56 protein-coding genes and 1 other annotated feature (2 of these 57 cut by a window edge) are annotated in these 57671 nt (G+C 36.6%); of the genes, 50 read left to right on the top strand and 6 right to left on the bottom strand.

Going from position 1 to position 57671, the window contains the following annotated elements; genetic code table 11:
- The 27 genes from HMPREF1495_RS09990 to HMPREF1495_RS09860 form a co-directional block, all read left to right on the top strand.
- Positions 1 to 747, top strand: the 3' portion of a protein-coding gene (locus HMPREF1495_RS09990; RefSeq protein ID WP_034214370.1) for a glycosyltransferase family 2 protein. It extends 327 nt beyond the left edge of the window; only the last 747 of its 1074 coding nucleotides appear in the window; its start codon lies off the left edge, out of view; it ends in the stop codon at positions 745 to 747.
- Positions 748 to 760: 13 nt separating this feature from the next.
- Positions 761 to 1741 (top strand): glycosyltransferase, encoded by a 981-nt coding sequence (locus tag HMPREF1495_RS09985; RefSeq protein WP_034214368.1) that lies wholly within the window; start codon positions 761 to 763, stop codon positions 1739 to 1741.
- 9 nt (positions 1742 to 1750) lie between these two features.
- Complete coding sequence (locus HMPREF1495_RS13470; RefSeq protein WP_051402825.1) at positions 1751 to 4423, top strand: glycosyltransferase; 2673 nt, start codon at positions 1751 to 1753, stop codon at positions 4421 to 4423.
- 251 nt (positions 4424 to 4674) lie between these two features.
- Positions 4675 to 5688 (top strand): GHMP family kinase ATP-binding protein, encoded by a 1014-nt coding sequence (locus HMPREF1495_RS09975; RefSeq protein WP_034214366.1) that lies wholly within the window; start codon positions 4675 to 4677, stop codon positions 5686 to 5688.
- Positions 5689 to 5700: 12 nt separating this feature from the next.
- A complete protein-coding gene (locus HMPREF1495_RS09970; protein WP_007593791.1) occupies positions 5701 to 6738 on the top strand; it encodes a GDP-mannose 4,6-dehydratase in 1038 nt (345 codons plus the stop codon).
- A 106-nt stretch (positions 6739 to 6844) separates the two neighbouring features.
- Positions 6845 to 8086, top strand: a complete 1242-nt coding sequence (locus tag HMPREF1495_RS09965) for a protoporphyrinogen/coproporphyrinogen oxidase (protein WP_034214364.1) — start codon at positions 6845 to 6847, stop codon at positions 8084 to 8086.
- An 8-nt stretch (positions 8087 to 8094) separates the two neighbouring features.
- On the top strand, positions 8095 to 8979 hold the full coding sequence (locus HMPREF1495_RS09960; RefSeq protein WP_034214362.1) for a sugar nucleotide-binding protein: 885 nt from the start codon (positions 8095 to 8097) through the stop codon (positions 8977 to 8979).
- Positions 8980 to 8987: 8 nt separating this feature from the next.
- Positions 8988 to 9734, top strand: a complete 747-nt coding sequence (locus HMPREF1495_RS09955; protein WP_034214359.1) for a glycosyltransferase family 2 protein — start codon at positions 8988 to 8990, stop codon at positions 9732 to 9734.
- Positions 9727 to 10137, top strand: coding sequence for a GtrA family protein (locus HMPREF1495_RS09950; protein ID WP_034214357.1), 411 nt, complete (start codon positions 9727 to 9729; stop codon positions 10135 to 10137). Before HMPREF1495_RS09955 ends, HMPREF1495_RS09950 begins: the two co-directional genes overlap by 8 nt.
- Positions 10138 to 10193: 56 nt before the next feature.
- The gene (locus HMPREF1495_RS09945; RefSeq protein ID WP_034214402.1) at positions 10194 to 10553 is read left to right on the top strand and encodes a cupin domain-containing protein; all 360 of its coding nucleotides are present in this window, start codon (positions 10194 to 10196) and stop codon (positions 10551 to 10553) included.
- A gap of 33 nt (positions 10554 to 10586) precedes the next feature.
- Positions 10587 to 11231, top strand: a complete 645-nt coding sequence (locus HMPREF1495_RS09940; RefSeq protein WP_034214355.1) for a D-sedoheptulose-7-phosphate isomerase — start codon at positions 10587 to 10589, stop codon at positions 11229 to 11231.
- A gap of 72 nt (positions 11232 to 11303) precedes the next feature.
- Positions 11304 to 12857, top strand: coding sequence for a glucosyltransferase domain-containing protein (locus HMPREF1495_RS09935; protein WP_034214352.1), 1554 nt, complete (start codon positions 11304 to 11306; stop codon positions 12855 to 12857).
- Between the two features lie 189 nt (positions 12858 to 13046).
- Positions 13047 to 13304, top strand: coding sequence for a type II toxin-antitoxin system Phd/YefM family antitoxin (locus HMPREF1495_RS09930; protein WP_007593777.1), 258 nt, complete (start codon positions 13047 to 13049; stop codon positions 13302 to 13304).
- A 46-nt stretch (positions 13305 to 13350) separates the two neighbouring features.
- The gene (gene rfbF / locus HMPREF1495_RS09925) at positions 13351 to 14130 is read left to right on the top strand and encodes a glucose-1-phosphate cytidylyltransferase (protein ID WP_034214349.1); all 780 of its coding nucleotides are present in this window, start codon (positions 13351 to 13353) and stop codon (positions 14128 to 14130) included.
- On the top strand, positions 14131 to 15186 hold the full coding sequence (rfbG, locus tag HMPREF1495_RS09920; RefSeq protein WP_034214347.1) for a CDP-glucose 4,6-dehydratase: 1056 nt from the start codon (positions 14131 to 14133) through the stop codon (positions 15184 to 15186).
- A 19-nt stretch (positions 15187 to 15205) separates the two neighbouring features.
- On the top strand, positions 15206 to 16543 hold the full coding sequence (gene rfbH / locus HMPREF1495_RS09915) for a lipopolysaccharide biosynthesis protein RfbH (protein ID WP_034214345.1): 1338 nt from the start codon (positions 15206 to 15208) through the stop codon (positions 16541 to 16543).
- Positions 16544 to 16694: 151 nt separating this feature from the next.
- Positions 16695 to 17102 (top strand): hypothetical protein, encoded by a 408-nt coding sequence (locus HMPREF1495_RS09910; protein ID WP_007593770.1) that lies wholly within the window; start codon positions 16695 to 16697, stop codon positions 17100 to 17102.
- 1 nt (position 17103) lies between these two features.
- A complete protein-coding gene (locus tag HMPREF1495_RS09905) occupies positions 17104 to 18069 on the top strand; it encodes a hypothetical protein (RefSeq protein ID WP_034214343.1) in 966 nt (321 codons plus the stop codon).
- Complete coding sequence (gene cdaA, locus HMPREF1495_RS09900; protein ID WP_007593768.1) at positions 18066 to 18938, top strand: diadenylate cyclase CdaA; 873 nt, start codon at positions 18066 to 18068, stop codon at positions 18936 to 18938. Before HMPREF1495_RS09905 ends, cdaA begins: the two co-directional genes overlap by 4 nt.
- Positions 18922 to 20223, top strand: coding sequence for a CdaR family protein (locus HMPREF1495_RS09895; RefSeq protein ID WP_034214341.1), 1302 nt, complete (start codon positions 18922 to 18924; stop codon positions 20221 to 20223). The genes cdaA and HMPREF1495_RS09895 overlap by 17 nt, the downstream gene beginning before the upstream one ends.
- 15 nt (positions 20224 to 20238) lie before the next feature.
- Positions 20239 to 20508, top strand: a complete 270-nt coding sequence (locus HMPREF1495_RS09890; protein ID WP_034214339.1) for an HPr family phosphocarrier protein — start codon at positions 20239 to 20241, stop codon at positions 20506 to 20508.
- Positions 20509 to 20521: 13 nt separating this feature from the next.
- Positions 20522 to 22246: a phosphoenolpyruvate--protein phosphotransferase gene (gene ptsP, locus HMPREF1495_RS09885; RefSeq protein WP_034214337.1), complete on the top strand. Its 1725-nt coding sequence runs from the start codon at positions 20522 to 20524 to the stop codon at positions 22244 to 22246.
- Positions 22240 to 23517 carry an O-antigen polymerase gene (locus HMPREF1495_RS09880; protein WP_034214336.1) on the top strand — a complete coding sequence of 426 codons (1278 nt, stop codon included), beginning with the start codon at positions 22240 to 22242 and terminating at the stop codon, positions 23515 to 23517. Before ptsP ends, HMPREF1495_RS09880 begins: the two co-directional genes overlap by 7 nt.
- A 3-nt stretch (positions 23518 to 23520) precedes the next feature.
- The gene (locus HMPREF1495_RS09875) at positions 23521 to 24870 is read left to right on the top strand and encodes an MATE family efflux transporter (protein WP_034214333.1); all 1350 of its coding nucleotides are present in this window, start codon (positions 23521 to 23523) and stop codon (positions 24868 to 24870) included.
- A gap of 48 nt (positions 24871 to 24918) precedes the next feature.
- Positions 24919 to 25145 (top strand) — a binding site (T-box leader).
- A gap of 80 nt (positions 25146 to 25225) precedes the next feature.
- Positions 25226 to 26293, top strand: coding sequence for an ABC transporter substrate-binding protein (locus HMPREF1495_RS09870; protein WP_034214331.1), 1068 nt, complete (start codon positions 25226 to 25228; stop codon positions 26291 to 26293).
- An 8-nt stretch (positions 26294 to 26301) separates the two neighbouring features.
- On the top strand, positions 26302 to 27201 hold the full coding sequence (locus tag HMPREF1495_RS09865) for an ABC transporter permease (protein WP_034214330.1): 900 nt from the start codon (positions 26302 to 26304) through the stop codon (positions 27199 to 27201).
- A complete protein-coding gene (locus HMPREF1495_RS09860) occupies positions 27188 to 27979 on the top strand; it encodes an ABC transporter ATP-binding protein (protein ID WP_034214328.1) in 792 nt (263 codons plus the stop codon). Before HMPREF1495_RS09865 ends, HMPREF1495_RS09860 begins: the two co-directional genes overlap by 14 nt.
- A 45-nt stretch (positions 27980 to 28024) precedes the next feature.
- On the opposite strand, the gene HMPREF1495_RS09855 is transcribed toward HMPREF1495_RS09860, so the two are convergent.
- Both HMPREF1495_RS09855 and typA read right to left on the bottom strand, forming a co-directional pair.
- Positions 28025 to 31018, bottom strand: coding sequence for a transglycosylase domain-containing protein (locus HMPREF1495_RS09855; RefSeq protein ID WP_034214326.1), 2994 nt, complete (start codon positions 31016 to 31018; stop codon positions 28025 to 28027).
- Between the two features lie 167 nt (positions 31019 to 31185).
- On the bottom strand, positions 31186 to 33021 hold the full coding sequence (gene typA, locus HMPREF1495_RS09850; protein ID WP_034214324.1) for a translational GTPase TypA: 1836 nt from the start codon (positions 33019 to 33021) through the stop codon (positions 31186 to 31188).
- 251 nt (positions 33022 to 33272) lie between these two features.
- Between typA and HMPREF1495_RS09845 the strand changes: the two genes are divergently transcribed.
- From HMPREF1495_RS09845 to HMPREF1495_RS09825, 5 genes are all read left to right on the top strand, one after another.
- Positions 33273 to 33710, top strand: a complete 438-nt coding sequence (locus tag HMPREF1495_RS09845) for a hypothetical protein (RefSeq protein WP_007593750.1) — start codon at positions 33273 to 33275, stop codon at positions 33708 to 33710.
- 252 nt (positions 33711 to 33962) lie between these two features.
- On the top strand, positions 33963 to 34343 hold the full coding sequence (locus HMPREF1495_RS09840; protein WP_007593748.1) for a GntR family transcriptional regulator: 381 nt from the start codon (positions 33963 to 33965) through the stop codon (positions 34341 to 34343).
- A complete protein-coding gene (locus HMPREF1495_RS09835; protein ID WP_034214322.1) occupies positions 34340 to 35239 on the top strand; it encodes an ABC transporter ATP-binding protein in 900 nt (299 codons plus the stop codon). The genes HMPREF1495_RS09840 and HMPREF1495_RS09835 overlap by 4 nt, the downstream gene beginning before the upstream one ends.
- A complete protein-coding gene (locus HMPREF1495_RS09830) occupies positions 35208 to 37409 on the top strand; it encodes a DUF6449 domain-containing protein (protein WP_330368713.1) in 2202 nt (733 codons plus the stop codon). Before HMPREF1495_RS09835 ends, HMPREF1495_RS09830 begins: the two co-directional genes overlap by 32 nt.
- A 40-nt stretch (positions 37410 to 37449) precedes the next feature.
- Positions 37450 to 37725, top strand: a complete 276-nt coding sequence (locus HMPREF1495_RS09825) for a hypothetical protein (protein ID WP_007593742.1) — start codon at positions 37450 to 37452, stop codon at positions 37723 to 37725.
- 65 nt (positions 37726 to 37790) lie between these two features.
- Here HMPREF1495_RS09825 and HMPREF1495_RS09820 read toward each other — a convergent pair whose 3' ends face one another.
- The 3 genes from HMPREF1495_RS09820 to HMPREF1495_RS09810 are packed head-to-tail and all read right to left on the bottom strand — an operon-like array spanning position 37791 to position 40068.
- Positions 37791 to 38594, bottom strand: a complete 804-nt coding sequence (locus HMPREF1495_RS09820) for a gluconate 5-dehydrogenase (RefSeq protein WP_034214321.1) — start codon at positions 38592 to 38594, stop codon at positions 37791 to 37793.
- Positions 38594 to 39436 carry a 5-dehydro-4-deoxy-D-glucuronate isomerase gene (gene kduI / locus HMPREF1495_RS09815; RefSeq protein WP_034214320.1) on the bottom strand — a complete coding sequence of 281 codons (843 nt, stop codon included), beginning with the start codon at positions 39434 to 39436 and terminating at the stop codon, positions 38594 to 38596. Before kduI ends, HMPREF1495_RS09820 begins: the two co-directional genes overlap by 1 nt.
- An 11-nt stretch (positions 39437 to 39447) precedes the next feature.
- Positions 39448 to 40068, bottom strand: coding sequence for a GntR family transcriptional regulator (locus HMPREF1495_RS09810; RefSeq protein ID WP_034214319.1), 621 nt, complete (start codon positions 40066 to 40068; stop codon positions 39448 to 39450).
- A 241-nt stretch (positions 40069 to 40309) separates the two neighbouring features.
- Between HMPREF1495_RS09810 and HMPREF1495_RS09805 the strand changes: the two genes are divergently transcribed.
- From HMPREF1495_RS09805 to thiI, 8 genes are all read left to right on the top strand, one after another.
- Complete coding sequence (locus tag HMPREF1495_RS09805) at positions 40310 to 40960, top strand: YesL family protein (protein WP_034214318.1); 651 nt, start codon at positions 40310 to 40312, stop codon at positions 40958 to 40960.
- Between the two features lie 183 nt (positions 40961 to 41143).
- Positions 41144 to 42145, top strand: a complete 1002-nt coding sequence (gene pta / locus HMPREF1495_RS09800) for a phosphate acetyltransferase (RefSeq protein ID WP_034214317.1) — start codon at positions 41144 to 41146, stop codon at positions 42143 to 42145.
- Positions 42146 to 42167: 22 nt separating this feature from the next.
- Positions 42168 to 43370 (top strand): acetate/propionate family kinase, encoded by a 1203-nt coding sequence (locus HMPREF1495_RS09795; RefSeq protein ID WP_034214315.1) that lies wholly within the window; start codon positions 42168 to 42170, stop codon positions 43368 to 43370.
- 69 nt (positions 43371 to 43439) lie between these two features.
- Positions 43440 to 43619 carry a 50S ribosomal protein L32 gene (rpmF, locus tag HMPREF1495_RS09790; protein WP_007593730.1) on the top strand — a complete coding sequence of 60 codons (180 nt, stop codon included), beginning with the start codon at positions 43440 to 43442 and terminating at the stop codon, positions 43617 to 43619.
- A 190-nt stretch (positions 43620 to 43809) separates the two neighbouring features.
- Positions 43810 to 44775, top strand: coding sequence for a 50S ribosomal protein L11 methyltransferase (gene prmA / locus HMPREF1495_RS09785; RefSeq protein ID WP_034214314.1), 966 nt, complete (start codon positions 43810 to 43812; stop codon positions 44773 to 44775).
- Positions 44776 to 45513 carry a 16S rRNA (uracil(1498)-N(3))-methyltransferase gene (locus HMPREF1495_RS09780; protein ID WP_034214313.1) on the top strand — a complete coding sequence of 246 codons (738 nt, stop codon included), beginning with the start codon at positions 44776 to 44778 and terminating at the stop codon, positions 45511 to 45513.
- Positions 45514 to 46668 (top strand): cysteine desulfurase family protein, encoded by a 1155-nt coding sequence (locus HMPREF1495_RS09775; RefSeq protein ID WP_034214311.1) that lies wholly within the window; start codon positions 45514 to 45516, stop codon positions 46666 to 46668.
- Positions 46668 to 47852 carry a tRNA uracil 4-sulfurtransferase ThiI gene (gene thiI / locus HMPREF1495_RS09770; protein ID WP_034214309.1) on the top strand — a complete coding sequence of 395 codons (1185 nt, stop codon included), beginning with the start codon at positions 46668 to 46670 and terminating at the stop codon, positions 47850 to 47852. Before HMPREF1495_RS09775 ends, thiI begins: the two co-directional genes overlap by 1 nt.
- Before the next feature lie 45 nt (positions 47853 to 47897).
- Here the strand turns inward: thiI and HMPREF1495_RS09765 are convergent, their stop codons facing one another.
- Positions 47898 to 48131, bottom strand: a complete 234-nt coding sequence (locus HMPREF1495_RS09765; RefSeq protein WP_007593716.1) for an HPr family phosphocarrier protein — start codon at positions 48129 to 48131, stop codon at positions 47898 to 47900.
- 134 nt (positions 48132 to 48265) lie between these two features.
- On the opposite strand from HMPREF1495_RS09765, the gene HMPREF1495_RS09760 reads away from it, so the two are divergent.
- The 10 genes from HMPREF1495_RS09760 to HMPREF1495_RS09715 form a co-directional block, all read left to right on the top strand.
- Positions 48266 to 49639: a MiaB/RimO family radical SAM methylthiotransferase gene (locus tag HMPREF1495_RS09760; protein ID WP_034214396.1), complete on the top strand. Its 1374-nt coding sequence runs from the start codon at positions 48266 to 48268 to the stop codon at positions 49637 to 49639.
- Between the two features lie 96 nt (positions 49640 to 49735).
- On the top strand, positions 49736 to 49993 hold the full coding sequence (locus tag HMPREF1495_RS09755) for an IreB family regulatory phosphoprotein (protein WP_007593705.1): 258 nt from the start codon (positions 49736 to 49738) through the stop codon (positions 49991 to 49993).
- Positions 49994 to 50160: 167 nt separating this feature from the next.
- Positions 50161 to 50577 carry a Holliday junction resolvase RuvX gene (ruvX, locus tag HMPREF1495_RS09750; RefSeq protein ID WP_009663084.1) on the top strand — a complete coding sequence of 139 codons (417 nt, stop codon included), beginning with the start codon at positions 50161 to 50163 and terminating at the stop codon, positions 50575 to 50577.
- Positions 50567 to 50836, top strand: coding sequence for a DUF1292 domain-containing protein (locus HMPREF1495_RS09745; protein ID WP_007593701.1), 270 nt, complete (start codon positions 50567 to 50569; stop codon positions 50834 to 50836). Before ruvX ends, HMPREF1495_RS09745 begins: the two co-directional genes overlap by 11 nt.
- Before the next feature lie 59 nt (positions 50837 to 50895).
- A complete protein-coding gene (locus tag HMPREF1495_RS09740) occupies positions 50896 to 53025 on the top strand; it encodes a ribonuclease J (protein WP_198013557.1) in 2130 nt (709 codons plus the stop codon).
- Positions 53026 to 53028: 3 nt separating this feature from the next.
- A complete protein-coding gene (locus tag HMPREF1495_RS09735; protein WP_009662996.1) occupies positions 53029 to 53430 on the top strand; it encodes an endolytic transglycosylase MltG in 402 nt (133 codons plus the stop codon).
- On the top strand, positions 53414 to 54061 hold the full coding sequence (locus tag HMPREF1495_RS09730) for an O-methyltransferase (RefSeq protein WP_034214306.1): 648 nt from the start codon (positions 53414 to 53416) through the stop codon (positions 54059 to 54061). The genes HMPREF1495_RS09735 and HMPREF1495_RS09730 overlap by 17 nt, the downstream gene beginning before the upstream one ends.
- A gap of 1 nt (position 54062) precedes the next feature.
- A complete protein-coding gene (locus HMPREF1495_RS09725; RefSeq protein ID WP_034214304.1) occupies positions 54063 to 55301 on the top strand; it encodes a peptidase U32 family protein in 1239 nt (412 codons plus the stop codon).
- Between the two features lie 10 nt (positions 55302 to 55311).
- Positions 55312 to 56118: a YdcF family protein gene (locus HMPREF1495_RS09720; RefSeq protein ID WP_034214303.1), complete on the top strand. Its 807-nt coding sequence runs from the start codon at positions 55312 to 55314 to the stop codon at positions 56116 to 56118.
- Between the two features lie 21 nt (positions 56119 to 56139).
- Positions 56140 to 57671 carry the 5' portion of an insulinase family protein gene (locus HMPREF1495_RS09715; protein WP_034214302.1) on the top strand. 1441 nt of this gene lie beyond the right edge of the window, so 1532 of the gene's 2973 nt are visible here — the first part of the coding sequence; it begins with the start codon at positions 56140 to 56142; its stop codon lies beyond the right edge, outside the window.

Raw genomic sequence — 57671 nt, 5'->3', positions numbered from 1 at the left:
TGCCATCCAAATGTGGTTGTAGTAGGTTCATATCAGCATCACTTCGGAGTAGACATAGACTGGATACATAAACCGGCGACTGAACCGGCGCAGTGTAAGTGTAATGCTGTTTTTTTCTGTGATCTGTGTCATTCTACTTTGATGTTAAGAAAGAGTATTTTCATAGAAAATGACTTGTATTATGACAATACATACTTAGCGGAAGATTTTGAACTTTGGAGTAGAGTGATCGATTTTGGTGATATTGCAAATATTACTGAAGTACTTGGAGAATATCGTGTAGGTGAAGATAATATAACTTTAGAAAAGAAGTCAAAACTTCATCTTGAAAGCGGAAGAATAGTAGCAAAGACGCTGAAAAGAACTATAGGTCTTGATCTTTCAGACGATGAGAGTGTACTCTTTGATAATTGGAAGAATGATTATTTCGAGATAAAAGATAAGAATAAGAAGAAAGAAGCCTATAGGTCGTTGAAAAATATTCTTATAAGGATTTATGAGAAAAATAGAGAAGTAAACTTTTTTGATGATTATGCATTGCTTAGGTCTATTCGTGCGAAATGGGCATGGGCAAGAGGAGGAGAGCCATTCAATAGAATGGTTGATGTTGACGGTGGTATTGAATCTATCTTTAGAATAAAATATCCGAATCCTTATATAAATCGCTTTTATTATTTTTGGAAAGAGAATAAGGGTATAAAAGCAAAGGTAAAAAAGATTTTTAAGAAAATAAAAGAATTATTCTAGAAGGGAGAAAGCCATGCTGTTAAGTATTATTGTGCCGGTATATCAGGTAGAGAAATATCTGAAAACTTGCATTAAGTCAATGCTTGATTGTCATGGCTTTTCTTATGAAATAATACTTGTAGTGAAGCCTTCAGGAGATAAAAGCGAGCACATTGCAAATGACATACAAAAAGAGTATTGTGACAGGGTAAGGATAGTTAATCAAGACGGAGACGGACTTTCGAATGCAAGAAATGTCGGATTAAGGTATGCAATTGGTGATTATGTGGCTTTTTTTGACAGTGATGACTATATAGATGCTAAAGCATTTTCCAATCTTATGAAAAGCTTGGAGAGTAGGATGCCTGTAGATGCAGTTATATCAGATTACTATATAGTCGGAAACTCAAATAATATCTCACAGGTTGATACTATAGAGGGAGAAGAACTTATATGTGATAACGTATATCTTGAGATATTCTTGAAAAAGAGGAGAAACTACTGGAATGCGTGGCAGTATGTTTTACGGAGAAATTTTATTATTGAAAATAAATTGCTTTTTTTGGAAGGAGTTTATAGTGAAGACATTGAGTTTGCCACCGGAGTCATTTTGACGGCAAGTAGGTTTGCTTTCTATGGTAAACCATATTATTACTATAGGATTGGCAGAGAAGGATCGCTTGCCAATAAAGTTACATTAAAACATGTTGTTGACTTGATGGATATGCTAAACATTAGCATAAAAAGAATATTAAAGGCAGACTTCTTGTATAAGGATATTTTGATAAACAAATTAAGCTTACAATATATTTTATCGTTTGTTATGATTTATGATGTTGATATAGAAGACAAAAATAAATCAAAAGAGTATATTGCTAAAAACAAGAAAATATATTTATCAATGAAACATATGAGGGTTGTAAAAAAGATGTTTTTAAAAATTGGCATAGCACCATCGGCATATGTTTTAAATATTATTAGAAGTACGAGAAGATTGTTACTTAGAATGCATTAGGAGTGAGATATGTACAATAGTGATGATAAGATGATTAGAAAAATTAAAGAAAGTTGTCTGGAAGTGAAAACGGAAGAATTAGAGATTATGTCTTTTTCAGCATCTCATGTTGGAAAATCAGACAAAGAAATCCTAAGGACATTAGTAGATTTGGATTTATTGATGAAGCGTTTTTTCTTTTCCATAATGAGAAAATCAAAAGATGAAGGAAGAGAATTCTTTAGAAATTGTCATCAGAGGATGAAAAAAAAGTATGAGTTTCTTTTGCCGGCATGCAGTAATGATTATGAAAGGAATAAATTAAACATACTATATAAGAATTCTCTTTTTTATCATGAAGAGTTCTATACACAAAGTAAGTATGCATCAAAAAATCCGTTGATAACAGTACTAATGCCTACATTTAACAGTGAGAATTATATAGCTGAGACGCTATGGTCGGTATTTGAGCAAACTTGTTCCGACTTTGAAGTACTTATTATGGATGAAGCGGGTAGTAGTCCTGAAACTGCAGAAGTAATCAGTTTATTTGACGATGATCGAATAAGACTGGTCAGAAATGAGACAAGGTTAGGTTTAGCAGAATCATTAAATGAAGGTATAAGAATTGCAAGAGGAAAGTATATTGCAAGAATAGATGCAGATGATTTAGCTAGAGAAGATCGCTTTGAGCTACAAGCTGATTTTTTGGAAAAACACAGTGATTATGGATTATGTGGAAGTAGACAACATCATTTTGGAGTGGATAATGATTTCGTACATGAGGTAGCAGTAGAGCATGAAGATATTAAAGCGGCGTTAATTTACGGTTGTGAAGTTTGTCATTCAACTATCATGATTAGGAAAGATTTATTTTTGAATAATAATCTATTCTATGATAATACAAAAAAGGCGGAGGATTATGAGTTATGGACAAGGGCTATACATAAATTTAAATTTCACAATTTGAAAGAGGTCCTTGGAGAGTATAGAATTGGAGCTGACAATATTACAAAAAATAAGTTTAATGCGCTATCAGCTGAGTCTGCAGAAATTGCATCAAATAATTTATCAAAGTATTTACATGTGGATGTACCTAAGATGCATGTACCATTTTTAACCGGATGGGAAAATAGGTTTGAAGAGGTGGATAGTGCTGAAAGAAAGCCGGCACTAAAGGTAGAAGAGTCTGTTTTAAGAGAGATGGCAAAGAATAACTTAGAGTACAAGGAGTATAAAGACTCGAGTTTATTGATGGCTATCAATAGAAGATGGAGATGGGTGCTTGGAAAGTACTCGTACGGTCATGATTTGGAAAAGGTACTAACTATTGATGAATTATTTAAAGAATATCCGATTGATGACACCAAAAATACAAATACATTTTCTTTAAAAGAATGTATTAAGAAAGTTCTGAGAGTATTTTATTCACCGTTTAAACATGGAATGAAGTATAGAATTAGAAGACAGATTTGGGATTTGGACGGTCATTTAAATGACAGCAAAAATGATATCTTGAATCATATGAGGGACTCTGAAGTCAGACTAAAACAATATACATATCAGGTTCAGGAAAGTAATAATGTTGCTTTATTAGATGAGATGGAAAGCTCGTTCAAAAGGTTGGAAGAACAGATTGTATATTTGAAGGATATTATAGGTTCTCAAAGTACGGTTATCGAATCTATGATTGACGGCAGAATATATGAAGCTGAGAAAAATCTAAGTCAAACGTTAGATAGTAGGATTTATAAGGCTGAACAAATTATTAATCAAGCGTTTGATAGTAGGATTTGGAAAGCGGAAAAGAATCTAAGTCAAACATTTGATAGTAGGACATATGAATCAGAAAAGAATCTAAGCCAAACATTTGATAGTAGGGTATGGAAAGCAGAAAGCAATATAACAGATAAAGTGGTTGATGGGTTTACCATGGTACATAAACATATAGATTTCTGCTATTCAGACATATTTGTATTGTTAGATAAACATATAGAAAATACTTCAGGAGCGATTAAGCTGGAGACTGAATATCCTGTAGCATATGAAAGTAATGACCATATTGTCCCACATGGTACTATTAGAGATGATACACGATATCCAAGATTCATTCATGCGTGTGAAATGTATTTTAAAGATATGGATAAATTGGCGTTTGCAGATTTAGGATGTTCAAGTGGAGGCATTGTACTTGATGCACTTTTACGTGGACATGAGGCAGTAGGACTGGAGGGCAGTGATGAGTCTTTCAAGCAACAGAGATCACATTGGAGGGTTATACCCAAAAATTTATTTACATGTGATGTTACTAAACCTTTTACTTTGAAAAAGGATGGTATAAGGAAAGAATTTGACGTTATTTCTGCATGGGAGATGATGGAACATATTAGAGAAAGTGACTTAGATATTCTTTTGAAAAATATAAGGAATCATTTAAAAATAGGTGGAATTTTTGTTGGATCAATTGCAAATTGGGATGATATAGATGAAAAGACAGGTGTAAACTGGCATGTAAATTTACATCCATATGAGTGGTGGTCAGAAAAATTTAAGGTATATGGATTTGAAATTATTACTGAGAAATTTTCTCCATATGATATGGCCAGAGGAACGTATAATCCACCTCACTGTTATGAGCTACCAGCAGAGAGTTATGATCCTAAAAAGGATTTTTATATTGTTGCTAAGAAAGTGCAGAGCTGATGAAGCATAGTAACTATATTTTTATTAAATTTAAAGTAAACAGTTATATTTATAAATATGACAGTGTACACTAATTTCATCAGGTGAATATGATATCATGTAACATTGTTAAGAAACTTACGATTCTCTAACTGTCAAGTGTTTTCTTGATTATTGTCGCTTTTTATGATATTTTATTGTTGGCGAAAGATTACATTGGGATTTAGAGTTAAAAAAGGAAAAGGAGTGCATATTGTTATGCAGGAGAGATTATGATTATTGCACAGACACCATTTAGAATGTCCTTCTTCGGTGGAGGAACAGATTATGAGGGCTTTTATAGGGAACATGGAGGGGCAGTTATTTCAACTACTTTTGATAAGTACTGTTATACTACTGTTCGTCACTTGCCCAGATTTTTTGATTATTCAAATCAAATAACATATGGAATAATTGAGAGAACTAAGACAATTGATGAAATTCAGCATCCGGCCGTTAGAAACATCATGAAATATTTAGATATGCATGAACTCAGAGTAGTGTATGAGGCTGATCTTCCGGCAAGATCAGGACTTGGTACAAGTTCATCATTTGCTGTTGGTATGTTGAATGCCTGCTATGCATTGAAGGGCAAATATGCTGATAAAAGAAAGCTCGCAGATGATGCAATTTATATAGAAAGAGTTCTGTGTAATGAAGCAGGCGGTATTCAAGATCAGATAGCGGCATCGTTTGGAGGATTTAATAGAATAGACTTTAGAGATGACGGATATACTGTTACACCACTGGTCTTTTCTACAGACAGAAAGAAAGATTTGAATGACAGATTGATGTTATTCTTTACAGGTTTTTCAAGATTCTCAAGTGATATTGCCAAGAATCAGGTGAAGGCTACAAAGGATAAGACAGCAGAACTTTTAGAGATGAAGGCATTGGTTGACGATGTTCAAAAGCTGCTTGTATCTAAGGCAGACTTGAAAGAGTTCGGTAAACTCTTGGATTATACTTGGAAACTTAAAAGAGGAATCACATCAGATATCAGCAATAATGATATTGATATTTTATACAAAAAGGCAATAGATGCCGGTGCAACAGGTGGTAAGTTGCTTGGTGCAGGAGGCGGCGGTTTCTTGTTATTCTATGTAGAGCCGGAGTATCAGGAAAATGTAAAAAAAGCACTTGAGGACTTGGTCTATGTTCCTTTTGAATTTGAAAATGAGGGAACAAGAATTATGTATTTTAGACCTGAGTATTTTGATTTGGAATCTGTTAAGGAAGGTTCATAAGAAAGGAGTAGTATGGCTACAAAAGCATTAATTACAGGAATTACAGGAATGGTTGGATCTCATTTGGCTGATTTTCTTTTGGAAGAGACAGATTGGGATGTTTACGGTGTATGCAGATGGAGAAGCCCACTTGACAATGTAGATCATTTGTTGGATAGGGTAAATAAGAAGGATAGGGTATTCTTTGAGTATGCTGACTTAAATGACCAGATGTCACTATATCGTGTTGTTACAGAAATCAAGCCGAATTATATTTTCCATTTGGCTGCACAGAGCTATCCTCAGACCAGTTTTACAGCTCCAATAGATACTTTAAATACAAATATACTTGGAACATGTAGATTACTTGAAGCGGTTCATGCAGCAATGGTTGCTGATGATAAGTATAAGCCGGTGATTCATGTTTGTGCATCTTCAGAAGTGTTTGGAAAGATTCCGGCAGATAAGAAACCTGAAGAGGGCATAAATGAGGATTGTCCTTTCCATCCTGCTTCACCATACGCTATTTCAAAGGTTGGAACAGATCTTGTTGGAAGATATTATGCAGAAGCATTTGGAATGACAGTAATGACCACAAGGATGTTTACTCATACAGGACCTAGAAGGGGAGATGTTTTCCATGAGTCCACATTTGCAAAACAGATTGCTATGATTGAGGCAGGTATGCTTCCCCCAGTTGTAAAAGTTGGAAATCTAAAATCACTTCGTACATATGCAGACGTAAGAGATGCGGTTAGAGCTTACTATATACTTGTAACAAAGAATCCTATAGCGGGAGAGTATTATAATATTGGTGGAAGGTATACATGTGAAGTAGGTGATACTTTAGAGGCACTTATTAATATGTCACCTATGAAAGATCAAATCAAAGTGGAGGAAGATCCGGAAAGACTTCGTCCTATTGATGCAGATTTACAGGTTCCGGATTGCAGAAAGTTTACTGCTCATACAGGTTGGGAGCCGGTAATTCCATTTGAGCAGACTATGGAAGATCTTTTGAACTATTGGAGAGATAGAGTAAAAGGTGGACATGAGTTCTTGACAAGATAAAAATATGGAAATGTATTAGTCACGTACTGATACATTTCCTTTGTTTGCATAAAATATACAGTAGGAATAGATGCTGTGAGTATCGTAGTTGTATAAAGGAGTAATAATGAAAATAGCTGTTTTAGGTGCAGGTGTATCCGGTTTAAGTGCTGCCAGAATGTTACACGACAAGGGTCATGAAGTTGTCGTTTATGAGAAAAATCCGACAATTGGTGGACTTGCAAGAAGTCGCTATGTAAACGGAATGTTGTATGATCCACATGGAGGTCATATATTAAATTCAAAGCATAAGGAAGTAATGGATTGGGTATTTTCTATTTATCCAAAGGAAAATTGGAAATATACCGATCGTAATGCTAAGATTTTCTTTTCAGGCAAATATGTATCATATCCTTTTGAACTTTCACTTTGTGAGTTGGATGCAGATGATGCAGTAGATTGCGTTCATGATTTTGTACTGTCACAGATGGGACCGGAACCTGATAACTTCAAGGATTGGTTGACATGGAATTTTGGTAAGAGTATTGCAGACTTTTATATGATACCATACAATGAAAAAATTTGGGCTTATCCGCTCGAAGATATGGGAACAGGATGGATGAGAGGAAAGATGCCTCTTCCAACTAAAAAAGAAATTATTCGTTCAGTAATTTTGAAAGATCCGAAGGAAAGAAAGATGCCGCATTCATCATTTTACTATCCACTTCACGGTGGTATTCAGTCTATGGTAAATGCGATTGGTGAGGGATTAAATATACATACTGATTTTACAATCAAGTCGTTAGAAAAGGTGAATGAAAAGTGGAATATAAACGGTGAAGGTGAGTATGATAAAATCATCAGCACTATTCCTCTACCGGAGCTCCCACAAATCATGCAGCTTCCTGATAAGATTGTAGAATTGATAAAGGGATTAAAGTATAACAGCTTGACAACCGTGTTGTTTGATTGCCCAAAGACAGATATTACTTGGCTATATATACCTTCACATGATTATAAGTGCCATCGTGTAGGATATCAAAGTGCATTAACTCCGTATGCCAATCCTGACACAACCAGAGGTTGTGGTGCGCTTGAAGTTATAGGTACAAGTTTTAAAGTGACTGATGATATAGTAAATGACAATACACTTCCAAAGGAACTTGGATTTGAAAAGATTCTTGACCATCAGTTTTCAGAGTATGCGTATGTTATTCATGATAAAGCATACGATACAAATGTAAACGGAATCAAAGAGTATTTTAAAGAAGATTCTACATTTAATCTCCTTGGAAGATGGGCAACATGGAATTATAAAAATATGGATTTATGTATGCTGGATGCAATGGAACTTACTAAGGATCTGTAGAGGTTGTTATGTATTGTATAATTGGTGCAAATGGATTTTTAGGATCATATATCCTAAAATCCATTTTGAATAAAACACAGGAAAGAGTCGTAGCTTGTTGCCGAGATATTTCTTTAGTAGGAGATACACTAAAGGATGAAAGAATCACATGGAAAAATTTAGATATTTGTGATTTTGATGCTGTGAACAGTTTTTGTAATGAGTATAAAGATGAAGATAAAAAGATTGTATATCTTGCAGCATATCATAATCCGGATTTAGTTGAAAAAAATCCGAGAATAGCTTGGAATACAAATATCACCGCATTATCTTTCTTTCTTAATGCAATGGAAAATGTCAGTGCATTTTATTATCCGTCATCTGACAGTGTTTATGGGAACAGTACAGATGGAAAAATATTTAAAGAAGATGATAAAACAAACCCTGTAAATACCTATGGAAAGCAAAAAGCTTTGGCGGAAAAAATAGTAAATACATATGGATATCAAGTGGTTCGTTATCCTTTTTTAATAGGAACAAGTCTTTTGTCAGCTAAGAAACATTTTTACGATTATATTGTGGAGAATTTGAGATCAGGAGACGGAATGGATATGTTTAGTGATTCATATCGCTCAACTATTTCATTTAGACAGGCTGCAGATTATCTTGTGGATTTGATTGAAATGGGAGATAAACATCCGGTAGTTAATATTTCGTCTGATAAGGCCTTGTCAAAGTATGATGTTGGTATAATAATTGTCGGTAAACTTGGTGTAGATAAGAACTTGGTTAGAGCCATAAAGGTAGAGGACTCGGAAGGAATTTTTGTGGCAAAGAGAGCAAGTTCGACAATAATGGATAATAAGTTGTTGAAATCTATATTCAAATCAGATGAAATAAACTTGGAAATTTAGGAGGAATTGTGGAAACAAAAGAATTTAAAAATGTCTCAATCATTCTTCCGACGTTGAATGAATCTTTTTCATTCAATCAAACAGTTGATATTATATTGGAAGAATGTGAACATAAAGATATTAAAGAGTTTATTGCAGTAGTTTGTGATCGTACGCTACCTGATAGTATAGAGGCTATAAAGAAATCTCAAAAGGTGTGCGAAGAAGTTGGAGTACCACTTCATATTTTATATCAGAAGAGGCCGTTTGCAGGAGGTGCAGTTGCCGACGGATTTATGAAAGCTACAGGAAGTCATATACTTATGATGGCGCCTGATTTGGAAACGGATCCTCATAATGTAAAAGATTTTATTACAATGGGGAAAAGATATCCAAACGATATGGTTACGGCATCAAGGTGGTTACATAAGGGAAGCTTTGCAGGGTATAGTAAAGTAAAGCTTGTTTTAAATTTTTTCTTTCAAAAGATGTTTGCTGTTTTCTATGGTGTAAAACTTACAGATATTACATTTGGTTACAGGCTTGCTCCGACTAAACTTATGCAGAGAATAAAATGGGAGGAGTTAAAGCATCCTTTCTTTCTGGAGACAGCATTAAAGCCTATACGATTAAAGGTTAAGATACATGAGATTCCTTCCAATTGGGCAGCAAGACAAGAAGGTGAATCACAAAATTCACTTCTTCAAACTTTTAAATATTTAAAGATTGCTTTCAAAGTGAAATTTGAAAAGAGAAGCGAGCTGTTTAATGATTAAAAATTTGTGGTTGAGATATAAAGAATTATTTTTTTATGCTGTATTTGGTGTAGGAGCTACAGTTATCAATATAGTATCTTACCGTGTTTTAGCAAATACATTTGGAAAGAAATATTTTTTGATAGCCAATATTATTGCATGGATTTTGGCTTTTATTTTTGCTTTTATTACGAATAAGCTTTTTGTATTTGAAAGCAAGAGTTGGGAAGCTCAGATAGCAATGAAAGAATTTGTTGGCTTTTTATCAGCAAGGCTTGCAACCGGTATTTTAGATACAGTTTTGATGTGGGTTTTTGTAAGTATAATAAGTTTGGACGATACATTATCAAAGATAATTATTAATATACTGGTTATCATTATAAATTATATTGCAAGTAAGTTTTTTATTTTTAAAAAAGAATAAGACAAAAGGTGTATTCTTATAAAGAAAATACCTTTTATTATATGGAAAGTGTAAATATGTTAATTAATATTTTAAAGCCTGATTTTACGTTTAACGATGACAGAGGAACTCTTGTGCAATTGGTACATGAAGGATATAATCAGATGAATGTTGTGACATCAAAAAAGGGAGTGTTCCGTGGTGGACATTATCACAAAATAAATAGAGAAGTCTTTTATATTATTTCTGGACACTTCAAGTTTACAGCTGAAAAAGACGGCATAGTAGAAGAGTATGATTTTAAAGATGGAGATATGTTTGAAGTACTTCCATATGTCATGCATAGTTTTGATTACTTGGAAAATACTACACTTGTTGCGATGTATGATAAAGGTGTAGAACTGGCTGACGGTGGTATGGACAGTTATACTTCATAGTATAATCATAAAGTATTAGATATAGGAGAATATATGAAAGAAAGTATTTTAAAGATATTGGAAGAACTGCTTGAAAGATATCCGAGTCTTACAGGACAAAGAGACAGTATAATTGGGGTATATAGAGTTTTAGAGGAGTCTTATTCCAATGGCGGTAAGTTATTGGTGGCAGGTAACGGCGGAAGTGCTGCTGATTCCGAGCACATTGTCGGTGAACTTATGAAGGCCTTTATAAAGCCGAGAAAGTTGGATATTGCACTGCAGGATAAGCTGGAGTCTGTAGATAAGAATCTTGGCGATATACTTGCCCGGAATTTGCAAGGTGCTTTACCGGCAATAGCAGTTACAGGTCATGTCGGACTTTCAACTGCATATCTCAATGACTGTAATCCTTTACTGTCATTTGCACAGCAGGTGAACGGTTTTGGCAATGAAGGAGATGTATTTCTTGGAATATCAACTTCAGGTAATTCCGAGAATATTTTATATGCTTTAGTGACTGCTAAGGCAAAAGGAATGAAGACAATAGGACTTTCAGGAAGAGACGGCGGTAAGATGAAGGAATTTTGTGATGAGATTATCATTGTTCCTGAGAGGGAGACCTTTAAGATTCAGGAGTTACATTTACCTGTATATCATGCGTTATGTTTGATGCTTGAGGAGAGATTTTTTGCTTAAAACTTATTATTTAACTATAATTTTAAAGCTGATTTAATGTTTAGTTATAATAAGTGGAGGAAATAGTGTATTATGACTACGAAATTTAAAAAATTGTATGATAAATACAAGGTTATGCTTACTGTAGCAACCATGCTGGGAGCATGTATTTATGGATATGTATTTATAAATAAGATAGGTAATCCTGATAAATATTTTTTTGGTGAGTATGTAATTGGAGGCGGATGGGAATTATCTCTTGGAAGATTTTTCCTACCAATTACTCAGAAAATGCGATACGGGATGAATATGCCTATATTTTTGAGTATGGTAGCTGTTTTTGTATTTGCGTTAAGTGGTATGGTATTATGTGAGATATTAGAAATAGAGAGAAGTGTTACTGCTTTTGCCATTATCTTAATGACTGTTGCAGCACCTAAGGTCATGTCTACTATAATATGTTATAGTTGTTCAGATGTGTATTCAATAGCTTTCTTTGCTATTATGCTTATGTTTTATTTTATGCGAAAATCTTGTGATGATCGAAGAAATCAATTAATAAAAACACTGGGGTGTGCATTTATAATAGCACTATCTCTAGGAATATATCAATCAGGAATTAATGAAATGGCAGCATTAACACTATTAATATTAATAGTTTATTGCATAAATAATGATAAAACATGGATAAAAAAGTTTGCTAATATAATTATGATGGATATACTGGCGGTAATTCTTTATTATATTATGATGAAGTCTGTATTGAAAATTTTTAATATACCGCTTGGTAATTATAAAGGAATTGAAAATTTCAGTATTATAAAAATATTTTATAATTTACCTCATAGTGTAGTAAATTGTTATGAACATGGATTAAACTTTTTCTTTGGACATAATGTTTATTCCAATAGTTTTGGTATTATTAAGTGGAATGTATGTATTACTATCATTACAATATTAAGTTTAATTTTATTAATGCGCTTAATGAAGGAGACTTGGAGAAAAGTAGTTGTAATAGTGGCAATACTGCTATTACCGGTTGCAGCTACTTCTATGGAGTTAATAGTTAATACACCGGTAGAAATACTACAATCAGATGGATTAATGCTAATTTTACCGTTGTTTATAAAAATTGTTGAGTTTACAATAATTAGATTGGAGGGGAATAGCCAAAGAATATTTAGGATCTGTTGGGGTGCATCTACTGCGATTTTGTTTATTATCTCTTTTAAGAATACATTAATAACTAATGCAGATGCTTTTGCAATGCAATATCAAAATAAACAAGCTATAGAAGTTGGAAGAAGAATCATTAAAGATTATGAAGCAGGAAATTATCCAAAGGAATATAAATTGGATATTTTAGGTGTACCTACACTTGGAAATTATAAAGTTCCGGAGTATCTTTTAAAGAATGCAAATTATCTTATGAAGGTAGGTGCAATGTGGAGTGACAAATCTAGTGTAGAAACATGGAATAGACTTATATCGGAAGAATTAGGTATTGTAATTGAAGCTGATGGAAGAGATAGGGCTGGAGAGATTGGGCATAGTCAGCAGTTTATTGATGCACCATGCTATCCTGAAGAAGGTAGTATTTTTATATATGGTGATACGGTAGTAGTGAAGGTATCACCAATCACATGATTATATTATCGAAAACATTAATTATTTGTAATATATGGTTAGATGTGATCTAAATTCTTATGATGTTGGTCATATGTCAAATGTTGTTGTGGGTTGATTTTTCAACCCACTTTTTATATTGACACAGATATATTTAGGTATTAATATTAGTACATAAATATGTACAGATTTTTCAAAGGAGTGTTTGTTATGATAGCATTGAAAACAACAGATATTAGAAACAACTTTAAGAAAATCAGTAATCTTGTATGCACAGGTGAAAGAGTTTTGATTTCACGTCCAAGTAATAAGAACATTGTCATATTGAGTGAGAGCGAATATAATAAGCTTGAAAAAGCGGAAAAGAATAATGAGTATCTGGCAAAGATAGCTGAATCAATAAAACAGCTTGAAGAGGGGAAAATTGTTGTTAAAACAATAGATGAGTTAGAGGATATGGCTGAATGAAAATAACTTTTACAGAAAATGCAGATTGATAAACGTGGAGATCAAAATGAAAGTTGTATTATTAGCAGGCGGACTTGGAACAAGAATTTCTGAGGAAAGCCATTTGAAACCGAAGCCAATGATTGAGATTGGCAGTCAGCCGATTTTATGGCATATTATGAAGTATTATTCAACATTTGGAATTAATGAATTTGTTATTTTGGCAGGGTATAAGCAGAACAAGATAAAAGAGTATTTTGCAAATTATTTTGTATACAATTCTGATGTTACATTTGATATGAAGCATAACAAGATGGAAGTACACAGAAGAAATGCGGAGGACTGGAAAGTTACAGTGCTTGATACAGGTCTTAATACTATGACAGGTGGGAGAATTTTGAGAGCAAAAGAGCATTTGAAAGATGAACCTTTTATGCTCACATATGGTGACGGAGTTGCAGATGTGGATATAGACGCACTTCTTAAGTTCCACAATAGTCATGGAAAGACAGCTACAATAACTACTGTAAGCCTGGCACAGCAAAAGGGTGTACTGCAAAAGGAAGAATCGGGTCTCATTACATCTTTCAGAGAAAAGAGCGAAGATGATTCTGCAATTATAAACGGCGGCTTTATGGTGTTGAATCCGAATATATTTGATTATATTACAGAGGGTGACGCTACAATATTTGAGCAAAAGCCTATGCTACAGCTTGCTAAGGATGGCGAACTTATGGGATTTGAGCATGACGGTTTCTGGCAGTGTATGGATACACAAAGAGAAAAAGAAAAATTGGAAAATCTTTGGGCAAGCGGAAAGGCTCCATGGATGAGGTGGACTGAATAAATGAATTTTGAAGAGTTAAAAGAGTTTTATGGCGGTAAAAAAGTACTTCTTACAGGGCATACAGGTTTTAAAGGTTCCTGGCTTTCTAAGATACTTATAATGTGTGGCGCCAAACTTACAGGTTACGCGCTTGACCCGCCTACAGATACAAATATTTTTGATATTTTAGGTTTGGAAACAGAGATGAACTCCGTTATCGGAGATATAAGAGACCTTGAAAATTTAAAGAAGGTATTTGATGAGGTAGAGCCGGAGTATGTAATCCATATGGCGGCACAGCCTATAGTTAGAGATTCTTATGAGAGGCCTGTATACACATATGAAACCAATGTAATGGGCACTGTAAATATAATGGAATGTGTAAGACTCTCTAAAAGCGTAAAGAGTTTCTTAAATGTTACAACAGATAAGGTATATGATAATAAAGAGCAGGATAAGGGATATGTTGAAACCGACTTCCTTGACGGTTATGATCCGTATTCCAATTCAAAGTCTTGCTCGGAACTTGTTACACATAGTTACAAGAAGAGTTTTTTAAATGCTTTACCTGTATCTACAGCGAGAGCCGGTAATGTAATAGGTGGAGGAGATTTTGCAAAGGACAGAATAGTTCCTGACTGTGTAAGAGCTGCAATATCAAAAAATCCCGTTATAATAAGAAATCCGAATTCCATAAGACCTTTTCAGCATGTACTGGAGCCTCTCTTTATATACCTTGATATAGTTATGAGACAGGCACAGGACAGAGAGAGGTTTGAAGGTTACTTTAATGTAGGCCCTGATGACAGTGATTGTGTAAATACACAGACTTTGGTAGAGAGCTTTAAAAGAGCTTGGGGAGAAGGGTTTGATTTTAAAATTCAATCAGACGGTGGTCCTCATGAGGCAGGTTTTTTAAAACTCAACTGCGATAAGTTAAAGGCGGTATATGGATGGAAGCCGAGACTGGATGTACATGGAGCTATTGATTTAAGTGTGGAATGGTATAAAGCATGGAACGATGGTGAAGATATGAATGAAATTACAGAAAGTCAGATAAGATCCTATATAAAGTAGGATATAGTTTGGAGGAAAGATGTTCGAAAATAAAACACAGGAAGATGCTCGTAAAGAGATATTGGAGTTGGTTAAGGAGTATCATGACAAATTCCATAATATAAAAAAAGAATTTAAAGAGGGTGACAGGATAACATATGCTTCCAGAGTGTATGACTCTGAGGAGATGGTAAATCTTGTAGATGCCTCTTTGGAGTTTTGGCTTACAGCCGGAAGATATTTTGATGAGTTTGAGAAGGAATTCGGAAAGCAGTTCGGTACAAAATATGTATCACTTGTAAACTCAGGTTCAAGTGCAAACCTTCTTGCATTTATGACATTAACTTCACCACTTTTAGGTGAAAGACAGGTAAAAAGAGGTGATGAGGTCATTACGGTAGCATGCGGATTCCCAACAACAGTTACACCTATTATACAATACGGTGCAGTGCCTGTATTTGTAGATGTTACAATACCACAGTATAATATAGATGTTACTAAGCTTGAAGAAGCTTTGTCACCAAAAACAAAAGCTGTAATGGTGGCACATACTTTAGGAAATCCTTTCGACCTTGAGTCTGTTGTGGCTTTTTGCAAGAAACATAATCTTTGGCTTATTGAGGATAACTGTGATGCACTTGGAAGCACATATGTTATAGACGGTGAGAAGAAGTTTACAGGTACAATTGGAGATATAGGAACATCAAGTTTCTATCCGCCACATCATATGACTATGGGAGAGGGTGGAGCTGTATATACTTCTAATCCACTTCTAAGCAAGATAATGAAATCTATAAGAGACTGGGGAAGAGATTGTGTATGCCATTCAGGACAGGATAATATGTGTGGACACAGATTTGACCATCAATACGGTGAGTTGCCTTTAGGCTACGATCATAAGTATGTTTACTCGCATTTCGGATATAACTTAAAGCCTACAGATCTTCAGGCGGCAGTCGGAGTGGCACAGTTAAAGAAATTCCCCGGCTTTGCTCAAAGAAGAAGAGAAAATTACAAGAGATTATATGAGGCTCTAAAGCCGGTAGAAGATAAGATTATACTTCCGGTTCCTGTAAAGAACGGAGATCCAAGTTGGTTCGGTTTCCTTATTACTTGTAAAGAGGGTGTTGAGAGAGCAAAGCTTGTAAACAGACTAGAGTCAAACGGAATCCAGACAAGAATGCTCTTTGCGGGAAATCTCACAAAGCATCCATGTTTCGATCAGATGAGAGAGACTAAAGAAGGATACAGAATTGTCGGAGAACTTACAAATACAGATCGTATTATGAATGATACATTCTGGGTAGGTGTATATCCGGGAATGACGGATGAAAAAATTGACTTCATGGCAAAGATGATTATAGAAGGTGTAAAATAAAAATCGGCTGAAATATCATAAATTATACATGGTATTTCAGCTTTTTTGTTTAAGTGAAAGTTTATCAACACCACTCCCATATTTGCTATGCAACCTTAGATATGATATAATAATGGAAAATGTCGCAGAAAGTTTTGTGTTGGGAGAAAGTATGCTAAACGAAGAGAAAATAAAGCAGATGACGGAATTAGCATTATTAAAAAAGAGGAAGGGCGAGCAGATGTTTGAGATAGATAATTATTTCAAAGAGGATTATGTGGGTAAACAAATGCTTAAGTCCTTTTTTGTTTATACCTTTTGCTTTCTTCTTATAATTGTTTTGGCCGTTCTTTACAATTTGGAAGAGTTGATGTCCAGTGTGACTACAGTCGGAGTGTTTTCGGTAGTTTACATTGTTATATATATATTGGGATTGATTGCATTTGAGCTTATTACATATAGATTTTTTTCAAAAAAGTACGATGAGGCGCAAAGGAGCCTTAAAGTCTACAATGACAGATTGAACTATTTTGAAAAAAAATTCGAAAACAAAGATAAGACACCAAATATCGGAGGTTAGAATGCTACAGCTATATGTATTTAGAAACAGCCTGAAAGGTTTCTATGCAAAATATCATTCCATAATAGATAAGGGAATCAAATATATAATATTATTTACAGCTATGATGCTTATAAGTATAAATCTGGGTTATCAGAATAAAGTCTCTGTGATACAGGTTCCTATTGTATTATCTGTAATAGGTGCTTTTCTGCCTTATATGGCGGGCGTATTAATAGTGGCTGGTTTTTTAATGATAAATCTGTTTACGGCATCCTTTGAGCTGGCATTACTGGTAGGTATTATACTGATACTTACATTATTTTTGTACTATGGATTCGGTAAGAGAGACAGTGTTCTTTTGATCCTTGTACCGATACTCTTTGCCGTGAAGATACCGTATGTTATTCCTCTTGTGGTAGGACTTATGGGAAGTGCGGTAAGCATTGTTCCTATTACAGCCGGAATACTTATATACTTTACATGTATGTTTGCGAGGCAGAACATAGGTGTTTTGACAAATACACAGTCTGTAGATATTACACAAAGGTATTCACAGGCAATAAACGGTATATTTTCAAATAAAACTATGCTTTTATTTATAATAGTATTTGCGCTTACCACCTTTATAGTGTATATGGTGCATAAGCAGAATATGGATTATGCATGGCAGATAGCCATTGCTGCCGGTGCTATTACAATTTTGATCGGTATATTTGCCGGAGATTTCATTTTTGATATCTCCACTCCTCTTTTGGACTTTATAATAGGACTTGCGATATCTGTTATTATTGCATATGTGTATAATTTCTTTGTTTTCTCGGTAGATTACAGCAGGTCCGAATATGCCCAGTTTGAGGATGATGATTATTATTATTTTGTAAAAGCTGTTCCTAAGATTACGATTACAGCCGCAGACAAGAAGGTACAATCGTTCAGTACAAAGGGAAAGAAAAAGAATAACAAAAATAATGGGGGTAGTGAATGAACATAATCACGAGGCTGATGCGTGATGGACTTTCATATTTTCCACATATAGATGTACTCAATATAATTGAAATCCTGATTATTGCATATATTGTATATGAAATAATGACATGGATTACAAAGACAAGGGCATGGACCTTGTTAAAGGGTTTGCTTATTATATTGGGATTTACAATTATTGCATATATATTACACTTTGATGTTATATTGTGGATTCTGGGAAGGATTGCAACCATTGCGGTAACTGCGCTTATTATAATTTTTGCGCCTGAGCTCAGAAAGGCTCTTGAGCAGCTGGGAAATAAAAATTTAATGAAGATTTTTGCTTTTGACAATAAAGCAATTACAGACGATGTAGGCGAGAGTACGATAGAAGAGCTTGTTAATGCGGCTTTTACAATGTCAAAACCGAAAACGGGAGCTTTGATTGTTATAGAGAGAAAAGATAGTCTTGTAAATATAGAAAAGACCGGAATTTTGATAAACGGTATTGTATCAAGTCAATTGCTTATAAATATCTTTGAACATAACACCCCTCTTCATGACGGTGCGGTGCTTATAAGAGGAAATACAATTGTGTCGGCAACCTGTTATCTGCCTCTTTCTGAGAATATGAGAATCAGTAAGGATCTTGGAACCAGGCATAGAGCCGCTATCGGTATAAGTGAGGTTTCGGATTCCATTACCATAGTAGTATCTGAGGAGACCGGAAGGGTTTCTGTGGCACTTGGCGGAAATTTGATAAAGGTAAATGACAGTGAGGAACTGAGAAAGGAGCTCTCCGTTTTACTTGAGAATACAGCGGAGGAGAAGAAGAGCTCTTTATGGTCAAAGTTGTTGAAAGGAAGAGGTAATGAAAAAGACAAATAATCTTGTTTTGAAAATCAGCTCTTTGGCTATAGCATTTTTTGTATGGATAGTTGTAATAAATATTTCAAATCCTGTTGTTACAAGATCTCAGACAGTTAATCTTGAGGTTTTAAATGCCAATGTTATTACCGATGCGGGTAAGACTTATTCTTTAATGGGAGCAAATACGGTAACTGTAAGTTATGAAGTACGTTCAAGAGATGAGAGCAAGATATCGGCGTCAGATTTTAAGGCTTCAATAGATCTTGGAGATATGTATGACATAACGGGTGCTGTACCGATATCGGTTGAAGTGTTGAACAATAAAAATCTGATTTCAGGTGCCGTTACTTCAAAGCCTAGTATTGTCAGAATAAGTATTGAGGATTTGCAAAGAAAAGAATTTACTATGACTACCAAGATTACCGGTACTCCGTCGGACGGTTATTCTGTGGGTGAGGTAAGGCTTGATAAGAATACGGTGGCGGTCACAGGTCCGGTATCAGTTATCGGACAAATAAGTAAAGTCGGCGTGGAGATTGATGTCGACGGAATGGACGGGAATGTAAGCGGAAAAGCCGAGCTGAAGTATTTTGATGCCAACGGAAATGCTTTTATAATATCCGACAGTAGAGTTACCAAGAGCTTTGATACGGTAAATTACAGTATCGTAATGTTAAACGGAAGAACTTTGGCATTAAACTTTGAAGTAGGTGGAGAAGCGGCCGAGGGTTATATATTTACAGGTGCTGAGAGCAGTACAAAATCCATACAGGTACGTGGACAGCCCGAAGTACTTGAAGGACTTGACGCTGTAACGATACCTGCAACGGCGCTCAGTGTCGAGGGAGCGACAAGTGATGTGATTGTAGATGTCGATGTGAAAAATTTCCTTCCGGAAAATGTATCGGCAATGGGTGATACGAATATCAAGGTGACATTGAAAGTAGAGGCGCTTGATAAGAAGTCTGTGACTTTGACAATAGGTGATTTGGAGATAAAGGGATCAAGAACCGGAGTTTCCACAAATATCATTCCTGAGAGGATAACTGTTGTGGTTTCAGGCCTTAGCGCAAATCTTGAGGCCGTATCAAATTCAGATATTAAGGCTACTCTTGATGTAAGTAAGATGACGGCAGGAGCCAATAACGGAACCCTTACATTTGAATTGCCTACAGGTTTGAGTGTGGATTCATATACTCCTTTTGAGGTTATGATAGGAAGTCCCGCAAATGAAAGAAATGAAACGACAACTACAGTAGAACAGAGCAGCAGTGAAGAGAGCAGTCCCGCTGCTGAAAACTAAGGGAGGTTTTTTAGGATGGTTTCAGAAGAACTTAAGGTGATAAACCCAAGTGGCTTGCATTTAAGACCGGCAGGCAATTTATGCAAGGAAGCATTGAAATATGATTCTAAAATATATATTATATTTAAGGATGCTACAGCAAATGCCAAGAGTGTTCTGAGTGTGCTTGCGGCATGTGTAAAATGTGGTGATGCCATTAAGATAACATGTGACGGCAGGGATGAGAATGAGGCTTTGGAAGCTTTAAAGAATTTGATAAATTCAGGTTTTGGTGAGTTAAAGTAAGTAGAGGTTTATAATGAAAATTTATGGCGTAGGAGCTGCCGAGGGTATCGGTATCGGAGCTGCAAAAGTAGTCAGAGAACAAAATGTGGAAGTTGTAAAGAAAAGTATTCCTAATAGTGAAGCTGAAGTGAATAACTTCATGAGAATTCTGGATATCACTAAGGCTGAGACCGAAGAGATGTCGCAGGCTTTGGAAAAGAATGCTTCGGCGAAGGAAGCGGAGATTTTGTTCGGACATATTATGCTTATGTCAGACCCTATGCTTGTGGATGAGATAGTTAACCGTATAAAAGGTGAGAGTGTTTGTGCGGAGTATGCGATAGAAGAGGTATGTAATCAATATGCTGCAGTATTTGCTTCAATGGATGACGAACTTATGCAGCAAAGAGCTACCGATATGCTTGATATTAAAACAAGACTTATAAAGAAGATACTCGGTATAGAAAATACCGATCTTTCAAAACTTCCTTATGGCAGTATTCTGGTTGCAAAGGATTTGACACCTTCTATGACGGCAGGACTTAATCCAGAGAATGTGCTCGGAATAGTTACACAGTTTGGAGGAAAGACCTCACATTCGGCTATTCTTGCAAGAGCACTTGAAATACCTGCAGTAGTGGGACTTTCAAATCTTCCTGAGGATATAAGTGACGACACGGATATACTTCTTGACGGTGAGAGCGGAGAGGTCATTATACTGCCGACAGATGTCGAAAAAACCGAGTATGAGGATAAAAAGAAAAAGTATGATGAAAACAAGGAACTGTTAAAGAAATACAGAGAATTGCCAAGTATTTCTAAGGACGGTAAGAAGGTGGAAATAGCCGGAAATATCGGAAGCCCTGAGGATGCCAAAAAGGTAATTGAAAACGGCGGCGAAGGTATCGGACTTTTCAGAACCGAGTTCTTATTTATGGACAGAGACTGTATTCCTACCGAAGAAGAGCAGTTTGAAAGCTACAAGGAAGTAGCTGTGGCCATGGAAGGAAAGCCTGTTATTATCAGAACTCTTGATATAGGCGGTGATAAGGAAATCCCTTATATGGGAATAGTACAGGATGAGAATCCTTTCCTCGGATATCGTGCCATAAGACTCTGCCTTGACAGAAAAGATGATATTTATATACCGCAGCTTAGAGCATTGCTTCGTGCAAGTGCTTTCGGAAATATCAAGATAATGTTGCCGCTGATTACATCCATGGATGAAATAAGAGATGCTAAGGCGCTTATAAATGATATAAAGAAAGAACTTGATGAGAAGAATATTGCATATAATAAAAATATAGAAGTCGGTATCATGGTTGAGACCGCAGCTGCATCATTACTTGCCGATATATTCGCAAAAGAGGTGGATTTCTTCAGTATAGGTACCAATGATCTTATTCAATATACAATGTCAGTAGACAGAGGAAATGTAAAGATTGCAGGTCTGTATTCACCATTTTCACCTGCAGTACTCAGAAGTATCAACAGAATTATTACAGAAGGTAAAAAGGCCGGAATAATGGTCGGAATGTGCGGTGAGGCTGCGGCGGATCCTTTGCTTATTCCTGCACTTTTAGCATGGGGAATGGATGAATTTTCAATGTCGGCTTCGAGTATACTGAAGTCCAGACAGATAATTTCCGGGTGTGACAGCAAGGACTTGAAAGCTAAGGTGGATAAGGTGCTTGAGATGTCAACAGAGAGTGAGATTAAAGAGTACTTAAAGAAATTGACAGAGGAGCTTGGATGTTAATATACACTGTTTGCAGTTTATTAGCGTATGTATTATCCCGGATGGAGCGTTATGCCCTGTCCGGGTTTGTTCTAATTTTGGCGGCATTGTATCTGTATATTAAGGAATACAGATACTCAAAATCATTGGTAAATCTTAGAGGTGTTTTTGCACTGGCGTTTATCGGCGGTGAGGGTCTTGCAGCTATGAAGCTTTCATACCTTGCAAAACCATGGGGAGATACTACATGGATCTGCTTTTGTCTGGCCTTCGGATGTTTTTATATTGTATTTGAAATATTGAAGGCGATTAAGGGTAATCCTTATTCAAACGGAGAGAGAGTGCTTGAAAGAAGCAATGAGGATATGATGTATGCATGTATCATTATACTTGCGCTCACATCTTTGACAGCTTTTAATATAGAGGCCATTGTACTGGACTTTATTCCTCTTTTTGAAAAAGGTGTTCCTCATGCATACTCTTATTTTCATATTTCAGGCGTACATTACTTTACAGTAAGCTGTATTTTGGTGCCGGCTTTCAGTATTGTCTACTTAAATGAAGAGAGCAGGCTTGGGATTATAAAGGTAATATTTTTGGTTTTAGCAAATATTATTGCTATGGCGATACCGATACTTTGTGTATCAAGATTTCAGTTTATGTTTGCTGTGCTTCTTGCCTTTGTAACCTTACTTATATTAAAGAGGGAAAGGATAAGACCTGTATATTTTGTGAGCGTTATAGTATTTATCGTTCCGGTATATTTATTGCTTTCTGTGGCAAGAAGCCATAATGTGGAGTATCTTAACGGTATATTTGAAATGAAATATAATCTGCCTATATTTATAAGTCAGCCATATATTTATATTGCAAATAATTATGACAATTTGGATACTCTGATAAAGGAATTGCCGAAACACAGCTTCGGGTTAAAGGGGCTGTTTCCTCTTTGGGCACTTACGGGAATTAAGTTTATATATCCGAAGATAGTGGACTTCCCTATTTTTGTAAATAAAACGGAACTTACAACAGTGACATTATTTTATGATGCCTTTTATGACTTCGGAATAGCAGGTGTTGTCGTATTTTCCGCGGCACTTGGCTGCATCGGTTATTTCTTTGAGAAATTGATTAGAAGTACAAGGCATGCAACATTCTATATTATATATGCACAAGTATTTATTTATCTTGCGCTTTCATTTTTTACCACATGGTTTTCAAATCCTGCCACATGGTTTTATTTTATAGTGACAATGTCGATATTTTTTATATGTGAGCAGAAAGGCAGGTAGCTTATGGAAAATATGAATGCCCTAGACAGGCAGTACAGGGAAATGACAGAGACTCCTGTAGAAAAACTGATTTTGCGGCTCAGCATTCCCACTATCATAAGTATGCTTGTAACGAATATTTACAATATGGCGGATACATTTTTTGTCGGAAAGCTCGGAACCAGTGCTTCTGCCGCTATAGGTATAGTATTCTCTTTGATGACTATAAATCAGGCACTCGGATTTATGTGCGGTCACGGTTGCGGCTCAAATATATCCAGAAAGCTTGGAAATAAGCAGGGCGATGAGGCCATAAAGTTTGCATCGACAGGATTTTTTATGTCACTTGTTTTGGGTGTGCTTATAATGATCTTCGGCATAGTATTTATGGAGCCTTTGCTTAGACTGATGGGAAGTACCGATACGATAATGCCTTATGCAAAGAGCTACGGAATCTGTATACTTCTTTCAGCTCCTTTTATGACAGGAAGTTGTGTGCTGAATAATGTTCTGAGATATGAGGGTAAAGCCGCACTTGCAATGGTAGGTCTTACTCTTGGTGGAGTATTAAATATTATCGGAGACCCGATATTTATATTTGTATTTAATATGGGCACTTTGGGGGCAGGTATCTCAACTGCGGTTTCACAGGTTATAAGTTTTTTTGTATTGCTTGCAATGTTCGGTGGAGAAAGAACCGTTTCCAGGCTTAGACTTTCAGCAGTATCAAAGGATGCAAAGGATATTGTAAATATATTGGAGACAGGCTTTCCGAGTCTGATAAGACAGGGAATGATGAGTGTTTCAACTATGGTTTTAAACTATATGTCCATGCCTTATGGTGACGCGGCTATTGCGGCTATGAGTATTGTCGGCAGGGTATGTAATTTTATATTTGCCGTTGCACTTGGAATTTCACAGGGATTTCAACCCGTATCGGCTTTTAACTACGGTGCAAAGAAGTTTAAGCGTGTGAAGAGGGCTTTTGTATTTTGCTGTGGACTCAGTATGATAATAATAGGAATTTTAAGTGTTGTCTCACTAATATTTTCAGGACATATAATAGGTTTATTCAGAGATGATGCCGATGTTATAAATATTGGAACCTTTGCCTTAAGAGCACAATGTGTGGTTTTATTCTTATCACCTATTACACTTGTCGCCAGTATGATGTTTCAGGGAGCGGGAGAAAATCTGGCTTCATCAATAGCTTCGTTTTTAAGAAGCGGTATTACATTTGTTCCGATGGTGCTTATATTGCCGAAATTTTTGGGAATATACGGAATACAGCTTGCACAGCCGGTGGCGGATATTATTTCATTTGTTATAGTAATGCCGCTGATAGTGAATTTTTTCAGGAAAATAAATGCATAAATTTTAGTAGTAAATGTTGACAATTTTATGTTTTTACAGTATAAATTAATAAAACCGTTGATTGGGAGAAAAGAAATTAGTTACTCACAGAGAGTCGGAGGTGCTGAGAACCGATAGGGATGACGATTTTAATATGGACCCATGAGGGCGAGGTGAAAGGAAACAAGTAGCTAAGACGGGTGCTCCCGTTACCGGGCAGAAAATGTGTCAGCATTTTTTTAGAGAGAGTATTTTTACTAATGAAGGTGGTACCGCAGGCTTTGCTTGTCCTTTGGATAAGAGAGCCTGCGTTTTTTTGTGCAAAGATCACTCTCGGTAAATATATCTCTATATCGAATGCCTTAAGGAGAAGAAAATGAATTTAATAAAGAAACTTGGAATTATTGCAATAGGTGCGGCTTTGATGGCAGGATGTACACCAAAAGCGGATACGGCTAAGAGCTCTAATACAGAAACTACCGCAGAACAAAGCAGTGCTACCGAGAGTGCAAAAGCGGAGGCTAAAGACAGCGCAGATATGAAAAAAATAGGAGTAATTCAGCTGGTTGAGCATAAATCACTTGATATAATATATAATTCATTTAAAGATGAGTTAAAGAACTTAGGATATGTGGACGGTGAGAATGTTAAGATAACATTCCAAAATGCACAGGGAGATATGTCAAATATCACAAGTATAGTTCAGGGATTTGAGGGAGATAAGCAGGATGTTGTAGTAGGTATCGCTACACCTGTAGCACAGGGAGCTATGAGTTTGACAAAGACAACACCTGTAGTTTTCTCTGCAGTTACAGATCCTATAGGTGCAGGAATACTTACAGATATGAATGCGCCTGACAAGGGAATGACAGGTACAAGTGATGCCGTACAGATTGATAAAATAATGGATCTGGCACTTCAGATTACTCCTGATGTAAAGAAGGTAGGTTTCATATACAATCCGGGAGAGGACAATTCTGTAACTAATCTTGGATTACTTGAAAACTATGTAAAAGAGAAAAATCTTGAGCTTGAAACAGTAAGTATTTCTACAAGTGCCGACCTTCAAACAGCAGCAGCATCACTTTTTGAAAAAGTGGATATGATATTTGTATCAAACGACAATACTGTTGCAGAGGCTATGCCTATACTTACATCAGAGGCAATAAAGGCTAAAAAGCCTATATATGTAGGTGCAGACTCTATGGTAATGGACGGCGGTCTTGCTACAGTGGGTATTGACTATACAGATCTCGGAAAAGAAACAGCCAAGATGGTGGATGAAATACTTAAGGGAAAATCTGTAAATGAAATCCCTGTAAAAGTATTTAAGGATGATTTGTTTATCTATGTAAATACAGATACAGCAGCCGCACTCGGTATAGAGATACCTGAGAGCATCAAAACAGACAAGAAATTTGTCGAGATTAAATCAAATAAATAGGAGTAAAAATGACATTATCAACATTACTTGGTAGTATTGAACTTGGACTGATTTTTGCAATATTATCACTGGGATTATTTATAGCTTTCAGAATTTTGGACCTGCCGGATTTGACGGTGGACGGAAGTTTTGTTACAGGCCTGGCTTACAGTGCTATATGGTCTGTAGCTAAAAATCCGGCTATGGGACTTTTAATGGGTGCCTTAGGCGGAATGATTGCAGGCATTGTTACCGGTATATTACATACAAAATTGAAAATCCATGCTATATTGGCAGGAATACTTACAATGACGGGCCTGTACTCTATAAATCTCTTTGTAATGGGTGATAAGCCAAGTGTTTTCTTTTATGGTGAAAAGACTGTATTTACTCCTTTTGAAGGAAGGTTCTTTATAGGTACAACCGATATCGGAAAGTTGATTTTGTTGTTCATAATTGTTGTTGTTTTAGTAGCCGCATTAAAGTTATTTTTAATGACGCAAGTAGGACTTTCTCTTAGAGCTACCGGTGATAATGAGGCAATGGTCAGAAGTTCAAGTATAAATACAGATGCTATGAAAATACTGGGCTTTGCGCTTTGCAATCTTATAGTAGCTTTCTCCGGCGCAATATATGCACAGTACAATATGACAGCTACACATGGAGTAGGAACCGGAATGCTGGTACTTGGACTTGCAAGTATCATAATCGGAGAGACTGTTATAGGAAAAAGAGGGATGTTAAGACATTTGATTGCCGTGGTAGTAGGTGCGATAATATATCGTATAATGCTTGCGGTAGCATTCGGACTTGGGCTTCCGGCCATATACTTAAAGCTCTTCTCAGCGGTAATAGTTGTGATTGCAATAAGCATACCTTTGATAAAACCTACAATTGCAAGATGGAGAAAGATACATGCTGGAAATTAAAAATGTTAATGTAATATTTAATAAGGACACCGTAAATGATAAAAAGGCCTTACGTGATTTGAATCTTAAATTAAATGACGGAGATTTTGTAACTGTAATAGGTAGTAACGGTGCAGGAAAATCCACTATGTTAAATGCGATTGCAGGTAATATAGAAGTGGAGAGCGGAAGAATATATAATAACGGACTTGATATCACATATATGAAGGAGCATAAAAGAGCAAGATTCATAGGCAGGCTGTATCAGGATCCTCTAAAGGGTACGGCACCTCATATGACGATAGAAGAAAATATGGGACTGGCATACAGCCGCGGTAAAAAGGTGAGATTCGGACTTGGAGTAAGAAGAAGTGACAGAGAGTATTTCAAATCTGTATGTACAAAACTTGGCTTGGGGCTTGAGCACAGATTGAAAAATGAAGTCGGAGGACTCAGCGGCGGACAAAGGCAGGCGCTTACTCTTTTGATGGCTACTATGGAAACACCTGAACTTCTGTTACTTGATGAGCATACTGCGGCTCTTGATCCAAAGACAAGTAAAAAGATAATGGAAATAACCGACAGGATAGTAACTGAAAATAATATTACAACTTTGATGATTACACATAATATCAAAGATGCCTTGCATTTCGGAAATAAAACTATAGTTATGAATAACGGAAGTATTTTAAAAGTTCTTGAAGGCGATATGAGAAAGAATATGACGGTTTCAGATATAATGGAATTGTATTCAGGAACGGATGCTGTATTGACCGACAAGATGATTTTAGGTGAATAAAAAAGTGAGCTCTACAAATCGTAGAGCTCATTTTTTGTTTGAATATTATTGTCCGGGTCCTATAAGTACCGGAGAACCTTGGCCTCCGGGGCCTTCAGTGGACATATGAGCACCGGGGCCTGAACGTGGTGCTTCAGTGGTCGGAGTAACTCCGGGACCATGTAATACATCGGAATCCTCAGGTTCTTTTGAAGAAGGCCCTGTCTTTATAGGTGAGGCTGTGGTGGTCTCAGGAATTTTTATTTCTGAAGGCTGCCTCTTAGGTTTTGAACTGTTTGGGTTTGCTTTAGTCGGTGCAACAATTGTATTAGGTGATTGACCGGATGAATTACTTCCCGGTGTCGCTCCGATAACATCACCGTTCGGTGCTACACCTACAGTTACATTATTTTGTTTCGGATTTACAACCGGATGATTTACACTTGCCCTTGGTGACACACCGACTCCTGAGTCGTCTCCGTCATTTGCGGTAGGTGCATTAGGGTCAATTATTTGACTTGGTCCGGCATGGATGGTACATGTGGCCGTAGGTACCGCATACTGTGAATCATCGGTATTTGACTGTCCGCTTGGAACTATAAGTGCAACCCTTGTAACCGTATTCGGACAGTTTGCAGTAGGCAACAGACCGCTTTCACTACATACCGTCACTGTAGTATGGTGATCGCATACATCTGTAGGTACCGTTCCTTTGGCAAAATATTCGGTATATGTAGAATCGCCACGAGGGTCGTGGTCACAAACTCCGGGTATAGGAAGTTTTCCCGACTTTCTGCATACTACTGCGGTTTCAACGGAATCAGGAACGGGGAATCCTATATCCTCGGAACCTTCTGAAACTTTAGTCATTATCTTTCGCCATATATCCTTGTGGAAGCTTGTACCTCCGGTGTCTGAGAGAGTCTGATTTTCATCACATCCTGCCCATACTCCTGCTGTATAATACGGTGTAAATCCTACAAACCATACGTCCACATTCTTAGAAGTTGTACCTGATTTACCTGCTACACTCATATTATCGAGATGAGCTCTGGTAGATGTGGAATTTATATTTATTCCGCTGCTTGCAAACTTTCTGTTGTTTTCTGTAGATGCAGCCATAGCATCTGTAAGAAGGAATGCGGTTGAGTCCTTTATAACTCTGTGAGTCTGTGGAGTAGTATTATCAATCAAGGTCTTTCCGTTGTGGTCTACAATCTTTGTAAAGAAGACCGGCTTTGTATATACACCTTGATTTGCTATTGTTGCAAAGGCACCTGTAAGTTCAAGGTTTGTAACACCCTTTGTAAGACCTCCGAGTGCGAGGGATGCATTGTAGTCCTGATCCGTAAGGGTGGTAATACCGAAGTCCTTGGCATACTGTACGCCTACTCTTGGTGTTACAGTTTCCATAAGTGTTTTCAATGCAACTATATTCATAGAATATATGATACCGTCACGAATACTTGACCATCCCATATATCCCTGCTTGTCATACCAGTTTTGGAAAGTTTTTTCTCCTATTGTATATTCGGCATCATAATATGTTGTAGCCAAAGTATCACCGCTGGTATCAAGTGCAGGTGCAAATGAAGACACAACTTTAAAAGTTGAGCCCGGCTGTCTGGTAGTGTTTGTAGCTCTGTTTAAAGAAAGTGAAGATGTCTTTTCGCCTCTACCTCCGTTTATAGCTTTTACGGCACCGGTTTTTTGATCCATAAGAACAAAGGAAACCTGAGGTTCCAAAACAGTTTTTACACTTTCACCTACGACCGTATCTCCATCTTTAACAACTGTAGCTTTATAGCTTTCAGCATCAGCTTTTGCGGCATCTTCAGTAGTATAAAGTCCGTTAAAACCGTCATGAAGCACATCTGAATGGTATTTGTTAATATCCTTTTCGGAATAATTATGTGTGTTCTTTTCACTGTCTGTGACTGTAAGTCTGTATTCAAGTGCATACTTTGTATCAGGATAGTTTTCAGGATTGTTGACTTCGCTGTCCACAATCTGCTGAAGTGAAGGATCCTGAGTGGTATATATTGAGAGACCTCCGCTGTACAAAAGATTATGTGCCTGAGTTTCGGTATATCCCAGTTCATTTATAAATGCGGATGTAACCTGTGAAATCAAAGCATCTGTAAAATAGCTGTAGTGATTATTTTTTTCCTTTGCAAGCGTATTTATATTTTGGATTCTTGAATACACATCATCTGCAAGAGCCTCCTCCTGCTGTTCCTTTGTGATATAGCCCTGCTCATACATATATTGAAGTATTATTTTTCTTCTTTCGGAATTTGCCTCCTGACCGGTAATAGGGTTGTACTTGGTAGGCCCCTTTGTTATACCGGCTATTACAGTGGCTTCGGAAAGAGTCAAGTCGGATACTTCCTTTCCGAAGTACCTTCTTGCGGCAACTTTTACTCCCAGTGAGTTGCTTCCAAGGTTGATGGTATTCAGATAATTTGTAAGTATCAACTTTTTATCCATCTGTTTTTCAAGCTTTACGGCAAGATACATTTCCTGGAATTTTCTTTCTACCTTTTCTCCGAAACTTCTTTCTCTACCGCCGTTGAACACATTATTCTTTATAAGCTGCTGTGTTATGGTAGAGCCGCCACCTGATGAACTGTTTCCGGTTATTACACCGCTGACCGCTCTGAGTATAGCTCTGGTATCTATTCCGTTATGCTTCCAAAATCGGGAGTCCTCTATTGCCACGAATGCATCAATAAGAACTTTCGGAAGTTCGTCATAAGTTACCTCTTCACGGTTTGAACCGGCCATTACCAAGGTATCGGTAACCTGACCGGATGCATTGTATACTGTGGTGGCATATCCTAAAGGAACAATACTGTCAACGTCCACATCAGGGGCATTGTCTATAATACCCTTTATCATGCCTACCGCCATGGCACCTCCAAGAACGGTCACTACAAGCAGTGCAAGAAAAAATGTCTTTACAGCCTGAAATATAAATTTGTTTATATATTTCTTTTTTCTTGATCCGGGTGACTTGGAGCTTTTCTCGGGAGTTTTATTTTCATTCTCTTTATTCATCACTTTTTCCTTTTCAAAATAAATTTACATAAATAATCCGGAGCATTTGCCCTTATACCGAATTATACATCATTAATTTAATATAGGCTATCAGCTTTAAATAATCTTTATTTTTTATAAGCTATTATTAATAAAAAAAGGCATCCAAAAGCGGATACCTTTATATATTATTGCTTCGACTTTATCATAGAACGTTTTCTAAGTGTCGGATCGAGGATTTTCTTTCTGATACGAAGATTTTCAGGAGTTACCTCTAAAAGCTCATCGGTATCTATAAATTCAAGTGATTCCTCAAGGCTCATGACTTTCGGTGTAACAAGTCTGAGCGCCTCATCCGCACTGGATGATCTTGTATTTGTAAGTTTCTTTGTCTTACATACATTGATTTCAACATCCTCAGCCTTACCGTTCTTACCGATAACCATACCTGCATATACCTTTTCTCCGGGACCTATAAATAAAGTACCGCGCTCCTGTGCATTGAAAAGGCCGTAGGTAATAGACTCGCCGCTCTCAAAAGCGATAAGAGAACCGGTCTTTCTATAGAACATATCACCCTTATATGGAGCATAACCGTCAAACTCTGTATTGAGAATACCGTTTCCCTTGGTGTCGGTCATAAACTCACCTCTGTAGCCTATAAGACCTCGGGAAGGAATAAGGAATTGGAGTCTTGTATATCCGCCATGTGTCGGACTCATTCCCTGAAGTTCACCCTTTCGTGATGTAAGCTTTTGAATAACGGCACCTGAGAACTCGTCAGGAACATCTACGAATGCAAGCTCCATAGGCTCCTGCTTTTGGTTTCTCTCATCATAGTGATAAATAACTTCGGCCTTACTTACGGCAAACTCAAAACCTTCTCTTCTCATATTCTCTATAAGAACTGAAAGGTGAAGCTCACCTCTACCTGATACCTTAAAGCAATCAGGAGACTCTGTTTCCTCCACTCTGAGGCTGACATCGGTATTTAACTCTCTAAAGAGTCTTTCACGCAAATGTCTTGAAGTGATGTATTTTCCTTCTCTACCTGCAAGAGGAGAGTCATTTACCATAAAGTTCATAGAGATTGTAGGCTCTGAAATCTTTTGGAACGGAATTGCCTCGGGATTTTCAACCGATGTCAGAGTATCTCCTATATGAATATCGGGAATACCTGAGATGGCTACTATTGAACCTATTCTTGCTTCATTAACTTCAATTCTGTTTAAGCCTTCATATTCATAAAGCTTACCTATCTTTACTTTTTTCATCTTATCGGGGTCGTGGTGATTTACCAAAGCAACTTCCTGATTTACTTTGATAATACCGTTATCGACCTTACCTACACCGATTCTACCTACATATTCATTGTAGTCGATTGTACTGATAAGTACCTGAGGATCCGCATCTTCATCACCTGTAGGTGCAGGTATATGCTTGATTATAGTCTCAAATAAAGGCTTCATATCCTCATTGGTGTCATTTACATTGTATCTTGCCCAGCCGCCTCTTGCACTTGCAAAGAGGAAAGGACAATCAAGCTGATGCTCGTTTGCATCAAGGTCAAGTAAAAGCTCCAGGATCTCATCAACAACTTCCTCAGGTCTTGCTTCCTCTCTGTCACATTTATTGATAAGGCAAAGTACTTCAAGGTCAAGCTCAAGAGCTTTTCTCAGAACGAACTTTGTCTGAGGCATAGCACCTTCATAGGCATCTACTACCAAAACAACTCCGTTTACCATTTTAAGAACACGCTCAACCTCTCCGCCGAAGTCCGCATGTCCCGGTGTATCTATGATATTTATCTTGGTATCGCCATAGTGTACTGCCGTATTTTTTGACAGAATGGTGATTCCTCTTTCTCTCTCTATATCATTTGAGTCCATTACTCTTTCAGCCACTTCCTGATTTGCCCTGAAAACACCGCTTTGTTTTAAGAGCTGATCGACCAATGTAGTTTTACCGTGGTCTACATGGGCGATAATGGCAATATTTCTTATATCTTCTCTTTTTGTTATCATATATTCTTCCTCATAAAAATTTACAAATAACTATTATAACATTTTTTTGTTTTTTTTGCTATATCATAGTATAAATTTAGTATAAGGGCTCGGTTTGTTAGTATTTATATATTTTTAATTATAATAACCCTACCTTACTAGTATACCGCATAATAGATAAAAATAAAAGGATTGTATTATTTTGTTTATATAGTATTATTAAAGTGATCTAATATTTACATGTACCTGAGTATATTTAAGGAATGAAGTTTATGAAAAATGTTTTTAAAGTTTTACTGTGTTTTTGTTTTGCCATAGGCTTTCTATATTCGGCAGTATTCTTTTATAATGAAATGAGGGTGGTGAGCACTACGGCGGTCTTTGGTGTTGTGCTGAATATTGTTTGTGGCATTGTATTTATTGTAGAGGTAGTTTTTGAATTTTCAAAAAGGAGAGATAAAAGTGAAGAAGATGGGCTTTTATTATATGATAATGGTAAGTTAAGTAAGGATAAGAAGATAAATTCCAACATAATGGTAGTTATATATTTGTTTTTGATAATTGCAGCTTTTGTAACAGTAGCTGCACATATCTACTGTATGGATATGAGTAATATTATGGATGTGTGCTTTGGAATGATTAGTTTCATTCTTGCAGGTGTTTGTGGAATTGTAGTATTATTTTTGGAAGTGTCAGGAAAAAACAAATGATTTTGAATTTATAAAAAGGCTGTTGTCTTAACGATTGGTACCGACCACTAAAAGTTAGACCAAAATCTAACGATTAGGAGGTCGGTATTTTTTATGGAAAAACATGGTTTTGAATTCAATAAGAAATGATTCTAATACACAGCTACGAAAATGGATTAATGAATAAAGGTCGAAAGAAAACATTGAAAAAATATAAAAAAAATGCTATATTAACTGTACTATGATAGATAATACAGTTAAAAGGAGAAATCTATGATTGTAATTGACTCAAGAGATAAGAGAGCCATCTACGAACAGGTAGTGGACAGGCTTTCGGATCTTATGCTTATCGGGGCATTGGAGCCCGGAGATAAGCTTCCGTCTGTACGCAGTCTTGCCGTAGACCTCTCGATAAATCCCAACACTATACAAAAGGCATATATCGAGTTGGAACGCCAAGGCTATGTATACAGCGTAAAAGGTGTCGGAAGTTTTGTGGCCGATATGGATGTTATAAAGGAAAACAAGAAAAGCATCATATATAAAGAGCTTGAAGAACTTGTGGACAAATCAAGAAAGATAATAAGTAAGGAAGAATTTTGCAAAAAAGTGGAAGAGTTTTATCCGGAACATAAAGCGAAGGAGGGAGCATGATAGAAGCAAAGAATTTAAGCAAGAGTTTTGACAATATAAAGGCGCTTGACAATATCAATGCAAGCATAAGAGACGGAGATGTGTTCGGACTTATAGGTACCAACGGTGCGGGAAAGAGTACATTTTTAAAAGTACTTGCCGGAATACTGAAACCTGACAGCGGTGAGATACTTATAGATGATGAAAATGTATTTGAAAATATAAAGGCAAAAGAAAAGTTTTTCTATATTTCAGATGACCAGTTTTTCTTTTCAAATACCACACCGAAGGAGATAATAAAGTTTTATACATCTGTTTACAGAGACTTTGATGTTAAGAAATGTCAAGATATTTTAAAGGCACTTGATCTGGATATCAACAGAAAGATAAATACTTTCTCAAAGGGTATGAAAAAGCAACTCTGCATTGCAATAGGAGTGGCTGCAAATACCAGATATCTGCTTTGTGATGAAACATTTGACGGACTTGACCCTGTAATGAGGCAGGCGGTAAAGAGTCTTTTTGCAAAGGAGATGGATGAAAGAGGCCTTACACCTATAATAGCTTCACATAACCTTAGAGAGCTTGAGGATATATGCGATCATGTGGGACTTTTGCATAAGGGCGGAATACTTTTATCAAAGGATGTATCCGATATGAAGTTGAATATCCATAAGGTGCAATGTGTATTTGAAAAAGACTTCGATATGGAAAGACTTAAAGAGCTTGATATTATGCAGGTGAAAAACAGCGGCAGAGTACACACAATTACGATAAAGGGAAATGAGGAGGATATAAGAGAGAAAATGGAGTCCTTTGCTCCTGTATTCTATGAAATGATGGGACTGAGTCTTGAAGAGATATTTATAAGTGAAACGGAGGTGTATGGATATGACATCAAAAAGCTTATTTTTTAAATTGATGAAAGAGGACTTTAAAACAAGAGTCTGGACTCTGGCAATCAGTATTCTTATATTTTTCTTTTCGCTTATCGTGGCGACCGCTATGATGATAAGTTTTAATTTATATGAAGGTAGCGCATACTCTTCATACTCTTATAGAGAGGATTTGGCATTAAACTTCATTTCCTATATAGATGTTACAAATCCTTTTTTTGGAATTATATTTATAGTATTGTCTCTGGTTATGGCAATGTCAGGATTTGCATATCTGTATTCCAAAAAGAAGGTGGATTTATATCACAGTTTACCTGTAAAAAGAGAAGTCCTCTATTTTATAAAGATAATAAACGGCATATTGATAGTTGTTATACCTTTTATTATCTGTGAAATTGTGGCAAGTCTTTTGGTACTTGCAAATACAGGTGAAATAATGGTGATTACATCGGCATTATGGGCTATAGCGGAGTGGACATTATTATTTATACTGAGCTATTTTTTAACAGTATTTTCAATAATGCTGACAGGAAATATGCTTATAGGAATATTTGCCTGCGGATTTTTCAGCTTTTACTTCCCATTACTTTCACTTATGCTAAAAGGGTATCAAAGTTCATTCTTTACTACCTACTATAGTTCGGGATTTATTATTGAAGATCTCCTCCCTAATATGTCGAGCTTTATTCTTATGTTTAATATAACAGAGCTCAGATGGTTTGTAAGAATTATAATAGTGATACTTGCAAGTATAGCATTTTTATTTATAAATCTTTTTCTTTATAAGAAGAGAGCCTCGGAAGCGGCAGGTAAGAGTGTAAGTTTTAATATTATAAAATTACCTATAAAGTCAATGATGGTTATATTTATGAGTATGCTCATGTATCTTTTGGGATATGAAGTAATGAATAACAGCATTGGCTGGGGACTTTTCGGACTTATAGTGAGCGGAGTTATTACTCATTGTGTAATGGAAATCATATACAATCAGGATTTTAAAAAGATTTTTGCAAAAAAGATTGAATTACTTGTGCTTATAATAATTTCAATATTTATAGCGGCAGCTTTTCAGTTTGATATATTCGGATATGACAGCTATATTCCGAGTGCTTCACAGATAAAGAGTACAGCGGTAATATCAAATCTTTTGGAAAGAAATTCCGACCAGTACTATAATAAAGTTAAAATTTCGGACGGATATTATAATGACTCGTTTGTTGATGTGGACTATGCAAGTAACAGTAAGATAGAAGCCGACCTGATAAAGAAAATGGACATACAAAATAAAGATGCAGTATTGGAGTTGGCCAGGCAAGGCATAGAAGCCGCAAAATATGATTTGGAGATGTATGGAGATTTTGACAAAGTTCTAATCTCATATAAGCTTAAAAACGGAAGAACCGTAGGCAGAGTTTATTATGTGGATTTAGATCAAAGTACTTCAGGACTTTCAAGTATTTATGCTGATGAAAGTTACAAAAAAAGTATCTATCCTATACTTTCTGAAGATGCCGAAAATATAGTAAGTTTGGATTTTAACGGTATAATGGATAATGATACTCATATAGTGTTTCATGACGATGAGTTGAAGAAAAAGATTGTGGAAACCTATAAGAAAGAGTTGATGAATCTTGATTATGAAACAAAATTAAAAAGTTATCCTTTTGCATCCATAAGATTTAATAATGAGTTTATGGAAGATGCACTAAAAAAGTATGCCGGATTTAATTATACCAGTGACAGCACAAGTGCTACAAACTCAAAATGGGATAATATATATGCAAGTTCACTCGAATCTGTGGGTTTTTATCCGATATATCCGGAGTTTAAGGAGACTTTGGCTTTATTAAAGGAGATGGATGTAGAGGTTATATATAAGTTCCCTGCAGAGTATGTGCAAAGCATAGATGTGTCTTATAATGATTGGGAAAATATTGACTTAGATAATAATATCGAAGAAGTTGAGTCTTATTCAAGTGAGACTACGCCAAAGACCTTTACAGATAAAAAGGATATAGAAGATATTTTAGATAAACTGGTTATTTGTGACAGTCCTTATAAGGAAAATCTGAATGAGGATCGAAATTATGCAGCAATTATCAATGCCGGAAATTCAGAAAGTTCGGCTTACAGAGGCTACAATTCATATGGATTTAAAAAGGGTAATATTCCTGATATAATAAAGAAGTAATATATATTATATTTGATCTTGTGAAGGGGGTATTAATGTCATGAAAAGAGAAGCTAACATATTATTAAGTATACTATGGGTTATAATCTTTATTCTTAATATAGCTATATTTTTTGTAGATACATCAAATATGAGGGATAATATTACCATGCTAGCATTTGAATTGTATTCTGTTTCTGTAGCGTATGATTCAATAAAATCGATTATTTTAGGGAAAGATTTAAGTAAAAATACATTGATTTTAAGAATGATTATTGGGATTATAAGTATAGTGTTACAAATCATTATACTTATAAAATATGCCGGTTTTATTTAATATAATCTATAATTAATTTAAATAATAAGGGGGCTGTCGGTATACCGACAGCCCCTCACCATGTTTTAAGGTTGTTTTCCTATATAAGCAAGTATTCCGCCGTCTACATAGAGTATATGTCCGTTTACAAAGTCGGATGCGGGGGATGAGAGGAATACTACAGGACCTGCAAGGTCAACAGGGTCTCCCCATCTGTTTGCAGGAGTCTTTGCAAGTATAAAGGAATCAAAAGGATGTTTGCTTCCGTCAGGCTGTATCTCACGAAGAGGTGCAGTCTGTGAGGTTGCAATATATCCCGGACCGATTCCGTTACACTGAATATTATACTGACCGTATTCGGAAGCAATGTTTTTTGTAAGCATCTTTAAACCGCCCTTTGCTGCTGCATAGGCGCTTACGGTTTCTCTTCCAAGCTCACTCATCATGGAGCAGATATTTATTATTTTGCCACTTCTTCTTTTTACCATACCCGGTAAAACAGCCTTTGCCATAATAAAAGGAGCTATAAGATCCACATCTATAACAGAGTTAAACTCATTCACACTCATATCGGTCATCGGAATTCTTTTTATAATTCCGGCATTGTTTACCAAAATATCTATTTCACCGATATTCTTTTCAATATCGGCTACCATTATTTTTACTTCTTCTTCCTTGGTTACATCACATACATAACCGTGAGCTTTTATATTTTCCTTATTATATGCTTCAAGACCTTTTTTCAGTCCGTCCTCTGAACTGCTGTTAAATATTACCTTCGCACCTGCGTCGGAAAGTGCTTTTGCCATTGCAAAGCCTATTCCATGAGATGCACCGGTAACAAGTGCGATTTTACCGTCAAGTCTGAAACTGTTTAAAACATTCTCCATTATCTTAAGTCCTCATTCTTTATAACGTCCATATCGTCAAATGCCTGATTTTCTCCGCCCATTGCCCAGATAAAGGTATAGTTTGATGTACCTGCCGCTGAATGTATACTCCAAGAAGGTGAAATAACGGCTTCTTCATTGTGCATTACAATATGTCTTGTTTCATTGGGCTCTCCCATAAGATGGAAGATGACATTGTCCTTTGGAACTTCAAAGTACATATACACTTCCATTCTTCTTTCATGAGTATGTGCAGGCATAGTATTCCATACATTACCCTCATCAAGAACCGTCATACCCATGGAAAGCTGTGCGGTTTGAAGTACATCGGGATGTATAAACTGGTTGATAACTCTCTTGTTTGCAGTCTTATTGTCACCCAGAGGCTTCTTTGCCGCATCCTTGATTGATATAAAAGTGGTCTTATATGAAATATGTGCCGGAGCACTTACCATATAAAACTTTGCAGGATTGCTTTTGTCAAAACTTCTGAATGTAACATTCTTTGTACCCTTTGTGATATAGAGGCAATCTTTATAGTCAAGTGTAAAGACTTCATCATCCGCAACGATTTCGCCCTTGCCTCCTATATTGAAAATACCGATTTCTCTTCTTTCAAGAAAATACTTTGTACCGAAGTTTGACCACACATCAATTCCCTTATCTATGGAAACCGTCTCATTTACAGGCATACATCCTAAAGTTACCATTCTGTCCACATGTGAATATACGGCAACTACAGTATCCTCCTGATAAAGGTCCTGAATAAGGAATTCATCTCTTATCTCATCTGTAGTGTAAAATTTAAAGTCTCTTTGGTTTGCTGAATAACGAATATCCATAAAGTCCTCCTTTAATATGCTATAAATATTTCATCAAATCTATTACTGAAAGTCGCATTGATTCTATCAATGCCGCCGTAAAGATGCTTTTTAACTATCTCCTCTATCTTGGTGGTATCTCTGTTTTTGATTACCTCATAGATTTGTTTGTGCTCAAGTATTACCTGCTCATAATTTTTACATTCCAGCATATCCAGCATGCAAAATCTTGTGTAATTGGGTTCGGATTTTCTTATCTGCTCCCAAAGATAGGTATGTCCGGTTTTCTTATACAATAATTCATGCATTGACAAATCTATCTCTTTGAATTTGTCAGGTTTAAAGTATTTGGTATTTTTATAGCTGTTAGTCAGTTGAGCTACGGTCATTTCAAGTTTTTTTATATCTCCCTCTGTTGCTACAGCTATGTAATCTTTCATAATCATGCACTCAAGAGCAAATCTCTCATATATAATCTGCTTGACGATTTCCATATTGATCATGGATACTCTTGAACCGCTCTTTGGTACTATATTGACAAGTCCCACGCCTGCAAGTCTTGAAAGCGCAGAACGTATCGGTGTTCTTGAAACATTGTATCTGGTGCGAAGGATGTTTTCACTTACAAGTTGCCCGGGTTTAAGCTTAAGCATCAATATGTCGTTTTCTATTTCCGAATATATATATTGTGCGGTAGAAATACTTACACGCCCCCTTTCATATATAAATTAATCTTGTATGCAAGTAATATTTTATGCTATGATTAATTGACTTATAATACCATGATATAACAGGGATTTTAATAAGTCAACCGAAAACTTGTATCCAAGATTGAAAGCAACTTGTATCCAAGAAAGAAAAAATATTTAAAATAATTTTGACCGGGAGAAATATATGGGCGGACTTTTTAATTATGACAATCCTATATGGCGATTTGTAGGAAGAATATGGGATCTGTTTATACTGAATTTACTTTGGGTATTATGTTCAATTCCTATAGTGACATTCGGAGCATCAACTACTGCAATGTATTACTGCACAATGAAGATAGCAAGAGATCGTGACAGTGGTGGAGTACTTTCGATGTTCTTTCACAGCTTTAAGGACAATCTTTTGCAGTCGACAATTATATGGGTGATAATGGCACTTGTCGGAGGAATTCTTTTTTTTGATATAAGATTTTTCAGCTTCTATTCACCTATAGAAAATACGGTGATAAAAATGATTATATTTACAATCACCTGCTTTTTGATTTTACTTTGGCTGTTTATATTCACATACATATTCCCGATACAGGCCAAATTTATCAATCCGATAAAGCAGACATTTAAGCTGGCGCTTTTTATGTCTGTAAAACACCTTATAAGAACAATAATAATACTTGCAGGAAGTGTTTTGATACTTGCCGCAGTATATATCCTTATCATGAGGATGCCGGGAGTGATGTCAATGCTTATTTTTGTACTGGGTTCGGGGATTTCACTGTTTCAGGCAAGCCAGTTTAACATTATATTTGATAAATATATTGATGAGAATAATGAATAAGAAAAAAGATTGTACTTATTTTTAGACATTTTGTTATTTTATTAACCTGTCATAGTGCTTGTATTGTCGCTTTATTTTTACTATACTATTACATATATGAGCTCTTATGAGCTTTTTATGTGCAAACAAGCACAGGATAGAAATTTAGCTATATGCTTTTAAGAATGGAAAGGGATATGTCATATGTCAATGATGGATCAACTAAAGAAACGTGCAAAAGAAAGTAAAAAAACCATAATATTACCTGAGTCAATGGATAAGAGAATCTATCAGGCTGCCGAGGTAATTCTGAAAGATGGTTTGGCAGACCTAATAATAATAGGTACTCCACAGGAAGTAGAAGAGAATTCTAAGGGTTGTGATATCACAGGAGCAACAATAATCGATCCAAATACTTATGAAAAAACTAGGGAATATGAGGATCTCTTTGTAGAGCTTAGAAAGTCAAAGGGACTTACTCATGAAGAAGCAAGAAAGCAAATGTTAAGTGACTATACTACTTACGGATGTCTTATGCTCAAGGCGGGAGATGCGGACGGACTTGTAAGCGGTGCCTGTCATTCAACAGCTAATACACTTAGACCTGCATTACAGATAATAAAGACTAAGCCGGGTGCAAAGCTTGTTTCAGGATTCTTTGTAATGGAAGTTCCAAACTGTGAATTCGGTGAGAACGGAGTATTTGTATTTGCAGACTGTTCAATTGAGCAAAATCCCGATCCTGAAAAGCTTGCATCTATTGCACTTTCATCAGCAGAGAGCTTTAAGTTCCTTGTAGGAGCGGAGCCTAGAGTTGCAATGCTCAGCCATTCATCAAAGGGTAGTGCAAAGCATGACGATGTTACAAAGGTTGTTGAAGCTACAAGAATAGCAAAAGAGCTTGCACCTGATCTTTGTCTTGACGGAGAGCTTCAGCTTGATGCGGCTTTGGTTCCTGAAGTAGGAGAGAGTAAGGCACCGGGTTCAAAGGTTGCAGGACATGCAAATGTACTTGTATTCCCTGATCTTGATGCGGCAAATATCGGATATAAGCTTGTTCAAAGACTTGCAAAGGCGAATGCTTACGGACCTATGTGTCAGGGTATTGCAAAGCCTGTAAACGATCTTTCAAGAGGATGCTCTTATGAAGATATAGTAGGTGTAGTGGCAATCACAGCAATTCAAGCTGCCGGTGAAGATAAATAATAAAAAAGAGGTGTAGTTCATTATGAAAAATGTATTGGTTATAAATTGCGGAAGTTCATCATTAAAGTATCAGCTTATTAATATGGAAAACGAAGAGGTATTGGCAAAGGGATTGTTTGAGAGAATTGCAATTCCCGGATCAAAACTTACACATGAGCCTGAAGGAAGAGAGAAGTTCAAGATTGAAAAGGATGTAAAGAATCATACAGAAGCTATAGCTTTGGTACTTGAAGCTCTTACAGATAAGGAACATGGTGTAATAAAGGATGCAAGCGAGATTTATGCTATCGGACACAGAGTTGTACAGGGTGGAGTAAAATATCCTGAATCTGTAGTTATCACAGATGAGGTGAAGAAGAATATTGAGAAGTATTCAGATCTTGCACCGCTTCACAATCCTGCAAACCTTATGGGTATTGAAGCTGTAGAAAAGGCTATGCCGGGTGTTCCTAATGTAGCGGCATTTGATACATCATTCGGTATGAGCATGCCTGAGAAAGCATATAAGTATGCCATTCCGAACGAGTACTATGAGAACTACCATATCAGAAGATACGGATTCCACGGTACAAGCCATATGTATGTATCACAGGAGGCTATCAAGTTTGCAGGTCTTGACAAAGACACAGCAAGAGTTATCGTATGTCACCTTGGAAACGGTGCTTCAATCTCAGCATCTGTAGGCGGTAAGTGTATAGATTCATCAATGGGTCTTACACCGCTTGAGGGACTTATAATGGGTACAAGATCGGGAGATATCGATCCTGCTATAGTACAGTATATTTGCAAGAAAGAGAACAAGAGCGTAGACGAGGTGCTTGATATACTTAACAAGAAATCAGGTGTTCTCGGAATGAGCGGCGGAGTATCATCAGACTTCAGAGATATCGAGAATGCTGAGGCTGACGGGAATAATCTTGCAAAAGTTGCACTTGAGGCGTTCAGATACAGAATTATAAAGTATGTAGGTGCTTATGTAGCCGCTATGGGTGGAGTTGATGCTCTTTGCTTTACTGCAGGTGTCGGAGAGAATGATAAGATTACAAGACAGATAGTCGGAAATTCTTTGGGATTCATCGGTGCAAAGGTTGATGAAGAGGCAAACAATGTTCGTGGTAAGAGAACTATGATTTCAACACCTGACTCAAAGGTTAAGATTATGTTGATGCCTACAAATGAGGAGTTGGCTATAGCAAGAGATACTTACAGACTGGCTAAAAAATAATATTGACAAGTAAAACCTTTGCTATTATAATTATTAAAGTTTTGTGACTCGAGATAAGGAGGTGAAAGAATGTCAATTTGTCCAAAGAATAAAACATCTCGTGGTAGAAGAGATAAGAGAAGAGCTAACTGGAAGATGTCAGCTACAAGTCTTGTAAAATGTCCAAAGTGCGGAGAGTTAATGCTTCCTCATAGAGTTTGTAAGGCATGTGGTTCATATAACAAGCGTGAAATAGTAACAGTAGACTAATAGTTAGTATCTATAAGTTTTACTGATTGGAATAACAGGGTTGCCACTTGGTGGTGACCCTGTTATTCTATTATATACATGACAAAAATACATAAAATGGGAAATAATTTAGTAGATGCTTTGATTTTACAATCCTTGTAGCGTTTAGGATTGTAAAATCAAAATTCTACTTATGTTGAGGAGTAAGTATATGAAGTGGGAGAAGTATACTCTTATTACAAAGACCGATGCGGTGGATATTTTAAGCGCATCACTTGGGGATATAGGTGTGGAAGGTATTGAAATAGAAGACAATGTACCTTTAACTGCAGAAGAAACTAAGGGAATGTTTATAGATATTTTGCCGGAGCTACCGAAGGATGAGGGAATAGCAAAGGTAAGCTTTTATCTGGATTCGGAAGCCGACAATACAAAGCTTTTGGAAGATATCCATAATACATTGGAAGAACTTAAAGAGTTTTGCGATATAGGAGACGGCGTGCTTACAAAGTCCGAGACCGAGGATAAAGACTGGATAAACAACTGGAAACAGTATTTTAAGCCTTTTTATGTTGGAGATATCCTTATAAAGCCTACATGGGAAGAGATACCTGAGGATGCAAAGTATAAGACTTTGATACAGATAGATCCGGGAACCGCATTCGGTACGGGAGCACATGAGACTACAAAGCTATGTATATTGGCACTTGAAAAGTATCTAAAGACTAAGCCTGAAGCCAAGTTGCTTGATGTAGGTACGGGAAGCGGAATACTTGGAATTGCGGCGCTTAAGCTTGGAGCTGAATGCGTATTCGGAACCGATCTTGATGATATGGCTATAGATGCGGTTATGGAAAATATGATCAGCAATGAAATAGGAATGACGGAGTTTGTAGCGGTATGTGGAGATATTCTGACAGATGAAAACATAATGGAGCTGGCAGGCTATGAAAAGTTTGATATTGTGACGGCCAATATTTTGGCTCCTGTTATAATAGAACTGATAAAGACTGTAGCAAAGCATATGAGAAAAGGCGGAATATTTATTACATCGGGAATAATAGATACAAAGGAAGCCGATGTAGTGCTTGCCTTTAAAAAGAGTGAGGATTTTGAAATACTTGAAATAAATCACCTTGGCGAATGGGTAAGTATAGTAGCAAAAAAGAGGGGATAAATGTATCATTTTTTTGTATCTGAGGAGCAGATAAACGGAGAAAATGCGTATATAGAAGGTAGTGATGTTAATCATATAGTAAATGTTCTCAGAATGAAACCGGAAGAGGAACTTCTTATCAGTGTCAAAGGAGACTGGGATTACCTTTGTAAAATAGTTGATATAGAGACTGACAGGGTGAACCTTAAAGTGCTTGAGAGTATGGAACAAAGAGAATTGCCTGTAAATATCACCTTGCTTCAGGGGATTCCGAAATCTGATAAACTGGAGATGATAATACAAAAGGCGGTTGAGCTTGGTGTAAATGAGATAATACCTGTAAAGACCAAGAGAGTCGTTGTAAAGATAGATGAAAAGAAAGCAGGCGCTAAAGTAAGCAGATGGAATGCCATTGCAGAGAGTGCGGCAAAACAGTCAAAGAGAAGTATTATACCGAAAGTATCTGAGCCCATGTCTATAGATAATGCACTTGAAATTGTAAAGGATTTTGGTGTAAAATTAATACCCTATGAGAATGCGGACGGAATAGATAAGACCAGAAAAATACTTGACTGTATGGACAAAACAAAGAATGTTGCTGTATTTATCGGACCTGAGGGAGGATTTGAAGAGGCGGAAGTTGAAAGAATAAAAAACTCCGGCTTTGAAGTCATTACACTCGGTAAAAGAATATTAAGAACAGAAACAGCCGGACTTGCATTACTCAGTAATATAATGATCAGATTGGAAGATGAATAGATGGACGTATATTTTGACAATTCAGCCTCTACAAAAGTAAGTGAAAAAGCCATAGAAATAATGCTTAAGACCATGAGGGATGATTATGCCAATACAAGCGGCAAGCATATAAAGGGTGTGGAAGCTGAAAGCTATGTAAAAGATTCGGCGGATATTATAGCTAAGACTTTAAAAGTAAAAAAAGGCGAAATTATCTTTACTTCAGGCGGTACGGAATCCAATAATATGGCGCTTATCGGTGGAGCCATGAGCAGGAAAAGATACGGAAAGCATATAATAATATCAGGAATTGAGCATCCTGCGGTATACAGGCCTGCTGAATTTTTGACGGAACAGGGATTTGAACTTTCAGTGCTTCCTGTAAACAGTGAAGGACAGGTGGATCTTGAATTATTAAAGTCAACTCTCAGAGATGACACGGTTTTGGTTTCCGTAATGTATGTAAATAACGAAATAGGAGCCATAGAACCTGTAGAAGAAATTTCAAGGATAATAAAGGCTAAGAATAAAGATATATTATTTCATGTGGATGCCATACAGGCTTATACAAAGCTTAGAATAAATCCTAAATCACAGGGTATTGATATGCTTTCAGCATCAGGCCATAAGTTTCACGGACCGAAGGGTGTGGGATTTTTATACATTGACAGCAATGTAAAGATAAATCCGATAATCTTTGGAGGCGGACATCAGAGAGGCATGAGAAGCGGAACGCTAAACACTACCGGAATTGCCGGAATGGGAGTTGCCGCAAAGGAAGCCTATGAAAATTTTGATGATAGAATAAGCAAGATATCGGATTTGAAATACTATTTGATGGATGAGCTTGAAAAATTAGAAGGTGCGGTTTTAAATACAGGAAGGGGTGAAAATTTTGCACCTCAAGTTATAAGCGTATCATTTGAGGATATTCGTGCGGAAGTTTTACTGCACGCTTTGGAAGACAGAGGAATCTATGTTTCAAGCGGTTCGGCTTGTTCGTCAAATCATCCGGGTATATCAGGTACATTAAAGGCTATAGGTGTAAGGGATGATCTTTTGGACGCTACTATAAGAATCTCTTTGTCGGAGCTTAACAATAAGGAAGAGGCTGATTATTTCATAAAGAACTTAAAGGAACTTTTGCCGCTTCTTAGAAAATTTGTGAGGAAATAATGAAGTACAAATCATTTTTAATTAAATACGGTGAGATAGGCGTAAAGGGTAAAAACAGATATATGTTTGAGGATGCCCTTATGAAACAGATAAGAACCGCATTAAAAGAAGTAGAAGGAAAGTTTAATGTATCCAAGGAGCTTGGAAGAATCTATGTGGACATGGATGGCGATTATGATTATGAGGAAGCGATTGACAGACTCAGTAAGGTATTCGGTATAGTCGGAATCTGTCCGATGGTCAGAATAGAATCAAAGGATTATGAAAACCTGAAAGTAAAGGTGGTTGAGTATGTGGATGCGGTGTATCCTGACAAGAACTTTACTTTCAAGGTCGATACAAGAAGAGCCGACAAGAGCTTCCCCGGAACATCTGAGAGCATCAATGCGGAACTTGGCGAGGTGATTTTAAATGCATTTCCGGAAATAAAGGTTAATGTAAGAAAGCCTGATGTACTTATAAAGGTCGAGATAAGAACATATATAAATATATACTCGGTTGAAATACCGGGACCGGGCGGAATGCCTATAGGTACAAACGGAAGCGCCATGCTTTTACTTTCGGGCGGTATAGATTCACCTGTTGCCGGATATATGATTGCAAAAAGAGGAGTAAGAGTGGAGGCTGTATATTTCCATGCACCGCCTTATACTTCAGAGAGAGCAAAGAGAAAGGTTATAGAGCTTGCGGAGCTGGTTTCAAAATATACCGGTCCGCTAAATTTACATATAATAAACTTTACGGATATACAGCTTGCAATATACGAGCACTGTCCGCATGATGAGCTTACAATTATCATGAGAAGATACATGATGAAGATAGCTGAAAGAATTGCCGTAGAAAACGGAGATCAGGCTCTTATTACAGGTGAGAGTATAGGACAGGTGGCTTCTCAGACAATACAGTCTTTGCTTACTACAGATGCGGCGGCCACTTTGCCGGTATTCAGACCTCTTATAGGTTTTGATAAGCAGGAAATAGTTGAGATCTCGGAAAAAATAGGTACTTATGAGACATCTATACAGCCTTATGAGGACTGCTGTACCATATTTGTGGCAAAGCATCCGGTGACAAAACCTGTTTTGGAAAATATAGAAAGGTCTGAAGAAAAGCTTGAAGGAATCATAGATGAGCTTATGGAAAAGGCCATGGAAACAAAAGAAAGAATCTTGGTGAAAGCCTGAAATAAAAAAGTCTGACAGGAAATCCTGTCAGACTTAAAAAATAAATTATTTGATGATATATGGAGAGAGTGCCTCAAGTATCTGCTCTACATTATCCTCTGCGTGAATGTTAAGATCGATCGGCTTTGACAGATCCAAGCTGAAGATACCCATTATTGATTTTGCATCTATAACATATCTTCCTGAAACCAAGTCAAAGTCTACATCGTACTTAGCTAATTCATTTACAAATGACTTTACTTTGTCGATAGAATTAAGGGAAATTTGAACTGTTTTCATATAATCCTCCATGAAAAAAATATTGTGATAAATGCAACAGATACTTTCAGGTATTTGCACATTTAAATCTATGTATATCCTATATAAATTTTTAAGTAAAGTCAATGACATTTGATAAGTTAGAAAGGTTTTTTATGAAAACTGTTGCGTTTCATACACTCGGCTGCAAAGTAAATACATATGAGACAGAGGCGATGCAGCAGCTTATGGAGTCTGCAGGCTATAGATGTGTCGAGTTCACAGAAAGAGCGGATGTTTATATAATAAATACCTGTTCGGTTACAAATATTGCAGACAGAAAATCAAGACAAATGCTTCACAGAGCCAGAAAGATGAATGAGGATGCCATAGTAGTTGCGGCAGGATGCTATGTGGAGTCTGCAAAGAATAAGATAGATGAAGATCTGAGTATAGATATAATCGTAGGAAATAATAATAAGAATGATATTGTAAATATTATAAATGAATATTTACAGGATAAAATAAGGAATAAATTCATCATTGATATAAATAAAGAGACTGAGTATGAGGAATTTAATATACGAAAAATAAACGACCATACCAGAGCTTTTATAAAGGTTCAGGACGGATGCAATCAGTTTTGTTCGTATTGTATTATTCCTTTTACCAGAGGCAGAGTAAGAAGCAGAAAGATGGAAAATATACTTGATGAGGTGAAAAATCTCTCGGCTTCAGGATATAAGGAAATAGTACTTACAGGTATACATCTCTCATCATATGGAGTGGACTTTTTGGATGAGTCCTATAATAAGAGAATGGAAAAACTTACTCAAACTGAGGAAAGTGATGAGGAATTTGTTACCAAGAATGAGCTTCTTTGCCTGATAGAAAATATTGCGAATATAGAGGGAATAGAGAGAGTACGTATCGGTTCTTTGGAGCCTAGGATTATACAGGAAAACTTTATTAAAAGTCTCAGCAATATAGATAAGTTTTGCCCTCATTTTCATTTGAGTTTACAAAGCGGCTGTGACAGGACTCTAAAAAGTATGAACAGAAAGTACACTGCCGATGAGTTTTATGAGGGAGTAAAACTCATAAGAAAATATTTTGATTCACCTGCGATTACCACAGATATTATTGTGGGATTTCCGGGAGAAACAAAGAAGGACTTTGAAGAGAGTAAAGCTTTCGTGGAAAAGGTGAAATTCTATGAGACACATATATTCCCTTATTCCATAAGAGAAGGTACAAAGGCGGCAAATATGCCACAGGTGGACGGAAATGAGAAAGCACAGAGAGCAAATATTTTAAATGAAATCAATATTAAAAATCAAAGGGAGTTTAGAGCTTCAAGGATTGGAAAAGAAGATGAGCTGCTTTGTGAGGAGATTTTCATAAAAGACGGAGTAGAATATTTTACAGGTTATACAAAGGAATATGTTAAGGTTGCTGTTTTAAACAGTGATTTAAAGACTAATGATATAGTAAGCGGAAAGATAGTTGATTTTCTTACAGACGATATTTTATTGCTTGAGAAATCATAGATATTAATTCTTTATTTTTTAATAAGAAAAAATAATATTGCATTATAACCTGTAATCGTATAAAATCAATATTATTAGAAAAGGAAGCGTGACGGTATGGATGTTCAGAATACACAATATTTTAGGGCAGTACAAGAAAATAAAATGGATGTGAATGAAGTGTTAAAGCTTGTGTATGAAGCTATGACAGAAAAAGGATACAATCCGTTGAATCAGATTGTTGGCTATGTGATGTCAGGAGATCCGACATATATCACGAGTCACAAGAGTGCAAGAAGTCTTATCATGAAAGTAGAGCGTGATGAGATAGTCGAAGAGTTATTAAAAAGCTATATTGAAAAGAATCTTAGCTGAACTTTTTTGAGATAAAATCTCATCAAGCCGCGTGATGGACCTTCTGGGGCTGGGTCATACAACAAAACATATTTAAAAGTATGAGATAAGATGTATGAAGAAGTTTGCTTTGCCGGTAGACTTCTTTTTATATATTGAATTTAGAGGTGAATTTGAAAGAAAGAATCATGGGACTTGATTATGGTTCAAAGACTATAGGTGTGGCTATAAGTGACGCATTGGGACTTACCGCACAGCCTTTTGAAACCATAGAACGAAATGCGGAAAATAAACTCAGAAGATCTCTTGCAAGGATAGCGGAGATAGTCAAAGAGAAAGATATAAAGAAAATAGTAGTAGGTTTGCCGGTAAATATGGACGGGGGCAGCGGTAAAAGAGTGGCTCTTACTTTGGAATTTGTAGAAAAGTTGAAGTCAAGAGTTGATGTGCCCATCATTATGCAGGATGAAAGACTTACAACAAAAGAAGCGGATGAAATACTTGACGAATCAGGTGTGAAAAAGCAGGACAGAAAACAGTTTATAGATCAGGTGGCGGCAAGTATTATATTGAAAGAATATATGGAGAAAGAAAATGGACAATAACAGCATACATTTTGTAACAGAGGATGGAGAAAATATCGATTTTACAATTATAGATGAAACCAAGTTAAACGGTATCAGCTATATATTGGTTACAGACAGTCCGGATGATGAAAGCGGAGACTGCTATATCATGAAAGATATTTCAAAAAAGGACGATGAAGAGGCCAATTATATTTTTGTAGAGGATGAGAAGGAACTGGATGCGGTATTTGAAATCTTTCAAAATATGATGGATGATGATGTTGAAATTATAAAATGAGTTACCCTTGTTCGGTAATCATTATGTGAATATAAGTACAAATAAGAAAGGAATAAATTTTGAACGAGAATGAGAAAAATCCGTTGCTGAATATGCAAAGAATTATGCAGGAAAGCAGGGAGTTAAGCGAAGCCGGTGCAACTGAGATGGGTGAGAGTGCATCGGAAAAGAAGGTTAAGAAGGAAAGAACTGTAAATGCAAGATTAAAGCATGAACAGGTGACAAAAAAGACTACAGGACAAAAAAAGAGTTCTGAAAAAGATAAAAAGTCTGAAAACGGTACAAAAACTTCAGAAGAAAATAAACCGGCTGAGAAAAAACAGACTAAAAAAACTGTAAGTAAAAGAGTGAAGCCTGCAGAAAGTACAAAAGAGGACGTAGTCCTTAATGACAGTCAGGTTTCGGATACAAAGAAAAATAAAGCAAGATATGTCGGACCCGCAGATAAGAATGTGCCTTCTTTGGCTGAACAGGTATCAAGTATTTTGATGGAAAATACAAATAAAAAGAGAAGAGGCAGAGTCGCTAAAAAGTCAAATAAAAAGGTGAAAATCATACCGCTTGGAGGACTTGAGCAGATAGGTATGAATATCACAGCCTTTGAATATGATGACAGTATTATGGTAGTGGATTGCGGACTGGCATTCCCAAGTGATGATATGCTTGGAATAGATCTTGTAATTCCGGATATCACATATTTAAAGGACAACTATCTTAAAGTAAAGGGCTTTTGTATAACTCACGGTCATGAGGATCATATCGGTGCTCTGCCATATATTTTAAAGCAGCTAAATGTACCTGTATACGGTACAAGACTGACCTGTGCTTTGATTGAAAAGAAACTTAAAGAGCATCAAATAGATGATACCGCAAAGCTTCATATAGTTAAATACGGTGATACTGTTAGTCTCGGCGATTTTAAGGTGGAGTTTGTGAAGACAAATCACTCTATAGCCGATGCGGCATCACTTGCAATATTTACACCGGCAGGTACAATATTCCACACCGGAGACTTTAAGGTGGACTATACGCCTGTATTCGGAGATCCGGCAGATCTTGGAAGAATGGCCGAAATCGGTAAAGCCGGTTGTCTTGCTATGCTTTCGGATTCTACCAATGCTACAAGACCGGGATTTACCATGTCTGAGAGAACGGTCGGAAAGACTTTTGATTTGATATTTGCCGAGCATAGAGACAGCAGAATAATAGTTGCTACCTTTGCATCAAATGTGGACAGAGTACAGCAGATAATAAATACGGCATATAAGTATGACAGAAAAGTTGTGGTGGAAGGACGAAGTATGGTAAATGTTATCGGAACCGCCGCAGAGCTCGGATATATTGATATTCCTGAAGGAACGCTTATAGATATAGACCATCTGAAGGACTATCCGCTTGAAAAGACTGTAATTATTACTACCGGAAGTCAGGGTGAGTCTATGGCGGCTCTTTCAAGAATGGCTTCATCAATCCACAGAAAAGTGGAGATTGTACCGGAAGATGTTATTATAATGAGTTCAACTCCTATTCCGGGAAATGAAAAGGCCGTATCAAAGGTTATAAATGAGCTTTCTATGAAGGGAGCAGAGGTTATCTTCCAGGATACTCATGTTTCCGGTCACGCATGTCAGGAAGAGATAAAGCTTATGTATTCACTCCTAAAGCCTAAGTTTGCACTGCCTGTTCACGGTGAGTACAGACATCTTATGGCAGGAAAAGGACTTGCGGAAGCTGTGGGAATTCCAAGCGAGAATGTACTTATCATGTCAAGCGGTGATGTGGTGGAACTTGGTGAGGATTCATGTAAGATAACAGGTCATGTAGAGGCCGGCGGAGTCTTTGTTGACGGTCTCGGTGTAGGTGATGTAGGAAATATTGTGCTTCGTGATAGGCAAAGCTTGTCACAAAATGGTATAATAATAGTGGCAATGAGTCTTGAACACGGAACAAACAGACTTTTATCAGGTCCCGATATAGTTTCAAGGGGATTTGTATATGTAAGAGAGTCTACAGATTTGATGAACGAGGCAAGTGCGGTCGTCAGAGAGGCTGTGGCGGATTGCCTTCATGCCAGAATCACAGACTGGTCAAAGATAAAGAATGTTGTAAGAGATTCTTTAAGCGAGTTTTTGTGGAAGAGGATGAAGAGAAATCCTGTAATATTGCCAATAATAATGGAGATACATTAATAAATGAGCAAAGAAACTACATCAAAAAGGAAAACAAAGAGAAGGGTTGCTTCTTTTTTCGGAAGATTGATCATGTACATTATGATACTGGGATTGATAGCGGGTATACCTTTTGCCTATAATTTCGGGCATAGTGTATTCTACGCCTCAAGTGTGGATTCACCACCGGGAAACAATGTTCAGGTGAATATAACGGAAGGTATGAATTTTGATGAGCTTGCCGATATACTTTATGACAAGGGTGTTATAGAGAATAAGTTTTCCTTTAAGATACAGGCAAAGTTTTTTGAAATCAGAATGCATGCAGGGGATTATACATTTAACACATCACAGACAACAAGACAGATGCTTGAGATGATTGATGACGGAGTTTTGGAGAATAATGTAAATGATAACAAATCTTAAGGTTTTGGAATATTTGGATATTATTTCTCCCGTCAATTCACAGACTGTAGAGGAAATAAGGTCTGTGGCGAAGGAAAACTATATTCCGATAATAAAAAGAGACACTGAAAATCTTTTGAAATTTGTTTTGAAGATGCAAAATCCCAAGTCGATTTTGGAGATAGGTTGTGCTGTCGGGTATTCCGCTATAGTTATGCTGGAAAATTCCGGTGCGGATATAGTAACTGTTGAAAAAATGCCTGAGAGAGTGGAAGAAGCTAAAAAAAATATTAAGTATGCGAATCTGGAAGACAGAGCGAAAATCATTGAGGGAGATGCCGGGGAAATACTGGAAAGGCTTGTAAATGAAAATAAAAAATTTGATTTTATTTTCATGGATGCTGCCAAGGCGCAGTATATTACATGGCTTCCTATGGTGAAAGCTCTTTTGAAGGATAAGGGAATAATTTTTTCGGATAATTGTTTGCAGGAGGGAGACTTGTTAGAGTCTTCCTTTGCAATAAGAAAAAGAGATAAGACCATACATAAGAGAATGAGAGATTATATTTATCTTCTTTTACATGATGAAGATTTGGAGTCATGGATATTTTCAATAGGAGATGGAGTTTTACTTAGCAGAAGTAGGAGGTAAATTGAGAGATTTAGAACTTTTGATACCGGCAGGCAATCTTGAAAACCTTAAGGTTGCGATAGATTACGGTGCCGATGCGGTATATATAGGCGGTGAGTTTTTCAGCCTGAGAGCAAAGGCGAAAAATTTCACCAAAGAGGATATGAAGGCCGGAATAGAATATGCACATAAAAGGGGAAAAAAAGTCTATGTAACGGCAAATATCCTTGGGCATAATGATGATTTGGATGCGGCAAGAGGCTATTTTGAGGAATTAAAAGAAATAGGACCTGACGCACTTATAATATCGGACCCCGGAATATTTACAGTGGCAAAGGAAGTCTGGCCTGAGGTGGAAATACATATATCAACACAGGCAAATAATACGAACTATGCCACCTACCTTTTTTGGTGGAAGCTTGGAGCCACAAGAGTGGTTACAGCCAGAGAGCTTTCACTTGAGGAGATAAAAAAGATCAGAGACAATATTCCTGAGGAGATGGAGATAGAGACATTTGTACATGGTGCTATGTGTATGTCATACTCAGGCAGATGTTTGCTCAGCAATTTCTTTACAGGTAAGGATGCCAACCGTGGAGAATGTACTCATTCCTGCAGATGGAAGTATTCGGTAGTGGAAGAAAAAAGACCGGGAGAGTATATGCCGGTTTATGAAAACGAGAGAGGCACATATATCTTCAATTCTAAAGACCTCTGTATGATTGAGTATATTCCGGAACTTATAGAGGCCGGTATAGACAGCTTTAAGATAGAGGGCAGAATGAAGACCGCACTCTACGTTGCAACTGTTGCAAGAACATACAGAAAGGCTATAGACGATTATTTAAAATCACCTGAGACCTTTAAAGAAAATCTTGAATGGTATAAATCAGAGATAGGAAAATGTACTTACAGAGAGTTTACTACCGGATTTTTCTTCGGAAAGCCGGACAGTGATACACAGATTTACGACAGCAATACCTATGTGAAAAATTATATTTATATAGGAACTGTAAATGAGGTGGATGAAAAGAAAAGAGCGGTATTCAACCAGAAAAACAGATTCTTTGTGGGAGACAACATGGAGATTATGAAAAAGAACGGTGAAAACATATCTTTATGTGTTGAGTCTATCGAAGATGAAAAGGATGAAAAGATGGAGAGTGCTCCACATCCTTTGCAACTTTTGAAAGTGACATTTGATAAACAGGTAGCTGAAGAAGGAGATATATTACGAATTTATAATCCCGAAAGACAGTAGTGGAGGTATAATGTTTTTATTTATCCTTGGAATATTATGCGGGATTTACGGGACTGTAGTTATTTTTATGGCAGGCTTTTTGGAATTGCAAAATTACATATGGTATGTATTTGCATTTGTATTTTTTGCCCTGGGTAAACTTATCAAACTTTATCTAAATAAGAGAATTCCATTGTGGTCTGTGGTATCTGTCTGTACTTTGGCGACTCTTGGAATTCTTATTTTTATTATTACGGTAGTTGTAATAAGACTTTCGGTGCCGAAGGATGATAAAAAATCATTGGATTTTTTAGTTATACTTGGTGCCAAGACAGATTTTGATAAGAAAGAAAGTGACTGCAGATACAGACTTGAAAAAGCTATAGATTATATAAGTGAAAATCCCGGTACAATTATCGTTATAAGCGGTGGAATGCAAAAAAACGGAAAAATTGAAGCGCTTGAAATGGCTGATTATCTTATAGAAAGAGGCATTGACAGAGATAATATTCTTGTAGAAGTTGAATCACGTAATACAAGAGAAAATTTGATATATACAAAAGCTCTTTTGGATAAGTATGATGAAGAGATGAAGATAAATACGGATTTTATAATCAGAAACGATATGGGTCCGGTTGAAGTTGTGGAAGCAAGACCGGAGACCATAGGTATTTTGACAAATGATTTTCATATATTCAGAGCCATGCAGGTGGCAAAAAAGCTAGGATATACACAAGTTTCGCCTATAAGTGCAAAGTCCGGTAATATTTTGTATTTACATATGCTCTTAAGAGAGACATTTGCAATTTTGAAGTACAAGTTTTTAGGATATATTTAAATTTTACTAAGGAGGCAGATATTGAAAAATTATAATATTGATGAAGAGTTAAAACATATAAAAGAATTGTCGGCATATGAGATCAAAGATATATCCGATATCGAAGAAATCAGTGCAAAAGCGGTTGTTCTTGAACATAAAAAGACAAAGGCAAGAGTATTTACCTTACTTTCAGATGATGACAATAAGGTATTTACCATAGGATTCAGAACACCTTCAAAGGATTCTACAGGAGTTGCTCACATTCTGGAGCATTCGGTACTTTGCGGTTCCAAAAAGTTCCCTGCAAAGGATCCTTTTGTAGAGCTTGTAAAGGGTTCACTAAATACATTTTTAAATGCAATTACATACCCCGATAAGACGGTTTATCCGGTTGCATCCTGCAATGATAAGGACTTTGACAATCTTATGGAAGTTTATCTGGATGCGGTATTTTATCCTAATGTATACAATGAGGAGAAGATATTTAAGCAGGAAGGCTGGCACTATGAGGTAGTGGATGAGAAGGGCAATCCTGATGAAAACGGTGAGATTATTTTAAACGGTGTGGTATACAATGAGATGAAGGGTGCTTTTTCGTCTGCGGACAGTGTGCTGGAAAGGTCAATAACAAAGGTATTGTTTGAAGGACATTCTTACGATGAGGAGTCCGGTGGTGATCCCGACTTTATTCCTACATTGACATATGAGAAATTCCTTGATATGCATTCAAAGTATTATCATCCGTCAAATTCATATATTTATCTCTACGGAGATATGGATATGGCAAAAAAACTTGACCGTATAGACAGAGAATATCTTGATAAGTTTGAATACAGAGAGGTTGATTCCAAGATAGAGGAAGTAAAGGAGCTTGAAAGTGTAAAGGAAGCAAACTTTGAATATCCTATTACAGAGGCTCAGGGCGAGGAAAATGCCACATATCTTTCATGGAATACTCTTGTGGGCGGAGAGCTTGATCCGGTCGTTTCAATGGGATTTCATATACTTGAGTATGTACTTATAGATGCACCGGGAGCATATCTTACTGATGCACTTATTGATGCAGGTATAGGAGAGGATGTATTCGGCGGATATGCAAACGGAATATCTATGCCTTATTTCACGGCAACCGCAAAGAATACAAATCTTGACCGAAAACCTGAGTTTTTGGCTGTTATAGAGGGTACTTTAAGAAAGCTTGCAGATGAAGGACTTGATAAAGAGACAATAAAGGCCGCCATAAATGTATTTGAATTTAAAGCAAGGGAGGCTGACTACGGTTCATATCCTAAGGGACTTATGTACGGACTTTCAAGCTTTGATTCATGGCTTTATGATGCGGACCCTACAATACATTTGAGATTTGAAAATATTTTCAAAACTCTCAGAGAAGAGATAGATAATAATTATTTTGAAAATCTGATAAAGAATTATCTTCTTGATAACAAGAATACGGCTATAGTTACCATGACACCAAAAAAAGGTCTTACCACAAAGAAGGATGCAGATCTTAAGGCGAAGCTTAAAGCATTCAAAGATACATTGTCAAAAGAAGAGATAAAGAAGATTTA

It is taken from the genome of Lachnoanaerobaculum sp. MSX33 (assembly GCF_000512995.1).
Taxonomy (GTDB): domain Bacteria; phylum Bacillota; class Clostridia; order Lachnospirales; family Lachnospiraceae; genus Lachnoanaerobaculum.
This window is presented reverse-complemented; position numbering and strand designations above follow the sequence as displayed.

Coding starts and splice junctions, on each gene's coding strand:
- HMPREF1495_RS09985 (WP_034214368.1), top strand. CDS start 761: ATGCTGTTAAGTATTATTGTGCCGGTATATCAGGTAGAGAAATATCTG.
- HMPREF1495_RS13470 (WP_051402825.1), top strand. CDS start 1,751: ATGTACAATAGTGATGATAAGATGATTAGAAAAATTAAAGAAAGTTGT.
- HMPREF1495_RS09975 (WP_034214366.1), top strand. CDS start 4,675: ATGATTATTGCACAGACACCATTTAGAATGTCCTTCTTCGGTGGAGGA.
- HMPREF1495_RS09970 (WP_007593791.1), top strand. CDS start 5,701: ATGGCTACAAAAGCATTAATTACAGGAATTACAGGAATGGTTGGATCT.
- HMPREF1495_RS09965 (WP_034214364.1), top strand. CDS start 6,845: ATGAAAATAGCTGTTTTAGGTGCAGGTGTATCCGGTTTAAGTGCTGCC.
- HMPREF1495_RS09960 (WP_034214362.1), top strand. CDS start 8,095: ATGTATTGTATAATTGGTGCAAATGGATTTTTAGGATCATATATCCTA.
- HMPREF1495_RS09950 (WP_034214357.1), top strand. CDS start 9,727: ATGATTAAAAATTTGTGGTTGAGATATAAAGAATTATTTTTTTATGCT.
- HMPREF1495_RS09945 (WP_034214402.1), top strand. CDS start 10,194: ATGTTAATTAATATTTTAAAGCCTGATTTTACGTTTAACGATGACAGA.
- HMPREF1495_RS09940 (WP_034214355.1), top strand. CDS start 10,587: ATGAAAGAAAGTATTTTAAAGATATTGGAAGAACTGCTTGAAAGATAT.
- HMPREF1495_RS09935 (WP_034214352.1), top strand. CDS start 11,304: ATGACTACGAAATTTAAAAAATTGTATGATAAATACAAGGTTATGCTT.
- HMPREF1495_RS09930 (WP_007593777.1), top strand. CDS start 13,047: ATGATAGCATTGAAAACAACAGATATTAGAAACAACTTTAAGAAAATC.
- rfbF (WP_034214349.1), top strand. CDS start 13,351: ATGAAAGTTGTATTATTAGCAGGCGGACTTGGAACAAGAATTTCTGAG.
- rfbG (WP_034214347.1), top strand. CDS start 14,131: ATGAATTTTGAAGAGTTAAAAGAGTTTTATGGCGGTAAAAAAGTACTT.
- rfbH (WP_034214345.1), top strand. CDS start 15,206: ATGTTCGAAAATAAAACACAGGAAGATGCTCGTAAAGAGATATTGGAG.
- HMPREF1495_RS09910 (WP_007593770.1), top strand. CDS start 16,695: ATGCTAAACGAAGAGAAAATAAAGCAGATGACGGAATTAGCATTATTA.
- HMPREF1495_RS09905 (WP_034214343.1), top strand. CDS start 17,104: ATGCTACAGCTATATGTATTTAGAAACAGCCTGAAAGGTTTCTATGCA.
- cdaA (WP_007593768.1), top strand. CDS start 18,066: ATGAACATAATCACGAGGCTGATGCGTGATGGACTTTCATATTTTCCA.
- HMPREF1495_RS09895 (WP_034214341.1), top strand. CDS start 18,922: ATGAAAAAGACAAATAATCTTGTTTTGAAAATCAGCTCTTTGGCTATA.
- HMPREF1495_RS09890 (WP_034214339.1), top strand. CDS start 20,239: ATGGTTTCAGAAGAACTTAAGGTGATAAACCCAAGTGGCTTGCATTTA.
- ptsP (WP_034214337.1), top strand. CDS start 20,522: ATGAAAATTTATGGCGTAGGAGCTGCCGAGGGTATCGGTATCGGAGCT.
- HMPREF1495_RS09880 (WP_034214336.1), top strand. CDS start 22,240: ATGTTAATATACACTGTTTGCAGTTTATTAGCGTATGTATTATCCCGG.
- HMPREF1495_RS09875 (WP_034214333.1), top strand. CDS start 23,521: ATGGAAAATATGAATGCCCTAGACAGGCAGTACAGGGAAATGACAGAG.
- HMPREF1495_RS09870 (WP_034214331.1), top strand. CDS start 25,226: ATGAATTTAATAAAGAAACTTGGAATTATTGCAATAGGTGCGGCTTTG.
- HMPREF1495_RS09865 (WP_034214330.1), top strand. CDS start 26,302: ATGACATTATCAACATTACTTGGTAGTATTGAACTTGGACTGATTTTT.
- HMPREF1495_RS09860 (WP_034214328.1), top strand. CDS start 27,188: ATGCTGGAAATTAAAAATGTTAATGTAATATTTAATAAGGACACCGTA.
- HMPREF1495_RS09855 (WP_034214326.1), bottom strand. CDS start 31,018: ATGAATAAAGAGAATGAAAATAAAACTCCCGAGAAAAGCTCCAAGTCA.
- typA (WP_034214324.1), bottom strand. CDS start 33,021: ATGATAACAAAAAGAGAAGATATAAGAAATATTGCCATTATCGCCCAT.
- HMPREF1495_RS09845 (WP_007593750.1), top strand. CDS start 33,273: ATGAAAAATGTTTTTAAAGTTTTACTGTGTTTTTGTTTTGCCATAGGC.
- HMPREF1495_RS09840 (WP_007593748.1), top strand. CDS start 33,963: ATGATTGTAATTGACTCAAGAGATAAGAGAGCCATCTACGAACAGGTA.
- HMPREF1495_RS09835 (WP_034214322.1), top strand. CDS start 34,340: ATGATAGAAGCAAAGAATTTAAGCAAGAGTTTTGACAATATAAAGGCG.
- HMPREF1495_RS09830 (WP_330368713.1), top strand. CDS start 35,208: ATGGATATGACATCAAAAAGCTTATTTTTTAAATTGATGAAAGAGGAC.
- HMPREF1495_RS09825 (WP_007593742.1), top strand. CDS start 37,450: ATGAAAAGAGAAGCTAACATATTATTAAGTATACTATGGGTTATAATC.
- HMPREF1495_RS09820 (WP_034214321.1), bottom strand. CDS start 38,594: ATGGAGAATGTTTTAAACAGTTTCAGACTTGACGGTAAAATCGCACTT.
- kduI (WP_034214320.1), bottom strand. CDS start 39,436: ATGGATATTCGTTATTCAGCAAACCAAAGAGACTTTAAATTTTACACT.
- HMPREF1495_RS09810 (WP_034214319.1), bottom strand. CDS start 40,068: ATGCTTAAGCTTAAACCCGGGCAACTTGTAAGTGAAAACATCCTTCGC.
- HMPREF1495_RS09805 (WP_034214318.1), top strand. CDS start 40,310: ATGGGCGGACTTTTTAATTATGACAATCCTATATGGCGATTTGTAGGA.
- pta (WP_034214317.1), top strand. CDS start 41,144: ATGTCAATGATGGATCAACTAAAGAAACGTGCAAAAGAAAGTAAAAAA.
- HMPREF1495_RS09795 (WP_034214315.1), top strand. CDS start 42,168: ATGAAAAATGTATTGGTTATAAATTGCGGAAGTTCATCATTAAAGTAT.
- rpmF (WP_007593730.1), top strand. CDS start 43,440: ATGTCAATTTGTCCAAAGAATAAAACATCTCGTGGTAGAAGAGATAAG.
- prmA (WP_034214314.1), top strand. CDS start 43,810: ATGAAGTGGGAGAAGTATACTCTTATTACAAAGACCGATGCGGTGGAT.
- HMPREF1495_RS09780 (WP_034214313.1), top strand. CDS start 44,776: ATGTATCATTTTTTTGTATCTGAGGAGCAGATAAACGGAGAAAATGCG.
- HMPREF1495_RS09775 (WP_034214311.1), top strand. CDS start 45,514: ATGGACGTATATTTTGACAATTCAGCCTCTACAAAAGTAAGTGAAAAA.
- thiI (WP_034214309.1), top strand. CDS start 46,668: ATGAAGTACAAATCATTTTTAATTAAATACGGTGAGATAGGCGTAAAG.
- HMPREF1495_RS09765 (WP_007593716.1), bottom strand. CDS start 48,131: ATGAAAACAGTTCAAATTTCCCTTAATTCTATCGACAAAGTAAAGTCA.
- HMPREF1495_RS09760 (WP_034214396.1), top strand. CDS start 48,266: ATGAAAACTGTTGCGTTTCATACACTCGGCTGCAAAGTAAATACATAT.
- HMPREF1495_RS09755 (WP_007593705.1), top strand. CDS start 49,736: ATGGATGTTCAGAATACACAATATTTTAGGGCAGTACAAGAAAATAAA.
- ruvX (WP_009663084.1), top strand. CDS start 50,161: ATGGGACTTGATTATGGTTCAAAGACTATAGGTGTGGCTATAAGTGAC.
- HMPREF1495_RS09745 (WP_007593701.1), top strand. CDS start 50,567: ATGGACAATAACAGCATACATTTTGTAACAGAGGATGGAGAAAATATC.
- HMPREF1495_RS09735 (WP_009662996.1), top strand. CDS start 53,029: ATGAGCAAAGAAACTACATCAAAAAGGAAAACAAAGAGAAGGGTTGCT.
- HMPREF1495_RS09730 (WP_034214306.1), top strand. CDS start 53,414: ATGATAACAAATCTTAAGGTTTTGGAATATTTGGATATTATTTCTCCC.
- HMPREF1495_RS09720 (WP_034214303.1), top strand. CDS start 55,312: ATGTTTTTATTTATCCTTGGAATATTATGCGGGATTTACGGGACTGTA.